At 68.3% G+C, this 57671-nt stretch carries 33 protein-coding genes (2 of these 33 cut by a window edge); 17 read left to right on the plus strand and 16 right to left on the minus strand.

Features of this window, described 5'->3' with window-relative positions; genetic code table 11:
• On the plus strand, positions 1-2221 hold the 3' portion of the coding sequence (locus G6O54_RS07315) for a tetratricopeptide repeat protein (RefSeq protein WP_165222438.1). It extends 560 nt beyond the left edge of the window; 2221 of the gene's 2781 nt are visible here — the last part of the coding sequence; the start codon falls outside the window, past its left edge; the stop codon is at positions 2219-2221.
• Positions 2222-2276: 55 nt separating this feature from the next.
• On the plus strand, positions 2277-3347 hold the full coding sequence (locus tag G6O54_RS07320) for a tetratricopeptide repeat protein (RefSeq protein ID WP_250846754.1): 1071 nt from the start codon (positions 2277-2279) through the stop codon (positions 3345-3347).
• A 12-nt stretch (positions 3348-3359) separates the two neighbouring features.
• Here the strand turns inward: G6O54_RS07320 and G6O54_RS07325 are convergent, their stop codons facing one another.
• Positions 3360-3629 (minus strand): hypothetical protein, encoded by a 270-nt coding sequence (locus G6O54_RS07325; RefSeq protein WP_165222441.1) that lies wholly within the window; start codon positions 3627-3629, stop codon positions 3360-3362.
• 76 nt (positions 3630-3705) lie between these two features.
• A complete protein-coding gene (locus G6O54_RS07330) occupies positions 3706-5061 on the minus strand; it encodes a Gfo/Idh/MocA family protein (protein ID WP_165222444.1) in 1356 nt (451 codons plus the stop codon).
• Positions 5062-5257: 196 nt separating this feature from the next.
• Here G6O54_RS07330 and G6O54_RS07335 point away from each other — a divergent pair, with 196 nt between their 5' ends.
• The 9 genes from G6O54_RS07335 (at position 5258) to G6O54_RS07375 (ending at position 17349) form a co-directional block, all read left to right on the plus strand.
• Complete coding sequence (locus G6O54_RS07335; RefSeq protein WP_165222447.1) at positions 5258-6430, plus strand: efflux RND transporter periplasmic adaptor subunit; 1173 nt, start codon at positions 5258-5260, stop codon at positions 6428-6430.
• 120 nt (positions 6431-6550) lie between these two features.
• Positions 6551-7432: an SPFH domain-containing protein gene (locus G6O54_RS07340; protein WP_205678691.1), complete on the plus strand. Its 882-nt coding sequence runs from the start codon at positions 6551-6553 to the stop codon at positions 7430-7432.
• A 143-nt stretch (positions 7433-7575) separates the two neighbouring features.
• Complete coding sequence (locus G6O54_RS07345) at positions 7576-7977, plus strand: GntR family transcriptional regulator (RefSeq protein ID WP_165222450.1); 402 nt, start codon at positions 7576-7578, stop codon at positions 7975-7977.
• Positions 7974-8885 carry an ABC transporter ATP-binding protein gene (locus G6O54_RS07350; RefSeq protein ID WP_165222453.1) on the plus strand — a complete coding sequence of 304 codons (912 nt, stop codon included), beginning with the start codon at positions 7974-7976 and terminating at the stop codon, positions 8883-8885. The genes G6O54_RS07345 and G6O54_RS07350 overlap by 4 nt, the downstream gene beginning before the upstream one ends.
• Before the next feature lie 6 nt (positions 8886-8891).
• Complete coding sequence (locus G6O54_RS07355) at positions 8892-10520, plus strand: hypothetical protein (protein WP_165222456.1); 1629 nt, start codon at positions 8892-8894, stop codon at positions 10518-10520.
• Positions 10521-10608: 88 nt separating this feature from the next.
• A complete protein-coding gene (locus G6O54_RS07360) occupies positions 10609-11904 on the plus strand; it encodes a Gfo/Idh/MocA family protein (protein ID WP_165222459.1) in 1296 nt (431 codons plus the stop codon).
• Positions 11905-11922: 18 nt separating this feature from the next.
• Positions 11923-13743: a HEAT repeat domain-containing protein gene (locus G6O54_RS07365; RefSeq protein ID WP_165222462.1), complete on the plus strand. Its 1821-nt coding sequence runs from the start codon at positions 11923-11925 to the stop codon at positions 13741-13743.
• Between the two features lie 181 nt (positions 13744-13924).
• On the plus strand, positions 13925-14314 hold the full coding sequence (locus tag G6O54_RS07370) for a BlaI/MecI/CopY family transcriptional regulator (protein WP_165222465.1): 390 nt from the start codon (positions 13925-13927) through the stop codon (positions 14312-14314).
• A 2-nt stretch (positions 14315-14316) separates the two neighbouring features.
• On the plus strand, positions 14317-17349 hold the full coding sequence (locus G6O54_RS07375) for a M56 family metallopeptidase (protein ID WP_165222468.1): 3033 nt from the start codon (positions 14317-14319) through the stop codon (positions 17347-17349).
• A gap of 101 nt (positions 17350-17450) precedes the next feature.
• On the opposite strand, the gene G6O54_RS07380 is transcribed toward G6O54_RS07375, so the two are convergent.
• The 6 genes from G6O54_RS07380 to thrS all read right to left on the minus strand — a co-directional run bounded on the left by G6O54_RS07380 (position 17451) and on the right by thrS (position 24927).
• Complete coding sequence (locus tag G6O54_RS07380) at positions 17451-18416, minus strand: hypothetical protein (RefSeq protein ID WP_165222471.1); 966 nt, start codon at positions 18414-18416, stop codon at positions 17451-17453.
• Between the two features lie 70 nt (positions 18417-18486).
• Positions 18487-19638: a hypothetical protein gene (locus G6O54_RS07385; protein ID WP_165222474.1), complete on the minus strand. Its 1152-nt coding sequence runs from the start codon at positions 19636-19638 to the stop codon at positions 18487-18489.
• A 158-nt stretch (positions 19639-19796) separates the two neighbouring features.
• Entirely contained in the window at positions 19797-20294 is a 498-nt protein-coding gene (locus G6O54_RS07390) for a YajQ family cyclic di-GMP-binding protein (protein WP_165222477.1), read from the minus strand.
• Between the two features lie 69 nt (positions 20295-20363).
• Positions 20364-21665, minus strand: coding sequence for a C4-dicarboxylate transporter DcuC (dcuC, locus tag G6O54_RS07395; RefSeq protein WP_165222480.1), 1302 nt, complete (start codon positions 21663-21665; stop codon positions 20364-20366).
• 27 nt (positions 21666-21692) lie between these two features.
• The gene (locus G6O54_RS07400; RefSeq protein ID WP_165222483.1) at positions 21693-22682 is read right to left on the minus strand and encodes a pyridoxal-phosphate dependent enzyme; all 990 of its coding nucleotides are present in this window, start codon (positions 22680-22682) and stop codon (positions 21693-21695) included.
• Between the two features lie 28 nt (positions 22683-22710).
• Positions 22711-24927, minus strand: a complete 2217-nt coding sequence (gene thrS, locus G6O54_RS07405) for a threonine--tRNA ligase (protein WP_165222486.1) — start codon at positions 24925-24927, stop codon at positions 22711-22713.
• 370 nt (positions 24928-25297) lie between these two features.
• Between thrS and G6O54_RS07410 the strand changes: the two genes are divergently transcribed.
• A complete protein-coding gene (locus tag G6O54_RS07410; protein WP_165222489.1) occupies positions 25298-26521 on the plus strand; it encodes an NAD(P)H-dependent flavin oxidoreductase in 1224 nt (407 codons plus the stop codon).
• A 102-nt stretch (positions 26522-26623) separates the two neighbouring features.
• Here the strand turns inward: G6O54_RS07410 and pdxH are convergent, their stop codons facing one another.
• The 3 genes from pdxH to G6O54_RS07425 all read right to left on the minus strand — a co-directional run bounded on the left by pdxH (position 26624) and on the right by G6O54_RS07425 (position 30166).
• Entirely contained in the window at positions 26624-27259 is a 636-nt protein-coding gene (gene pdxH, locus G6O54_RS07415) for a pyridoxamine 5'-phosphate oxidase (RefSeq protein WP_205678692.1), read from the minus strand.
• 15 nt (positions 27260-27274) lie between these two features.
• Positions 27275-28645, minus strand: a complete 1371-nt coding sequence (locus G6O54_RS07420; RefSeq protein ID WP_165222492.1) for an AGE family epimerase/isomerase — start codon at positions 28643-28645, stop codon at positions 27275-27277.
• A gap of 96 nt (positions 28646-28741) precedes the next feature.
• Positions 28742-30166: a serine/threonine-protein kinase gene (locus G6O54_RS07425; protein ID WP_165222495.1), complete on the minus strand. Its 1425-nt coding sequence runs from the start codon at positions 30164-30166 to the stop codon at positions 28742-28744.
• A 296-nt stretch (positions 30167-30462) separates the two neighbouring features.
• On the opposite strand from G6O54_RS07425, the gene G6O54_RS07430 reads away from it, so the two are divergent.
• On the plus strand, positions 30463-31071 hold the full coding sequence (locus G6O54_RS07430; RefSeq protein ID WP_165222498.1) for an RNA polymerase sigma factor: 609 nt from the start codon (positions 30463-30465) through the stop codon (positions 31069-31071).
• On the plus strand, positions 31068-35012 hold the full coding sequence (locus tag G6O54_RS07435) for a serine/threonine-protein kinase (protein WP_165222501.1): 3945 nt from the start codon (positions 31068-31070) through the stop codon (positions 35010-35012). The genes G6O54_RS07430 and G6O54_RS07435 overlap by 4 nt, the downstream gene beginning before the upstream one ends.
• A gap of 34 nt (positions 35013-35046) precedes the next feature.
• On the opposite strand, the gene G6O54_RS07440 is transcribed toward G6O54_RS07435, so the two are convergent.
• The gene (locus G6O54_RS07440; RefSeq protein WP_165222504.1) at positions 35047-36780 is read right to left on the minus strand and encodes a hypothetical protein; all 1734 of its coding nucleotides are present in this window, start codon (positions 36778-36780) and stop codon (positions 35047-35049) included.
• A 446-nt stretch (positions 36781-37226) separates the two neighbouring features.
• On the opposite strand from G6O54_RS07440, the gene G6O54_RS07445 reads away from it, so the two are divergent.
• Positions 37227-45494: an MG2 domain-containing protein gene (locus tag G6O54_RS07445; protein ID WP_165222507.1), complete on the plus strand. Its 8268-nt coding sequence runs from the start codon at positions 37227-37229 to the stop codon at positions 45492-45494.
• Between the two features lie 77 nt (positions 45495-45571).
• Here G6O54_RS07445 and G6O54_RS07450 read toward each other — a convergent pair whose 3' ends face one another.
• Positions 45572-47191, minus strand: a complete 1620-nt coding sequence (locus G6O54_RS07450; RefSeq protein ID WP_165222510.1) for an HD domain-containing phosphohydrolase — start codon at positions 47189-47191, stop codon at positions 45572-45574.
• Positions 47192-47685: 494 nt separating this feature from the next.
• On the opposite strand from G6O54_RS07450, the gene G6O54_RS07455 reads away from it, so the two are divergent.
• A complete protein-coding gene (locus G6O54_RS07455) occupies positions 47686-50838 on the plus strand; it encodes a serine/threonine-protein kinase (protein ID WP_165222513.1) in 3153 nt (1050 codons plus the stop codon).
• Positions 50839-50858: 20 nt separating this feature from the next.
• Here G6O54_RS07455 and G6O54_RS07460 read toward each other — a convergent pair whose 3' ends face one another.
• The 3 genes from G6O54_RS07460 to G6O54_RS07470 form a co-directional block, all read right to left on the minus strand.
• The gene (locus G6O54_RS07460; protein ID WP_165222516.1) at positions 50859-52262 is read right to left on the minus strand and encodes a copper amine oxidase; all 1404 of its coding nucleotides are present in this window, start codon (positions 52260-52262) and stop codon (positions 50859-50861) included.
• A gap of 20 nt (positions 52263-52282) precedes the next feature.
• Complete coding sequence (locus G6O54_RS07465; RefSeq protein WP_165222519.1) at positions 52283-53035, minus strand: hypothetical protein; 753 nt, start codon at positions 53033-53035, stop codon at positions 52283-52285.
• 97 nt (positions 53036-53132) lie between these two features.
• Positions 53133-56078, minus strand: a complete 2946-nt coding sequence (locus G6O54_RS07470; protein ID WP_165222522.1) for a zinc-dependent metalloprotease — start codon at positions 56076-56078, stop codon at positions 53133-53135.
• A gap of 362 nt (positions 56079-56440) precedes the next feature.
• On the opposite strand from G6O54_RS07470, the gene G6O54_RS07475 reads away from it, so the two are divergent.
• Positions 56441-57671: the 5' portion of a glycoside hydrolase family 99 protein gene (locus G6O54_RS07475; RefSeq protein ID WP_165222525.1), read on the plus strand. 101 nt of this gene lie beyond the right edge of the window; the window shows 1231 of its 1332 coding nt (coding positions 1-1231); the start codon lies at positions 56441-56443; the stop codon falls past the right edge of the window.

Genomic DNA, 57671 nt, shown 5'->3' on the forward strand with positions numbered 1-57671 from the left:
CGCCAACGACCCGAGGTTGCCGGAACGCGATCGGCTCTACGCCAACCACCTCTCGGCGATCCTCCAGAAGGCCATCGCCGAGTACGAGCTCGCCCAGACCTTCCCGGCCCAGTCCGCCGACAGGAACTCCCACCTGGCCACGGCCCTCGACGAGTTCCACAACCTCTGGAAGGACCACCGCACCCAGTTCGCCGGGCTGAACGCCCAGATGTGGGAGGCGAAGTGCTTCGAGGAGCAGGGGAAGATCGGCGAGGCGATCGGCATCTACAAGGAGCTGCTGGCCCACCCCGCGCCGGAGCTCCGCCCGCTCCAGAGGAGCGTCGGTTACTTCCACATTGTGGCCCTGGGCAAGCGTAAGGACTACCCCGTCGCCGCGGATGAGGCCGTTCGCTGGCTCGAGAAGTACAACCGCCGCGAGGAGCAACGGTCGTCCGAGGGCCTGGGCGTCCTGCTCGAGCTCGCCAAGAACCTGGACGCCCAGATCGGGACCAGCAACGACGACAGCGAGAAGTCGGCCGCCTCCAAACGGATCATCGACGCGGTTTCCCAAGTGGTCCGCTACACCACCCCGTACAAGAACGAGGCCCTGGCGCTCCTCAAGAAATACAAGCCGTCGTCCTCGCTGAAGCCGGAAGACCTGGCGCGGTTGAGCCTGGACGACAGCCTCACCCAGGCCGACGAGGCGATGGCGTCCCGCGACTGGGATCGGGCGGCGGCCTGCCTCAGGAACGCCATCCGCAAGGGCGACCCCCGGAGAGACCTGGAACGGATCAACCAGGCTCGGTTCAACCTCTCGTTCTGCTGCTACATGAACAAGCAGTACTATGAATCGAACGTCCTGGCGGAGCATCTGGCGCGTCGGTATCCGCGGTCGTTGCTCGCCCCCAAGGCCAGCGAGATCGCCATGCAGGCGCTCGCCGACGCCTACAACACGTACCGGGACATCGACCGGGCCAGCGACATGGACCGGTTGATCGACCTCGCGAAGTACACCGCCGAGACCTTCTCCGATCGCGAGCAGGGGGACGATGCGCGGATCAACCTGGGGATGATCGACCAGGGCCGGGGCAAGTTCGACCAGGCGATCGCCGAGTTCGCATCGGTACGCGAGAAATCGCCCAAGAAGCTCGAGGCCCAGACCCGCCTGGGCGGGGCCCGCTGGGCGAAGAGCCGCGTCCTCGAGCGTTCGGGCGACGCCCAGAAGGCGGCGACGGAGGCCGCCGCCGCGATCGACGTCCTGACCAAGACCCTCCAGGCGAGGCAGGCGGCGGGCGCCTCCCCGGCCGACGCCGGCCTCGTGAACAACGCCGCGGACCTGGCCGTCGCCCTCACCGACACGGGCAAGCCGGCCGAGGCGCTCGCCCTGCTGGCGCCGATCATCCAGGCCCAGACGACGAGGACCGGCGTCACCTACTCCCGCCTCCTGGAATCCAACCTGATGGCCCAGATCGCGGCCAACCAGGTCGAGCCGGCGATGAAGACGATGAAGTCGATCGAGCAGGCGGGATCCTCGACCAGCCTCGTACAGCTCTACCTCCGCCTCGGTCGTCTCTTCGAGCGGTCGATGGACCAGTTCCGCGAGAAGAAGGACGCGGCCGGCCTCGAGCGGATGCGGCAGGCCTACCGCTCGCTCCTGAACACGATGGCGGAGAGCCGTTCCGGCCAGAGCTTCGAGTCACTGGAGTGGGCGGGCCGGGGGCTGCTCTCGCTGAATGCCGGCCCCGAGGCGGAGAAGCTCTACCGTCGAATCCTCGAGGAGGCGGTGAGCAACCCGAGCTTCCTCAGCCAGTCCGGCTCCTCCGATCGCATCCTCCTGGTCAAGCTGAAACTGGCCGCCGCGCTCCGCCTCCAGGCAGAGAAGAACCCCAAGCGCCTGGACGAGGCGGCGTCGATCGTCGAGGAGGTCCTCGCGAAGAACACCAAGTATCTCGAGCCCCAGGTCGAGAAGGGGATGCTCCTGGAAGCCCAGGCCGCGGCCGGGCAGTCGGATTGGAGCCTCGCCTTTCGCCACTGGCAGGATCTGGCCCAGAAGCTGAGCCGGGCCCGGCCCAGGCCGCTCAGCTACTTCGACGCCTGGTATCACGCGGCCGACTGCCTGCGACATCAGAAGGACAACGTGAAGGCCCGCCAGACTCTCAACGGCGTGATGCGCCTCAATCCGGGCGTGGGCGGCCCGGAGATGAAGAAGAAATACGACGAACTGCTGGCCAAGCTCAAGTAACCAGGGCCTTTCGTCCCGAGAGACCAACGCACTTTTCAGTGAGGACTTCCCTCTCATGACATCCCCGCGGCCCGTTCCTGCGCGACGCCGTCTTCCCCTCACGATCCTGGGTGCGGCCCTGCTGATGGCCGGGACGGCGACCGTCGCGCCAGCCGACGAGGTCATCCTGGTGACGGGCTCGACCTTCAAGCCCTCGACCGGCGGCCGGGTCCGCGGTCAGGTCCAGTCCGAGAACTCCGGCGAGGTCGTCGTCCAGCTCGGCAACTCGACGACCAACGTCCCGACCGATCAGATCGCCTCGATCCGGTACGACGGGCAGCCGGCGACGATCCAGCTCGCCGAGTCGCGCGAGAACGCCGGCCAGCTCGCCGAGGCGGCCGAGCTCTACAAGAAGGCCGCCGGCGAGGCCGTCGACAAGCCCTTCGTCGTCCAGTCCGCCCTCTATCACGAGGCGGCTGCGCTCGCGGACCTCGCCCTGATCGATCCGGAACGGGCCAAGGACGCGAAGGATCGCCTCGTCCGCTTCGTCCAGAAATATCCGACCGGCCGCCACATCATTTCCGCCCGCGAGGACCTGACCAGAATCCAGCTCGCCGCCGGGGACTTCAGCGCCGCCGGGGCGAATGTCGCCGAGCTGGCGAAGCTCCCCAAGGCCGCGGAGAAGGCCGCCGTCCTGAAGGCGAGGATTCTCACCAGGCAGGGCAAGAACGACGAGGCCCTCTCGGAGCTCGACCGCATCCTGGCGTCGGCGCCGGATCATTCGACGGCCCAGCGCGAGGCCCGGCTCGCCAAGGCGGAATCCCTCGCCGCCGCGAAGAAGTACCAGGAGGCGGAGGCCCTGGTCCGGCAGGTCATCCTCGCCAACCCGGCGGAGGACGTGGCCGCCCAGTCCTCCGCCTACAACACCCTGGGCGACTGCCTCCGCGAGGCCAATCGGCCCAAGGACGCCCTGCTCGCCTATCTGCACACCGACCTGCTCTACGGCAAGGATCGGATCGAGCATCCCCGGGCCCTGTTCCAGATCGCCAAGCTCTTCCGCGTCCTCAAGCAGGACGGGCGGGCCGACGAATACGCCCAGCGGCTCCGCACGGAGTATCCCCGCAGCCCCTGGGTCGCCGCCAAGTAGCCGCCGACAGCGTCAGAGGCGAAGGCCCAGGCCGTCGTCCTGGCGGGGCTTGCCTTCATCGGACGGGGTGGCCCGAGGCCTCGGCCAGTAAAGCACGGCGTTCCCCAGAGCCCAGATCCCGAACCCGCCCGCGATCACCCCCCAGGCCGTCCGCTGGGAGATCGACCCGGGCAGCGGGACGCCGTCCGGGCCCACCTTCGACAGGAAGAAGAGGAGAAAGATCCCGAGCATCTCGAAGAGGATGCCCACGAATCGGAGGATCTGGCCGTGGATTCGCGTCATCGCGTCGCCCGAATCGAGGAGGAAAGGCGGGCGACGATCGCGCCCGCCCGGGAGCCATGCCGCCGAATCGTCCGGGTCAGATCGCGGGCAACTCGTAACCCTTCCTCGCCTCGCGAGACAGGAGGGCCGTCGCCTCGGGGTCGTTCTTGATGGTCTCGGTCTCGCTGTCCCACTCGAGCTTCCGGCCGACCTTGTAGGCGATGTTGCCGAGGTGGCAGGTGTTGGTGGAGCGGTGGGCGATCTCGATGTCGCAGGTCGGCCTCTGGCGCGACTTCATGCAGTCCAGGAAGTTGCGGACGTGCGGGTTCTGGCCGTCGACGCCGTCGGCCTTCTCCGGCTTGAGGTCGATCTTGCGGTTCTCTCGCTTGCCGTGGACGAGGCGGATGCCGTAAGGCAGGGTGGTGTGATCGGGGATGACCTCGAACCCGCTCCGGTCCAGGATCAGGCTGCCGTCGGTCCCGCAGAACATGATGCCGTAGTCCTTGCCGTTGAGCCTCAGGCCATTCCCCTTGTGCATCGAATACGTGAGCATGCAATTGGGGAACTCATAGACGACCTGGAGCGTGTCGGGCGTGTCGCGATCGTCCTCGGTCGTCATGATGCCGCCGGAGGCGTGAACCGACTTCGGCCCCTTGGCGTCGAGCGCCCAGAGGACGATGTCGTTGAGGTGGACGCCCCAGTCGCTCATCATCCCGCCGGCGTAGTCGGAGAACCAGCGGAAGAGGAGATGGAAGCGGTTGAGGTTGAAGGGCCGCCTGGGCGCGGGGCCCAGCCAGCGATCGTAGTCGACGTGCGACGGCGCGTCGGTGTCCGGCGACTTTCCCATGCCGGTCGGGCTGATGTTCTCGTAGTTCCAGGTCTGGACCCAGAACACCTTGCCGAGCTTGCCGGACTTCACGATCTCGACGGCCTTCTGGAAGTGGCTCGATGACCGCTGCTGCGTGCCCACGGCCATGACCTTGTTGTACTTCCGCGCCGCCGCGATCATCGCGCGGCCCTCGGCGACGTTGTGCGCGACGGGCTTCTCAACGTAGACGTCCTTGCCGGCCATCACGGCGTGGATCGAGGGGAGCGCGTGCCAGTGGTCCGGCGTGGCGATGATGACGGCGTCCACGTCCTTGTCGTCGAGCATGAACCGATAGTCGCGGGCGGCCTTCGGGCTGTTCTGCTTCTCCTTCTTCACCCGCTCCGCGGTCTCGCCCGCGTGGTGGTCGTCCACGTCGGCGACGGCGACGAGCTCCACGTCCGGCTGGGGCAAGAACGAATCCAGGAGCTGATTGCCGCGGCTTCCCGCCCCGATGATCCCCAGGCGGATCTTCTCGTTCGCCGAGCCGGCCTTGCCGATGGCCGGCGCCGCGAACAGCGAGGCCGCCCCCGCCGTCGCGCCGACAGAGCCCACGAAACCGCGACGCGTCATCCCGTCCGTCGACATGATCGTTCCCCCGGATGCCTGAGTGAGATCAACAAACGCCCGTTGCTCGCACGACCGCGCGGGCGCGCAGGATTCGATCGTACCGGGCGGGGAGATGGTCCGCCAGGGGCCGATGCGTTGACGCCCGCGCCCGGGGCCTTTAGCCTGAGGGAGGACTCGTCCCCTCCGTCGAACGTCGATTGAAGCGAGGTGCCTGATGACCGTCCGGGATTTGCTGGGATCGGCGTGCCTTTGCCTGCTGGCCTCCGGCCCCGCCTGGGGCCAGGCGCTGCCGACCTCGGCCACCATCGAGTCGATCCCGCTCGAGCTGACGATGCCCGAGAGTTACCGGGTCACGGCCGTCCTCGAGCCGATCCGCCGCGTCTCGATCATCGCCCCGTCCGACGGATTCGTCCGCGGCCTCCCCGCTCCGCTCGGCTCGAGCGTCCGGGCGACGCAGGAGCTCGCCCAGCTCGACCGCGCCGCCGCGGCCGTCCGCCAGAAGCTGGCCCTGGCGGAGGTCAAGGAGGTGGAAGCCCGCCTGGCCACCGGCATGCCGGTCTCCGCGGCGGGCGCGGCCCAACTCGAAGCGGCCCAGGCAAAGGCCGAGCTCGCCCAGCTCGAGCTGGACGCCCTGACGCTCCGGGCGCCGTTCGCCGGTCGGGTCACGGACCTGCCGGTGGTCGTTGGCCAGTACGTCCTGAAGGGGACCGTGATCGCGGAGCTGTCCGATGTCACCAGCCTCCGATCGTTCGTCCCCGTCGATCGTCGCGCGGCGACCGAAGGTGGCGACCTCAAGGTCTTCGTGGAGGAGCAGGAGCAGCCGGCGAAGGTGCAATCGATCCTGCCGCTGCCCGAGTCTTACCAGAGCCTCCGCGAGCTTGCCGCCCCGTTCGCGGCGGCCTGGATCACCGTGCCCAATCCCAGGGGCGACCTCGCCGCCGGGCTCCGGGTCCGGAGCGCCACGCTGCCGATCACGCCGCTCGCCACCATCCCCAAGGATGCCGTCAAGCCGGCCGAGGCGGGGGCGTCGGCCGGCTCCATGGTGCAGGTCATCCGCAACGAATACGTGACCAACATCCCGGTCCAGGTGCTCGGCAAGGTCAGCTCCGAGCGCGTCCAGATCACCGGCGCCCTCCGGACGACCGACGCCCTGATCGTCTCGTCCTCGGTCGCGCTCCTGCCCGGAACGCTGATCCGATTCTCGGGCGGCCCGACCCCGGGCGTCGAGGGGACCACGCCGGATCCCTCGAAGCGGGGGCAGGCGGCCGGCATCGCCGCGCCCTCGGCCGGCTCGCCCGCCGCCACCCCCGCCAGGTCGCCCGCGCCGGCGGCGAACACGCGCACGCGGCGTCCCCAGACACCCGCAGGGGGCGGCTCTCCCTTCTGATGCCGGGGCGATCGATGCCGACCCGGCAATATCCGCGTCACACACGCGAATGCACCGGAAAGACCCGCCGGCGGTGAGGCGAGGCCGCCTCGCCCCGCGTGCGTCGTGAGGAACCGAGCCGTGATCAACTACATCTCCAACCTGATCTTCTTCGCACTGCTGCTGGTCGGTGCCGCGATCGCGTTCGCGATCAGCTCCGCCAGCGTCCCCTTCGCCATCCTCTTCGCGGCGGGCTGGCTCGTCTTCGACTTCATCCTGGCGTCCTCGGTCCGGCTGGCGGCCCAGTGGGAGAAGGCGGTCGTCTTCCGACTGGGGAAATACCACGCGATCAAGGGACCCGGCCTGTTCCTGGTGGCGCCGATCATCGACGAGATCCGGATCGTCGACACCCGCGTCCTGGCGGTGAACATCCCCAAGCAGCAGGTGATCACGCGAGACAACGTCCCGGTGACCATCGACGGGGTCCTGTTCTTCCGGGTCACGAACGCGGCCGAGGCGCTGATCATGGTCCAGGACTACAAGTACGTGATCTCCCAGTACGCCCAGACCTCCCTTCGCGACGTCATCGGCCAGATGACGCTGGACCAGCTCCTCACCGAGCGCGAGGAGATCGCCCGATCCATCGAGCAGCACGTCGAGCACGACACAAAGGGCTGGGGCCTCGAGGTGACCGGCCTCCGGATCCAGGACGTCGACATGCCCGAGGAGCTGAAGAAGATGATGTCCCGCCAGGCCTCCGCCGAGCGCGAGAAGCGCGCGACCATCACCAAGGCCGAGGGCGACAAGGAGGCCGCCGCCAACCTCGCCCTCGCCGCCCGGACCATGGCCGAGAGCCCGGGCGCCATGCAACTCCGCACCCTCCAGACCATCGACGGCCTGGGCCCCACCGCCTCCAACACCGTCGTCCTGGCCCTCCCCGTTGATGTCATCGAGGGGATCGGCTCCCTCAAGGGCCTCCTGCGGGCCCCGTCCGCCGAGGCCGCCGGCGCCCCTCACGCCTGAACGACCGCGAAGCTCGAGGCCGGCCCCGGGGGGCAGGCGCCATGCCGGCCCCCCGCCTTCATTTCGAAGGGGTTCCTTGACAACTGTCATGGACATTGTATTATTGTACTAGTACAAATTACTGCGGCCTCGAGGGTTGGCGGGTGGAGATCCACATCGGCACGGGTGACGGGGTCCCGATCTACCAGCAGATCGTCAACCAGGTGAAGTACCTGGTGGCGTCGGGCCGGCTGGTGGCCGGCGAGGAGTTGCCGCCGATCCGGGTGCTGGCGGAGCGACTGATGATCAACTCGAACACGGCGGCACGGGCCTATCGGGAGCTCGAGGCCGAGGGCGTGGTCGAGAAGCGTCGGACGGCCGGCACGTTCGTGGCGGGCGGGGCGACGCGGCTGACCAGGCGAGAGCGGTTGAAGATCCTCGACGGCCGCATCGACGCACTGCTGGCCGAGGCGCACCATCTCGGCTTTCCGCTCGAGGAGGTCGTGGGGCGGATCCGCGACCGGGACGGCAACCTGCGCCGAGGTGACGGGGAGGACCAAACATGAGCGGCGATGCGAGCGTCGTGCACATCGAGGGGCTGTCGCGGCGGTTCGGCGGCAAGACCGCGCTCGACGGCGTGGACCTCGAGATCCCGGTCGGGACCGTCTTCGGCCTGGTCGGGGAGAACGGGGCGGGGAAGACGACCCTGATCAAGCACATCCTCGGCCTTTTACGGGCCCAGGCCGGCTCGGTCCGCGTCTTCGGCCGCGATCCGGTGCAGGAGCCGGTCGAGGTCCTCAGTCGGATCGGCTACCTGAGCGAGGACCGCGACCTCCCGGACTGGATGACCGTGGGCGAGGTCCTCCGTTATCTTCGGGCGTTTTATCCGACCTGGGACGACTCGCTGGCGGACGACCTTCGTCGCCAGTTCGAGCTCGACCCGAAGGCCCGGGTGAAGACCCTCTCGCAGGGCCAGAGGGCGCGGACGGCGCTCCTCGCGGCCATGGCCTACCGGCCCGACCTGCTGGTCCTGGATGAGCCATCCACGGGGCTCGATCCGATCGTCCGTCGCGACATCCTCACGGCCATCATCCGGACGGTGGCGGACGAGGGCCGGACGGTCCTCTTCTCCTCCCATCTCCTCGACGAGGTCGAGCGGATGGCCGACTCGATCGCGATGATCGACCGCGGACGGATCGTGCTCTGCGGGCCGCTCTCCGACGTCAAGGGGGCGCACCGGCGCGTGACGCTCCGCTTCAACCAGCCGCCGGCTCGCCCTCCGGTCCTCGCGGGCTCGATCCTCAGCGAGGGCTTCGGCCGCGAGTGGACCGCGGTCTGCCGGGGGGGCACGGAACAACTCGCCCGGGATGCGGCCACGATCGGCGCCGAGGTCGTGGAGGACGACGTCCCGTCACTCGACGAGATCTTCGTGGCAAGGATCCGCGCCCGTGAGACCGTCTCCGCGGAAGGATGAACCGTCATGCGATCGCACGCGTCGGCCTTCGTCTGGATGATCTGGAGCCGGCATCGGCTCGGACTGGTCGCGTCGGCCATCGGCCTGGCGCTCATGGCGGCGACCTACCCGTTCCTGCTCCCGAGGCTCGATCACCGGGTCGGGCTTATCGTCGGCTCGATCGTGCCCGTCATCATCTTCGCCTATGTCGGGAATCTCCTCATCTTCGCCGACGAGGTGGGCTCGCTGACGACCGGATATCCCCGCCACATGTATACCCTGCCGGTCCGCTCGCGGATGCTCGCCTTCTGGCCGATGGCCATCTCGATCGCGTCCGCCTCGATCCTCTGGCTGATCACGGCCCTGCTGATCTTCCGGCCGGCGGGCTTCGACGTCCCGGCGGTGCTGCCGGCGATCTGGATCGCCACGATGGTCGCGTGGTTCCAGGTCCTCTGCTGGCTCCCCCTCCCGGGAGTTCTCGTCACCTACCTCGCCGCCTTCGGCATCTGGTTGTTCGTCGGCGCACCCTTCCTCTTGCTCGCCCGGGAAATGGTCGCCTACGAGACGCTCGTGGTCGTGGGCGCGGCGGCGATGCCGCCCCTCTACGTGCTCGCCTGCCTCGCCGTCGCCCACGGTCGCCGGGGAGATCGATGGTCGCTGGGGATCGATCGAATCGTGGCGGGGCTGCTCGGGTTCCGGGATCGGCTCGCGGGTCGCTCGCGGGCTTTTCGATCGCCGGCCGAGGCCCAGCTTTACTACGAGCGGACCTGCCAGTCGGGGATCATCCTGGGGTTGATGGCGGCCCAGGACATCCTGGTCTTCTTGTTCGCACTCCTGGCGAGACGAGACAACCTGCTGGCCTGCTACATGGCGCTCGGCGTAATCCTGTCGACCCCGCTGCTCATCTCCGGGAGCCAGGGCGGATCGCTCGGCCGATGGTGCCCGATCTGGGTGAAGCGGAGGGACGGGCTCTCCTTCCTGGCCGTACGCCCGATGACGACCGAGGCCCTGATCTCCGCCAAGTACCGCATGGCCTGGGACATCGTCTGGAAATCCTGGGTCATCTCGGTCGCCTTCGCGGTGGCACTCGTCGCCATCCGGAGGGACGTCCATGTCGAGATTCCGCTCATGGAGTCGTTCCTGAGGCTGCTCCCGGGATGGAGGGGGATCCTCGCCATCGCGGGCGGGGTCCCATTGCTCCTCCTCCTCCAGTGGAGGATGGCGACCGACAACCTGGTCCCTGCCTTCACGGGCAGGCGCTGGATCGGAGACGGCATGGTTCTCCTCAGCACGGCGCTTTTCCTCGGCCAGGTCGCCTTGGCGGTCTGGTATTCCAAGCAGCCCTGGATCCTGCCATATGTCGTCGCAACCGCCGCTTGGATCGCCGTTTGCTTTGTTGTGGTCAAGCTCGTCGTCGGCTCCTTTGCCATGCGGGCGGCCCTGAGACGGAAACTGCTCTCCGGACGAAACGCGGCCTGGTTTGGAGCCCTCTGGCTCGTCGCCGCCGCGCTGACGATCGGCATGGGGGCGGTCTTTCTCCCCGACGGCTGGCCTCATGCGCCGCGGCCGGTGCTGATCACGGGCCTTCTTTCCCTGCTCCCGGCCGCCCGATTCGGCCTGGCGCCGGTCGTCCTCGACGCGAATCGTCACCGATAATCCGCCCCGGCCGGCCGGGACCGCGACCTTGATTCGTCGCTCGATCACCTCTAGCCTGCATGTGGCGGCAACCCGCCGGGAGGTGAGAATGACGAGTCAGAGAATCCCTCGCCGCGACATCCTGCGGCAGGCCGGCACCGGTGCCCTGTTGGCGGCCGGCGGGATGATGGGCTTCCCCAGCATCGTCAAGGCGGCCAGGCTCGGCCCCAGCGAGCGGGTCCGGATCGCGGTGATCGGCTGCGGCGGAATGGGGACGCGGCACATCGAGGCCCTCGCGGTCAATCCGAACTGCGACCTGGCCGCGGTCTGCGATTGCTACACGCCGCGCTATGAGAACGCGGTCTCCGTCGTCAAGAAGCTTTCCGGGAAGACACCGGACGGCTATCAGGATTTCCGCCGCGTCCTCGACCGGGCGGACATCGACGCCATCTTCGCGCCGATGCCGGATCACTGGCATCCCCTGATGACGATCCTCGGCTGCGAGGCCGGCAAGGACGTCTACGTCGAGAAGCCGGCGTCCCCCACCGTGGCGGAAGGTCGGGCGATGGTGGACGCGGCCCGACGCTACGGGCGGGTCGTCCAGCTCGGCACGCAACAACGGTCGATGCCCATCTTCCAGGAGGCCGTCCGGCTGATCCACGAGGGACGCATCGGCAAGGTGACCTCGGCGACCTGCTGGGTCGGGATCAACGGCACGCGGGTCGGCTTCACCCCCGGCCAGGTCCCGGCGGGCCTGGACTGGGATCTCTGGCTCGGCCCCGCGCCCTGGGCTCCCTATTCGGCCGATCGCCAGTTCGGCTTCATGGGCTGCCAGGACTACGCCCGCGGCGGCGAGCTCACGAACTGGGGGGTCCACCTCATGGACATCGTCCACTGGGGCATCCGCCAGGATCGGCCGCTCAGCGTCCAGGCAACCGGCGGTCTCTATCGCGGCTCCGCCGGCTCGGAGAACTACGAGACCGTGGACGCCATCTGGGAGTATCCCGGCTGCACGGTCACCTGGGAACAGCGGCACAAGAACGAGTACAACGGCCGAAGTTACGGCATCAAGTTCCAGGGGACCGAGGGCACGCTCCTCGTCGATCGCGGCTCCTACGAGGTCCATCCCGAGAGCCTCGGAATCAAGCGCGTGGAGGGCGAGCCGGAGAAGAGCTGGGCCAACCCGCCGCACCACAACAACTTCTTCGACAGCATCAAGACTCGCCAGCCTCCCGTCGCCGAGATCGAGCAGGGCCACCGCTCCACCACCCCGCTGCTCATCGCCGGGATCGCGCTCAAGACCCGCCGCAAGCTCTACTGGGACGCGGAGACCGAGACCTTCCTCCGCGACGAGGCCGCCAATCGCTACCTGTCACGCGCCTACCGGGCCCCCTGGCACCTCTGATCGGAAGGAGATCCGCCGATGAATTCGATTCACAAGAGCTGCCGGGTTGCCCTTGGTTTGGTCGCGCTCACGTGCCTGATTCCCCTCGCTCGTGCCGACGACGGAGCGAGGAAGGACCTGCTGGCCGATCTGGTGGGCAGCGACGAGCAGGCCCGCGCACTCGCCCGCCAGTTGCTCTCGCGCCAGGGCGTGGAGGTCCTGCCCCGGCTCATTCCGCTCCTCAATGAGGAAACAACCGCCGTCAAGGAGGCCGCGTACCAGGTCATCCTCGACGTCGTGAACGAGGCCGCCGGCCCCGGCCGCGAGGCCGACCGCGCCAAGGCCGCCGCCGAGGTGATGACGCTCCTGAAGGCCGACCAGCCGAAGGACCTGAAGCTCCGCGGCCTACGCCTCGCGACGATCGTCGTCCCGGACAACGGGGACGTCGAGTCCGTCGCCGCGCTGCTCGACGACGCCGAGCTCCGCGAGTACGCGCGGGTGGCCCTCGAGGAGGCCGGCACGCCGCCGTGCCGCCTGGCGCTCCGCAGTCGCCTCGGCAAGGCCGATCCCGCGTTCACCTGCGCGATCCTGAATTCCCTGGGACGGATGAAGGACCGCGAGGGCCTGGGGCGGATCGCCGCGATGACGGCGAACGAAAACCCGAAGGTCCGGGCCGCCGCGGTTCGGGCCCTGGCCTGGACGGGCGACCCGGCCTACCTGGCGAAGGCCCGCGAGGTTATCGCGAAGGCCGACGACCCGGCGAAACCCGAGGCCCTCGACGCCGAGCTTCGGTTGCTCAACGCGATTGCCCGCCGCGAGGAGACCCGGCCGGCGGCCCGCGAGGGCTACAGGGAGCTGATCGCCTCCGCGAAGGGCCAAGTCAAGGACGGTGCACTCGCCGGCCTCGGCCGGATCGGCACCGTGGCCGACATCCCTGCCCTCGTCTCGGCGATCCGCGACGAGCAGCCACCGACGCTGGTCGTCGGCATGGCCGCGCTCGGGAACATCCCGGGGCGAGACGCCTCTCAGGGGCTGGCGCGGATCTATGCAGGGCTCCCCGAGCCGGCCAAGCTGGCACTTCTCCCCGTGATGGGCTCTCGCCCCGACGCCTGCGCCCTGCCGCTCCTCCAGGAAGTCGCCCGCGGCGGCGACGCGAGCCTCCGGATCCCGGCGCTCCGAGCCCTCGGCGCGTCCAACGAAGCCGCGGCCCTCGGGATCCTCAGGGCCGAGGCGGAGAAGGGGGACGAATCCATCCGGGCCCGGGCGAAGGAGATCCTCACGGCCACCGAGGCTCGACTCAACCGCGAGCGGCTGGCGAGGCTCGGCAGCGGGCCGGGACACGAGACCGACCTGATGGGCCTGATGGGGATCATCGGCCGCTGGCAGGTCGTCGGACCGTTCGACCTGGGGGAGAAGAACGAGGGCTGGAACACTCCCTACATCTCCGAGCCCGAGGTCAACACCGTGGCACGTTACATGGCCGGCAAGGTCCGCCGCCAGTGGAAGCCGCTCACGGCCCAGGGCGCCAACGGCAAGGTCGACCTCCGAGCCAACCTCGCCAACCGCGACCAGTGCGTCGGCTACGCCTACGCCGAGGTCGAGGCCGAGAAGCCCACCGACGCCGTCCTGCTCCTGGGCGTGGACGACGGCGAAAAAGTCTGGGTCAACGGCAAGCAGGTCTTCGAGCTCTTCCAGGCCCGCGGCCTCACCGTCGACCAGGACAAGATCCCGATCCGGCTCAACGCCGGCGTCAACAAGATCCTGCTCAAGATCTACCAGAACAGCCTCGGCTGGGAGTTCTGCGCGAGGATCACCGACACCGACGGCAAGCCGATCCCCATCAAGCAGAAGGCCGACTGACCACGCCGAGAACCATCCCGAGGGCGAGCGTCGCTGTCACGGCGGCGCTCGCCCTCGTCATTGTGCCAGCGCGTGCTAAATTTCCAGCACATTTACCTTGCGATACTCGGACGCCCTGCTAATCTTCTAGCAGTGTGCTGTTTTTCTAGCATCAGAGGCCCGGGACAGGAGGCCGATGGCGATGGCGGGTTCCTCGGGAGAATCGCTGAGCCGCCGCGAGCGGCAAATCATGGACGTGATCTATCGGCTGGGCCGGGCGACGGCCGCCGAGGTGCAGGAGGCGTTGCCGGATCCGCCCGGCTATTCGGCGGTCCGGGCCCTGCTCCGAATCCTGGAGGAGAAGGGGCACCTGAAGCACGAACAGGACGGCCCCCGTTACGTCTTCCTGCCGAGGGTTCCACGAGAGAAGGCCAGGCGTTCGGCGCTCCGGCAGCTCGTCCAGACGTTCTTCGAAGGCTCGACCGCCCAGGCCGTCGCCGCCCTGCTGGGCGAGCCCGGCGCCAGGCTCTCGGACGCGGAGATCGAACGGATTTCGAAGCTCATCGAACAGGCCCGAAAGGAGGAGCGTTGATCATGGACGTTTCCCTTGATCGCACTGCCTTCCTCACCCTAGGACCGATGGTCGACGCGACCCTGCGCATGACGCTCGTGATGACGTTCGCGGGAATCACGGTCGCGATCTTGCGAAGGACGTCCGCGTCGTGGCGTCATCTCGTCTGGACTCTCGCGATCGTCGCCTCGTTGCTGATGCCGGCATTGATCCTGGCCCTGCCTCCGTTGCGGATCGAGATCCCCGTCAGGCCACGTCCCTCGATCAACCGTCCCGTCTCGGAAACCTTGCCCGAGCCGGTTCCCGTCGCGGTTCGTCGACCTGCCCTGGTGGTACTTCCCGATGGGGAGCCGGCCGTCCTGAAGGAGCCGGCGGAAGGCTCCGCGAGAGTCGCTCCGCCACCCTCACTCGAGGCCTGGATCTTCGCCGCGTGGGGGCTCGGCGTGGCCGTCGTTCTGGTCCCGGAAATCGCGGGCCAGCTCAGGCTTCGAAGGTTCGTGGGGAAGGCGCCCAAGCCTGAGATCGTCGAGGCCACGAGGAGGATTGCCGACTCGCTGGGCGTTCACCGTCGATTCCGGATGGTCCTCGGCCGGGACGACATTTCACCGATGACATGGGGCATCCTGCGGCCGGTGATCCTGGTCCCATCGGGCATCGAGAGCTGGCCCGAGGATCGCCTGAGGGCCGCGATGCGGCACGAGCTGGCGCACATTTCGCGTCTCGACTGCCTGACCCAGCTTCTGGGCCGCCTGGCATGCGCCCTCTACTGGTTCCACCCGCTCGTCTGGTTCGCGGCCCATCGCCTGCGGTGCGAGAGCGAGCGGGCCTGTGATGACGTCGTGCTCCAGGACGGATCGCGCCCGTCGGACTATGCGGATTGCTTGCTGGCTGTCGCACGATCGATGCGTCGGCCGGATCGATCCCTCGCCGCGGCGATCCCGATGGCGCGTGCCTCGCAGCTCGAGGGCCGCGTGCGGGCCATCCTTGACGGCTCGCGGTACCGCGGGGTCGCCTCGCGCCGGGATGTCGTCTCGATGGCCATCGTAGCGGGCGTCCTGGTCATGCCGATGGCGTCGGCCCATCTGGCGACGACCACGGCGTGGGCTGCAGCGGGACCGAATGCCGGCGACCGTGCCATCATCATGGGCCGCGTCCTCGACCCGGACGGCAAGCCCGTGCCAGGCGCGAAGGTCGCGATCATCGGCCGGCGCCAGCTCGCGACACTCAACGCCCGCTCGGAGATGCAGGAAGCCTTGATCGGTCGGACCGCCGCCGACGCAACGGGCCGGTATCGATTCGACATCCAGCGGCCGACGTCCATCTCGCATTACGACGTCGCCATCATGGCCGTTTCGCAGGGTTACGGACTGGGCTGGAACGACGTCGCTCGAAACGATCCCGCCCAGACGGTGGACATCCAGCTCCGGCCTCTCGTGCCCGCCGAGGGAAGGCTCGTGGACGCCGCGGGGAAGCCGATCACCGGAATCGAGCTTCATGTGACGGCGATCGGAATGATCCGGCCACACGGCATGGGGAGAGACGGAGTCGGGTTCTCGGGGACGGCACCGAAGGAGCTGGACGACCTCTGGCCCGGTCGAGTCGCCACGGACGAGGCCGGCAGGTTTCGCGTTCCGGGGATCGGCCGAGATTCGAACGTCTGGCTCTCATTCCGCGACTCGCGGTTCGCCGAGCATAACGTCTGCCTCGAGGCCCTCGGCAAGGATGGCCAAGTCCCACGGACATTGACGCTACACCCCGGCATGCGAGTCTCCGGGCGGGTGACGTCGGCCGACACGGGAGAGCCGATGAGGGACGTGCTCGTCCAGGTTCGAGCCGGCTCGAGCCACTTCAACGCCTCGCGTGAGGAAGTACGGACGGACGCCGAAGGCCGCTACGAGGCGAGTCCATCATCCGGGAGCCACGTCGCGGCCACCGCCTATCCACCGGTTGGATCACCCTATCTGATCTTCGAAAAGAACGTCGAGAAACACGATCCGAAGACCTCCTGCACGATCGACCTGGCCGTCCCGCGTGGTGTCCTGATCACCGGCACCATCACGGAGCGTGGCAGCGGTCGAGCTCTGCCCGGGGCGGGGGTCTACTACGAGAACGGCCGCGGCAACGTGGTCCAGGTGCAGGGGACGATCCCCGGCTGGATGGCCGCTGTGTCAGCGGATGAGGCCGGGCGCTTTGCCATCGCGGTCACCCCGGGGAAGGGCCATTTGCTCTTCTACGGCCCGACGGCGGAGTTTGTCTACGATGTCGTGAGCGATCAGGAGCTGCACGGAGGGAAGACGAAGGGCCGTCGGAATTACGCCCACGCCTTCCGCGGCTATGACCTTAAGCCCGGTCAGAGTCCGCCCCCGATGGACGTCGCGCTCACGCCCGGATTGACCATCCACGGCAAGGTCGTCGGTCCCGACGGGCAACCCGTCGAGAAGGCGGAGGTCATCTCCACGCTCTACATCTCACCCTTCCACACGACATGGCGGGGGGATTTCACGATCCCCGTTCGGAACGGTCAGTTCGAAGTCCATGGCATGCCGCCCGACCGCAATGTCAAGTGTGCGTTCCTCGACGCGGTCCATGGCTGGGGCGCGACCATCGAGCTGACTCCCGCCATGGCGACGGCGCCGCCGACCGTGACCCTGAAGCCGTCTGGAAGCGCCACGGCGCGGATAATCGACAAGAAGGGCATGCCGGTCGAGAAGGATGTGGCTCGCATCAGCATGGTCGCAACGCCGGGGCACGGGATGGACTACTACGGCAGGGCGCTCACGACGAAGGAGGAGGAGGATTATGCGGCGGATGAAGAGATCTACGTGAACATCGACCGCGAGAACTACTGGGACGGCCCGCGATCCGACAAGCAGGGGCGGATCACCATGCCGAAGCTCATTCCCGGTGCTACCTACCGGATCTACGAGCTGTCCCGATCCCTGGAGGTGCCGCCTCTCTACCGCTGGAAGGACTTCACCGTTGAGTCGGGCAAGACCATCGACCTCGGCGACATCCGGATCGGCCGCGATCCCAAGGATGTGATCAAGGAAGACTGATCGTAGAAATTCGAGGAAGTTCTCATGTAGGATCTGCCAACCAATGCGCAGACGCATCGGATCGGCGAGTCCATGAACAGGCCTCGTCGATCTCGGTGCCGCTACCCCTTCTTGCTCTTCGTCGGGGCGGCGGGGAGATGGGCGCGAAAGTCCTTCAGACTCTCACACACCGCGGCCACCTTCACGAGCTCCTCCAGACGCTTCGGGTCGTCGATCGCCACGAGCCGGGAGCGAAGGGAAGCAGAGATCGCTCCAAATCGAACCGTCAAGACGCCCAGGATGTTGCGGATCTGGACATCGTGGGTCACCTTGCTGGTTACCTCGCGAGTCACTTCGCGAGTCACTTCGCGAGTCACCTCGCGGGTTACTTCTCGAGCCACCTCGCGGGTTATCTCGCGGGCACGTTCTTCGACCAGCGAATCCAAAAACGGTAACTCGAGCATAGCATCTCGTCCTCCCAGCAACTGAAGGAGCCCCTCTTCAGTGTAGCGTAACCGTGCCAGGGTCTGCGAGACGGCCAGCAAGCTGTCACGCTCATTCGGCCGGGATTCGCGTTCGATTCGCTCCCGACAGCGACGGAAGAAGTCCTCGGGTGGGCCATCCATTCGGCCCAGCAAGGACCACGGGACGGAACCAACGTCACCGGACTCGAAGATCGACTCCGCCGGGATCGTCCAAAGCTCCACCACGCGCCATCGGAAGTGCCAGGCCGTCAGGCCCTCGAGACTCTCGATTGAGGACTCGCCCGGCACCCGGAAGCCCTTCCTCGGGCTCAGGACCAGGACGACCACCTCCGGCAGTACCTTCCTGTCCAGATACACGAGCGTCGCATCTCGGATGGCCTGTTCCACCACCCGAGGCTCGCCGTAGGTTGCGACCTCAAGGATGAAGTAACGCAGGCCCTCCGCGAGTTGCGCCTCGATCAGTCCATCGGGAAGCGATCGAGGCTGTACGACCTCGGCCTGATGCGCCTCCCACCGGACGATCCCGCTCACCCCCGCCAGGCGCAGCAGGGCGTCGGCGAAGTGCTGGATGAGCCACTTGCTGCTCCGGTCGTAGTCATGCATCGGGGAGACCTCAGTCCTCCGGTCGCCGGTCAGGGCCGGCGCCCGGAGGGAGGTTGCCGAGTCGCTGCGTTCACGCCGCCGACAGCCACTTCTTGATCCGGCTGACTTCCTTGGACCAGCTCGAGCCGTTGCGGCGGCGGAGGTAGGCGTCGTAGAGGAGGTCGATCGTCTCGGCCAGGTGGCGGAGGCTGTCGACGCGGGCACTCTTGACGTCCTCGGCGGAGAGGCCCTGCTCCTCGGGCTTGGGGAACGAGGCGCCGGAGACGGCCATGCTCTCGGCCTGGAGCGTCAGCTCGTACTGGGCGCCGTGGCGGACGACGATCAGGCCGGCCTTGCGCGGGAGCTTGCCGGACTGAAGCGCGCGGAAGGCCTCGGGAAGACGAGTGGGCGAGTCATCGGTGAGGCTATCGCGGCCGGTCTCGCCGAGCGGGCAGTCCAGGGTCAGCGTCTTGGCCATCATCACCGCGACGTCCGAGTTGTCCGAGAGGGGGATCGTGTCGCTGACATTCTGGATCGTGTGCCAGAGCCAGACCAGGAATTCGTTGCCGAGCTGATCCATCACGTTGGGGGCGTTCTCGGACCAGGCCACGGCCGCGAGCTCGGACTGCTCGCCGCCGAAGAGGCTGAGCGTCGCGGCGCCGAGGCCGTCGGCCTCGCTCTCCGATCCGGCCAGCGTCCCGGCCGAGATCGGCTCGAGGGTCCGGTCGAACGTCTCGCGAAAGAGCGAGACCAGCCGTTCGCGGGCCGTGCTGCTGGCGGTGCCGGCGTAGAGGATGCCCTGCTGGCCGTCCCAGAGGACCGGGAAATGGCTCATCCGGCGGAAGCGTCCGTCGGCGGCATCGGCCTCGGCGCGGGCGAGGGCCGCCTCCTTGGCCTCCTGGCGCTGGGCCTTGGTCGGCCGGCCGCTCGGGTTGTTCGCGGAAATCGCGGCGAGCTCGATCTGCGTGTACGCCTTCAGGAGCGTGCCGGGGACCTTGTCGGTGTCGGTCCGCATCGCCAGGTGCAGGGCGTCATTGACCACGTTCTTGCCGAGGTCGAACGACACGTCCAGGACGTGGTCGCCGCCGGACCAGCCCACGCTGATGCCGTCCGCCGCGGCGAGGCCCCCCTTGCCGATCGCCTGCTTGCTCACGATCTCGAGCAGCTCGTCGCTGAACGGGAGGGGCGAATCGCCGCCGACTCGATACCGGGTGAAGGTGACGCGTCCGTTCAGGAAGCCCATGTCCGTTCCTCCTCGAGCCCGCCCGGGCCATCGGCGCAGGCGCGGCGGATATCCGTAATGCCGTCCGGTCTCCCTTTCATCGGCGGCCGGCAAGGCGGAATCCAGCCCTCGAGTCGATCACCGGGCCTCGACCCTGCATGTCAACCCATTGGTTTCGATCAGGTCAAGTTGACAAACTGGAGAGGGTATTCCGGCCCGTGTTCCTTAAGGTGTGCGATCACGGCCTGGAGCTCGTCGAGCTTCTTGCCGGTCACGCGAACCTTGTCGTCCATGATCTGGGCCTGGACCTTGAGCTTCATCTGCTTGATTTCCTTGACGATCTTGCGAGCATCCTCGGAGTCCACGCCCGTGTGGAGCTTGAGCACCTCGCGGACCGAGTCATGCGAGGCGTCCTCGATCTTGCCCCGGATCAGGGCCCTCACCGGCACCCCGCGCTTGGCCATCTTCTCCTTGAGGACCTGGATGACCGTGTCGAGCTGGCCCTTGTGATTGGCCAGGATCGTGACGGCGTTTTCCTTCTTGTCGAACTCGAGTGCGGCCTTCGTCCCCTTGAAGTCGTAGCGGACCGCGATCTCCTTCTGAGCCTGGTCGACCGCGTTGTGCATCTCGACGTGGTTGATCTCGCTGACGACATCGAACGAGTGATTGTCGGCCATGGGTGCGTCTCCCGATCGGATTCTTGGTCGCCCTCGAAGCGGGCGGCTCGGACTTCCAGGATACCGGCTTCAGAGCCCATTCATCAGCGCGGCAATGACCATGACCGTCCCCCCCAGGGCAAGCGGGCCGGCGACGAGCCGGATCATCCTCGAGGCCGGGGCCCCCGACAGCTTCCCGCACATCGCCACCACCGCCGCCGCCGGGCTCATCGTCCGGCCGAAGTGAGCACCCACCGACGCCAGCGTGCCGAGTCGAACCGGGTCAATCCCCATGGAATCACAGACCGGGACGAAGAACTCCATGATCGAGACCGCCGGTGCGATCCCCGTTCCAGACGCCACGGCCAGGGCCCAGGGGGCCACCGTGGCGACGACCAGGGTCAGGCGGGGAGATCCGACGAGTCCCCGGATCATCAGCCCGATCAGCCCGCTCAGTCGTATCCCCTCCGCGAACGTCGAGGCGGCCACGATGAGCGAAATCACGTGCGTGTACGCATAGCCGGCCCCATCGAAGAAGGCCGAGCCGAGCTTGCGAATCGCTCCCGGGCAGGTCAGCCCCGCGCAGCCGATCCCCAGGAACATCGCCGCCAGGATCCGCGCCGGGTCGCGGAAGGCATGGATCGGAGAGAACCGGCCGAGCAGCGGATCGGCGAAGAGGATCAGGAGCGGGACCAGGGGGACGACGGCCTTGCGGAGGTCGGCCCGAGCGGACGAGGGTTCGGGCGCGGGCTCGACCGTCCCATCAATCGGAACCGTCGCGATGGTTCGCCGTGCGTTCAAGAGCCAGAAGGAGACGAGGGCCGTCCCGCAGGCCGCCAGATTCAGTCGAGCCGACCGGAGGACCGCCTCGTGACCCGAGAGGCCGGTCAACTGGGCGAGCTTGCGCATCTCGACGGCGCCCGGATTGAACAGCTCACCGCCCATCGACGAACCGATCAGGAGCACCGCGCCGGCCACCTCCGGGGCCATCTCATTGGCCAGCAGGAGCGGGATCAAGATCGGCCCCAGGACCGCGGCGGTCCCCGTCTGGCTGACGATGGTGGAGTTGATCACGTAACCGGCGGCGATCCCGCCGGGAACCAGGAGCCATCGCACCCGACGGAGCGGACACAGGAGCAGTCGGACGAGATGCTGGTCGCAGCCGGTCAACTTGAGGACGTGCGCGAAGCCGAGCGCGGAGCAGATCGGCACGACGGTCGCGGAATTGGCCATCTCGGCCACGACCTTGTCGAGCATCGGGACGACGCCGGCCGTGAAGAGGAAGAGCGGCAGCGACGCCGCCAGCAGGACCAGTCGAACCTCCGCCCCGCGGAGGATCAGCGCCACGACGAGGACCAGGTCGAGGATGGCGAAGGTGATCGTCCAGTCCATGCGGCGGCCCCGGCCGGCCGTGAGCTCTCAGTGGCGCCCCGACAGCGAGTCGAAGAACGGCCCCACATCCACGTTGCCGCCGCTGAGGATGATACCGACTCTCTCACCCGGAACCGAGAGGTTACCCCGGAGCAGGGGGGCCACGACGACGGCGCTCGAGGGTTCGATGACGATCTTGAGCCGCTCCCACACGAACCGCGTGGCCTCGATCAGCTCGTCGTCGGTTGCCGTCACGATCTCGTCGACGTGGCGGGAGATCACCGCGAAGGTCCGCGTCCCCAGCGAGGTCCGCAGGCCGTCGGCGATGGTCTTCGGGTCGCCGGAAGGCTGGATCGTGCCGGCCTCGAGCGAGCGACGTGCGTCGTCCGCGACCGACGGCTCGGCGCCAAGGACATGGATGGCCGGCGCCCGCCCCTTGGCCACCAGGGCCGTCCCGGAGGCGAGCCCGCCGCCGCCGACGGGCGCGATCACCGCGTCGAGCCGGCCGACCTGGTCCAGGAGCTCGAGCGCCGCCGTCCCCTGGCCCGCGATCACGTTCCAGTCGTTGTAGGGGTGGACCAGCGTGAGTTGGTGGGCCTCGATCTCCGCGGCCACGGCGGCCTCGCGCGCGGCCAGCGTCGGCTCGCAGAGGACGATCCGTGCCCCGTATCCCGCCGTGGCGGCCTTCTTGACGGCCGGCGCGGTGCGGGGCATGACGATCGTCACGGGAACGCCGAGGAGCTTTCCCGCCAGGGCCAGGGCCTGGGCGTGGTTGCCGGAGGAATGCGTCACCACGCCATGGAACTTGCGGTCCTCGTCGAGCTGGAGCAGTGCGTTCATCGCCCCGCGGAACTTGAACGCCCCGACTCGCTGGAAATTCTCGCACTTGAGGAAGACCGAGAGGCCGGAGCGCTCATCGAGCGTCCGCGAGGTCAGCACGGGCGTGCGGTGGATCCAGGGCTCCAACCGCCGCGCCGCGTCCTCGATGTCGGCCAGGCCGATCTCGACGGGGACCGTGTCGTGATTCCTCAGAGACATGGGATGTCACCTCGATCCGGCGGGTCGATCAGTACTCGTGGCCGCTCGCCGTCTCCTCGGTGTCGGTGGCCGACGTGAGCGGTGCAATCTGATGCATGAAACGCTCCTCGACCTCGCGCTGGATCCTCGCGATGGCCTGGGACAGGGGCATCGCGCCCTGGTCACCGGCGGTCCGATCGCGGTAGGCCACGGCCTCTTGCTCCGCCTCCTTGGCCCCGACGACGAGCATCACCGGGATCTTCTCGAGCTGGGCATCGCGGATCTTGGCGTTGATCTTCTCGGGCCGGTGATCGAGCGTCGCCCGGAAGCCGGCGGCGAGCAACTTCTTGAGGACCGACTGGGCATAGTCCGCAACCTTGTCCGAGATCGGCAGGACCCGGACCTGCTCCGGGGCGAGCCAGAGCGGGAAGGCGCCGGCGAAGTGCTCGATGAGGATACCGAAGAACCGTTCGAGGCTGCCGAACGGGGCCCGGTGGATCATCACGGGGCGATGCAGGTGGTTGTCCTGGCCGATGTACTCGAGCTGGAACCGCTCCGGCAGCACGTAATCGAGCTGGACCGTGCCGAGCTGCCACTCGCGGCCCAGGCAATCGCGGACGATGAAGTCCACCTTGGGGCCGTAGAAGGCGGCCTCGCCGGTGCCGACGAAATAGGGGAGCTTCATCTCCTCGAGCACCGCGGCGATCTCGTCCTCGGCGCGCTTCCAGACCTGCCCATCGACGCCCTGGAATTTCGGGTCGCTGGGGTCATGCTTCGAGAGTCGGATCTTGTAGTCGCCCAGCCCCAGCGAGCTCAGGACGAACTGGGTCAGCTCCATCGTCGACTTGAACTCGTCCCGGACCTGGTCGTGGGTGCAGAACAGGTGGGCGTCATCCTGGGTGAAGCCGCGGACCCGGGTCAGGCCGGAAAGCTCGCCGGACTGCTCGTAGCGGTAGACGGTCCCGAACTCCGCCAGCCGCAGGGGCAGGTCGCGGTAGCTTCGGGGCTCGGCGGCATAGATCTGGATGTGGTGCGGACAGTTCATCGGCTTGAGCAGATACCCTTCGTAGTCGCAGGTGGACTCGATGTAGGCGATTCGCTCCGGCACCGTCATCTCGAAGAACGATTTCGAGGCGTCGGGCGCGGCCCCGTCCTCGGCCGGTTTCCGGGGGAGTCGCTCGGGTATCCCGGCCCGCGCCAGCAAGGTGCGCTGTTCGGCCTCGTCGATCGATTCCGCCACCAGGCCGTCGAGCAGCTCCTTGGCGGCGTCATCGGTGAGCATCCGGAGCGGGGGAAACTGTGCGTCGCGGTATTTCGGATAGTGGCCGCTGCACTGATAGAGGTCGATCTTGCCGATGTGGGGCGTGTAGACCGGCGAGTAGCCGCGCTTGACGAGCTCGGTCTTCATGAAGTTCTCGAGGATCCCGCGGACGGTCGCCCCCTTGGGCATCCAGAGGATCAGCCCCTTGCCGACGAGCGGCGAGATCGTGAACAGGCCGAGCTCCTTGCCGATCCTGCGATGGTCGCGCTTCCGCGCCTCCTCAACCTGCGCCAGGTAGGCATCGAGCTCCTTCCTGTCGAAGAAGGCGGTGCCGTAGACGCGCTGGAGCATCTTCCGGTCGGTCTGCCCTTTCCAGTAGGCGCCGGCGATCGAGAGGAGCTTGAATGCGCCGACCTTGCCCGCGTTGGGGATGTGGGGGCCGCGACAGAGGTCGACGAATTCACCCTGCCGATAGAAGGAGAGCACCCCGTACTTGTGGAGCTCGCCGTCGATATGCTCGACCTTGAGGGTCTGGCCGAGATCGGCGACGAACTGGCGGGCCTCGTCGACGGGGAGGCTGAAGCGTTCGAAGGGCTCGGCGTCCTTGATGATCCTCGCCATCTCGGCCTCGACGGCGGCGAAATCGGACTCGGAGAGGCTCTTGCCGTCGATCTCGACGTCGTAGTAGAAGCCATTGGCCGTCGTCGGCCCGAAGGCGAGTCGGACGCCGGGGAAGAGGCGCATGATGGCCCGCGCCATGATGTGCGCGGTGGAGTGGCGGAGGACATCCAGGGCCTCGCGGTCCCGGGACGTCAGGATCCGCATCTCAACGGCCTGGGACGTCCCGTCTTCGAGCGGACGATCCAGATCGACGATGGCTCCGTTCGCGACGGCCGCGACGGCCGCATCGGCCAGCCGCTTGCCGATCCCGGCGGCAACCTCTCGCGGGCTCACCCCGTCGGGATATTCCTTCAGCGAACCGTCCGGCAACTTGATCTGAACCATCGTTGCGCAACTCTCCGATCTCTCTGGGCCGCAAGTAGATCGGAAGCGGCCCGGCGAAGCCTCCCCTCGCCGCGACGTTCCCTGGGCCCGTTCCTGACGGAAGCCCAGATTAACGGATCAGCCCGCCGGCTGCCAATGGAGCCGTACCGGGAGGGCGTGGCTCGAGCCACCTTGCGGGTCCTGACGGATCGAGGCCCCACCGACGCCCGGTGGATCCGCTGTCGCCCAAGGTAAGCGAGACTTCTGGATCCAGTTGTCCTATAATCCGAGGAAGCAACCGGCGCGTCGTCCTTGCCGATCGAAGCCGGCGAGGAGCCCGGACGCGATGACCGCGTCCGGTGCCGGTAGAGTTGGCAACAGGAGTTCCCTCATGCTGGAATCGAGGTTCGCTCCGCTGCGGATCCGGGGCAAGGCCTTGCTCCCGATCGTTCAGGGTGGCATGGGCGTGGGCATCTCTGCGCACCGGCTGGCGGGGAATGTGGCGCGGCTGGGTGGCATGGGTACGATCGCGGCCGTGGACCTGCGCCAGCATCATCCCGACCTGCTGGAGCGGTCGGCCCGCTGCCGCGACCGCGGGGTGATCAGCGAGGTGAATCGGGTCGCGCTCGATCGCGAGATCCGGGCCGCGAAGGAGATTGCGGGCGGTCGGGGGCTGGTCGCGGTGAACGTCATGAGGGCGGTCAGCGACTACGCCATGTTCGTCCGCCAGTCTTGCGAGAGCGGGGCGGACGCGATCGTGATGGGGGCCGGCCTGCCGCTCGACCTCCCGGACATGACGGCGGAGTTCCCGGAAGTCGCCCTGATCCCGATCCTGTCGGACGCCCGCGGCATCAACGTCGTCCTCAAGAAATGGGTCAGGAAGGATCGGCTCCCCGACGCCATCGTCATCGAGCATCCGTTCTTCGCCGGCGGCCACCTGGGCGCGACCAAGCTCGAGGACCTGGACGAACCCCGTTTCGACTTCGAGCAGGTGATCCCGGCGACGATGGACCTCTTCGCATCGATGGGGATCGAGCCGGGCCGGATCCCGCTGATCGCGGCGGGCGGGATCAACAGCCACGAACGACTCTGCCGGGCCCTCTCCATGGGGGCGTCCGCGGTCCAGATCGGGACGCCGTTCGCGGTCACCGAGGAGGGGGACGCCCACGAGAACTTCAAGCGTGTCCTGGCCGGGGCCGGCCCGGAGGACATCGTCACCTTCATGAGCGACGCCGGCCTGCCGGCGCGAGCCGTGCGCACCCCCTGGCTGGGCCGCTATCTCGATCGGGTGGACGAGCTCCAGGCGAAGGCCCACCCGAGGAATTGCCGGCTCGGTTCCGAGTGCCTGCTGGCTTGCGGACTTCGCGACGGCAATCCCAAGGCGGGCCAGTTCTGCATCGCCGTGCACCTTGCCGCCGCGGTGCACGGTGACGTGGAGCACGGCCTTTTCTTCCGCGGCGGTGAGCCGCTCCCGTTCGGCGACGTCATCGCGCCCGTCGCTCAGCTCATGGAGTATTTCCTGACCGGGGTGAAACCGGCCTTCCTGCAGGCTCCGGCCGCGGCCACGGTCCTTCACGAACCGTCCCTGCCGGGAGCGGCGCTCCAGAATGCCTGACTCTCCCTCCTGGAGGGGCACTGTCCCACGACCGGGCGCGCCGAGGCTCGCCCGGTCGCCGGACGGAGCCGGCTCCTGCGGGATGTTCGCAGTCTGGCCGCTTCAGGGCGAAAGACGGTCGATCTGCCAGCTTGAACCATCGCGGGTGTACCGCAGTCGATCGTGAAGGCGGCTGGGACGGCCCTGCCAGAATTCGATCGAGGAGGGGACGAGGCAGTAGCCGCCCCAGTGCGCCGGGCGGGGCACCTGTCGATCGGCGAATTCCGCCTCCAGCTCCCGGACCCGCGCCTCCAGTGACTCACGGTCCGGGATCACGGTGCTCTGGCGGGAGGCCCAGGCACCGACCTTCGAGCCTTCGGGGCGACTGTCGAAGTAGGCGTCGGATTCCTCCGCCGGCACCTTCTCCAGGGACCCTTCCACCCGCACCTGACGCTCGAGAGCGTGCCAGAAGAAGACCATCGCGGCCCGCGGATTGGCGGCGATCTCCGACCCTTTGCGGCTCTCGTAATTCGTGAAGAAGGTGAACCCGCGCGGTTCGCAGCCGCGCAGGAGCATCACCCGCGCCGAGGGCTGCCCGTCGGGCGATGACGTGGCCAGGATGAACGCGTGGGGCTCCGGCACCTGGGATTTCACCGCGTCCTCGAACCAGACCTGGAACTGGCGGATCGGATCGGTCGCGACGCCGGACTCGGACAGGCTGTCCCGGTCGAACTCACGCCTCATGTCATTCAGTGGCAAGGGATCATCTCCGCGTCAGTGTCCCGCCGCTTCGTTGCGGATCATGCGGACGACGTTCATCATCGCGCGGGACGTGTGATAGTTGGCCTTCCACGGGCTCGCCTTGGCCCCGTCGCCGCGGAGGTCTCCCTCCCGCTCCGTCTCGGCGAACCAGCCGTCGAACTTCGGATCGAGCATGTGGGCCCGGATGAAGCTCCATTGCATCAGGAAGGCGCGACGATAGCGGTCGGTCTCGCGGCCGTACTTCGCATCCATGAGGAGGAGCGCGTTGAGGCCCTCGGCCTGGGTCCACCAGACCTTGGTCAGGTCGAATGCCCGGTTGGTCGCGACGTCCCCCTTGTCGTAGAAGCCGCCGTGCTCCTCGTCCCAGCCCCCCTCCAGGGCATGATCGACGAGGGACCTGGCGACCTTCCACGTTCGAGGATCGTTCGGCTCCCCCAGGACTTCGGCCGCCTCGACCAGCAGGAACGCGGTCTCCACGTCGTGGCCGTAGGAATCGTGCGAGGGGATGACCTTCCAGTCCCGGGTGAGGTACAGGTTGAGCAGCCCCGGCGCGGCCGCGATCCGGTCGCGGACCAGGGCGAAGACCTCGGCGAGCCGATCGCGGACCACGCGGCGGTCATCCACCTTCGCCAGCTCGGCAAGCGCCTCGAGCATGTGGATATGTGAATTCATGGTCTTCTGGCCGTAGGGGATGCCAAGCCGGTCCACCTTGCCGGTCGACGGCGCGGCGTCCGGCCCGTGAATCGGCGTCCCGTCCCGCCTCAGGGCCTCGAAGTAGCCCCCGTCCCGGTTGTCGTGCGCGTGGGCCTCGAGCCAGTCGAAGGCGTCGCGCGCGACCTTGAGGGCCCGCTCGTCGCCGCCCACGGCCCGGAGCTTGCTGGCGGCATAGATCACGAACGACGTGCCGTAGACGTGCTTCTCGTCGCCGAGCCGCGGGTCCAGGCGACCCCGGGCGTCCAGGATCCAGTGAAAGCCGCCGTGTTCGGCGTCGCGCATCACGTCGTCGAGGAACGCCAGGCCGTGCCGGGCATGGCCCAGGTATTCCTCGCGGCGGTCCTTCGAGTATTCCGCGAAGGCGGCGGCGGTCCAGGTCATCCTGGCCTGGTAGACCTGAAACTTGCTGACGTCGGGCCGGATCGACCAGTCCCGGGCGAGCTCCTGGTGGAATCCGCCGTGCTCGCGGTCGATCGCGTGCGGATACCAGTGCCCCGAGAGCTCGCCGCGAAGCTGTGCGTCGATCGGCGCGGCCAGGTCGGCGACGGCCGCCACCTGCTGGGCGATCGCCATCGGAAGCTGCGGGATCGCCGCGAGGAGGCCGATCGCGAGGAGGATTCGAGCGGCCCGAATCTGGCCGGGGAGGGGTCTCGGGCGGGTGCGGGTCATGCGGTCCTCGACGCGGGTGCGATTGCTGGGACTCCGGTCGATTATCGCGCAGGGCGGGCCTCGCCACAACCTCCCGGCGACGACGGCGTGGACGGATCAGAACGAGACCGTCTCGATCCAATCCAGGTCGTCGAGGACCGCCGCGATCGCGGAGTGGAGGCGGCGAGCGTTCAGGTGCGAGGCCACCTCCTGGAAATAGTCGCGATGGTCGCGGAGCATCTCCGCGACGAGAAGGGCAAGGTCCGTGGACCGGATCGCGTAGATCAGGGTCTTGAACCGGTCCATGGTCGCATAGCGGTTGAAGACCACGGCCGCGACGAGGATCGCCCGGAGGGCGGCCGCCTTGATCTCCGGGGATCGGCTCGCATCGTAGACGGACCGCATCCGCGACAACACCAGGTCGGCGTAGTCGAAGCCGCGTCGTCCGGCCGCATGTTCGAGCGCCCCGGCATACGTCCCGAGGGCCTGCGCGAAGGGAGCGGCGTCCCCCTCGCAGAGCGCGACGAGGGTCCCGCGCGGAAGGCGATCGAAGAGGTCGAGGATCGTGCCGGCCGGCTTCCCCTCGAGGGTCGCCAGCGCATGCAGGATTTCGGGTCGGGGCGGCTCGGATCCCGTCTCATCCGCACAGCGCTCGATCAGTCGCTCCAGGCCCATGCCGGTGAGTCCGGCCATGCCGGCCGGGTCCCGGCGAACGGCCTCGAGAGAATCCAGGAACGAGGCGACATCCGGATAGCGGTCTTCCGGTCGAGACGCGGTGGCGCGAAGGATGATGTGGGCGAGCGACGGGGGCAACCTCGCCGGCTCGATGGCGGCCGGGAGCTTCCCCGTGATGAGCTGATAGAGCATCTTCCCGAGCTGGAAGACGTCCGTCCTGGCGTCCGCCATCCGGCTCCCCCCCGGCATCATCTGCTCGGGTGCCAGGTAGCAGAGCGTCCCCAGGATGGCGCAGGTCCGCGTCAGGACCGTGGAGTCCCGGGGTTCGCGCTTGGCCGTCCCGAGGTCGGCGACGACGTAGCGACCGTCGCGGAGCCGGAGGACGTTGGCCGGCTTCAGGTCCCGATGCGTCACCCCGGCCCTGTGGAGGGCCTGGACGCCCAGGCAGACCTGCCGGAGCACGGCCAGCGACCAGCCGACTCCGCCGGGCCGACGACCGCGCACGTCATCATCCAGGGTCCCCGCGGCCAGCGGCATGACGAAATACGGCGGGTCCTCGTCGAGGCGCGAATCGAGGGCAGGCAAGAGGTGGGGATGTCGCATCGCCCCCAGGATCTTCGCCTCGCGGACCAGTCGCTTCCGCCTCAGCGGATTGCCGTCGCAGTACTTGAGCGCCAGCCGCCGCCCGTCCGCAAGTCGCCGGACCTCGACGACCCACCCCATCCCACCGCGGCCGATTGTCCGCGCGACCTCGTATCGCCCGTCCACGATCGCGCCGATGTTGAAGAACCGCTCCGGAGTCGGCCATCCCTTCGGATCCCGGGAGCGAGAATCCAGCTCGCGCGTCTCTGCGGATCCATGCGACATGAGTACGCTCCGCGAAGGGGGGAAGATGCCCACGCCGACCGTCCTGGCGAACCGGGCGTCCTGGACGGAATCCTACCTTATGTGTGTAAGTTTGTCCAGTACGAAGATTGTCGATTTGGAAGGTTGCCGTCCGGCCGTGAGGCGACCGGGATGGTGGTATGCGTGGCTTGGCAATATCACGTCCGGTGGGTTACTCTAAGGAGATGCGTCGGACGGAAGTCGCGGAGCCGCCTTCGCATCAAGGACGAGGGAGGCCGGGGTATCTCGATACCTGGCCGGTGCCGAGGAGGCGAATCATGTCGGTCGGCGATCATCCGCAGCGACAAGACGACGACCTGTCGACCTTTCTCAAGCGGATCCAGGCTGGAGACGGGAACGCGGCCCGCGAGCTCCTCCAGCGCTACGAGCCGGAGGTTCGCCTGGTGGTCCGGCGGCAGTTGCCGCGGCTCCTCCGCTCTCGGTTCGATTCGCTCGATTTCCTCCAGAGCGTCTGGGGGAGCTTCTTCCGGCGGATGAGGGAGGCGCCCACCGCCTTTGAGGATTCCCGCCACCTTGTCGCGTTCCTGGCCCGGGCTGCGAAGAATAAGGTGATCGACGAGTACCGGCGAGCGGCCAGCCAGAAGCAGGACATGCACCGCGAGGAGCCCCTCTGGGCGGACGGGGACCGGCCCCGGGACGTGGCCGACCACGTGGATTCTCCGAGCGAGGTGGCGCAGGCCCGCGAGGTCTTCGGCATGCTCCGAGACCTGTTGCCGGAGGAGCGGCGGGAGATCCTGGAGATGAAGGCCGAGGGCCTGACCAGCCGGGACATCGGCGAGCGACTGGGGATCAGCGAGCGGACGGTCCAGCGGGTCCTGGAAGACCTGCGCCGTCGGGTGGAGTCGGAGTGGGAGACTCGGGGATGAATTCGGTCCCGTCGGGACGGACGTGGGACGATGCGTCCTCGCCGGCCGCGGTCCGACAGGCTCGGCGGTATGAGGAGGCCTGGCAGCTCGCGTCCCGCGAGGGGCGGAGGCTCGACCCGCGTGAGTACCTGGCCTCCGCCGAGGGGGAGGCCGGCTCCCGGCTGGCGATCCTCCGCGCGGACCTGTCGCTGAGATGGGAGGCGGGCGATCGAGCGGGGGCGAAGTGGTACCTCGATCGGTTCGACGACCTCGGCGACGACAGCCGCGTCGCGCTCATCTACGAGGAGTTCTGCCTCCGCGAAGAGGACGGCGACCGGCCCGACGCCGCCGCCTATCTGGCCAGGTATCCCGCGCTCGCGGACCCGCTCCGCCGCGTGCTGGACATCCACGAGCTGATCGGCTCGGCCACCACGACCAACTCGATCTTCAACTCCTCCGCGTCGATGGGGGCCGCGGGGCGCGACGCCGAGAACGTGGCCCCGTATCCGGAGGCCGGCCAGACCATCGCCGGCTTCTACCTGGTCGAGGAGCTGGGGCGCGGGTCCTTCGCTCGCGTCTTCCTGGCGCGGGAGCGGGAGCTCGCGGACCGGCACGTCGCCCTCAAGGTGACCCGTCGGGTTTCCCGCGAGCCGCAGGCGCTCGCTCGGCTCCAGCATACCCACATCGTCCCCGTCCACTCGCTCCGCAGCGACCGGGTGACCGGGCTCCATCTCCTGTGCATGCCCTACTTCGGGCGGGTCACGCTCAGCCGCCTGCTTCACGAGGTCCGCACGTCGTCGCCGGCCCCGACCGGCTCGTCGCTGGTGGAGGCCCTGGATCGGCTCGCGAACGGCAAGGATGCCGCGATCGGCCCGCAGGCTCGCTCGGCGAGTCGGGCGGCGCTCGCCTCGCGGACGTATGCCCGCGCCATCGCATGGTGGGGGGCCCGGCTCGCGGAGGCGCTCGATCATGCCCACGATCGCGGGATCCTCCACCGCGACGTCAAGCCGAGCAACGTGCTGGTCAACGACGACGGCATGCCGATGCTGCTGGACTTCAACCTCGCGCGCGTGGAACGGCCCGCGGAAGGGAGCGGTAGCCCGGAGGCGACGCTCGGCGGGACGCTCGACTACATGGCGCCGGAGCACCTGGAAGCCCTCGCGGACGAGTCGCCGGAGGTCGTCGACGCGCGGTCCGACATCTACGGCCTGGGAATCCTCCTGTACGAGGCACTCGTCGGCGCGAAGCCATTCTCCCCGCCGCGACGGAACCTGCCGATCTACGACTCCCTGATCCGGGCCGCCACCGATCGCCGCCAGGAGTTGCCGGTTCGGTTCCCGGACGAGAACCCGGTCCCGGCCCCGTTCGTCGCGGTGATCCGCCGCTGCCTGGCGCCGGATCCCGTCGATCGCTATCAGACCGCCGGCGAGCTCGCGGAGGATCTCAGGGCGGTCGCGGACGACTTCTCCCTCTCGCACGCGCGGGAGCCGTTGATCAGCCGAGTCGGCCGTCGACTCCGGCGGAACCGCCGCAGGCTCTCGATCGCCGCGGCCCTCCTCCTCGCGCTCGGTTGCGTCCTCGGTGCCTACACGATCTACCAGGTCGACCGGCAGGATCGTTACGAGAACGCGAAGGCCCTGTATCTCGCGGGTTGCGCCGCGATCGACGAGGGCCGATTTGCCGACGCTCGCAAATGGCTGGACGCCGCCGCGCAGGGGGCCCAGTTCAAGTGGAGCGACACGATCCGTCGGAAGATCCACGGCGGGACGGTCTCGGAATTCGGCGGCCAGCTTCGGAAGAAGCTGGAGAACCTCTGGGCGGGCCCGTCGATGGACGTCCTGGAGCAGGACATCGGGTTCAAGGCCAGGATGGCCGGCCTGATCGTCAGCACTCGCGAGGATGCGGATCGGATCCACGCGGGGATGGAGGGGCTCCGATTCCGATTGATCGGACTGGGCGATGACGTCCCCGAGGCCGTCGACGAGCTGAAACGGCTCATCGAGCCCTTCCACGTCCTCGAATGCCGCGAGGCCGGCGTGACCTACGAACGCGACCTGGCCCTGATCGATCCACCCCGACGCGAGCTGCTTAGCCGGGACGTGAATGAGCTGCTCTTCCTCTGGATGGTCGGCGTCGAGGAGGCCTTCCGGGACGCCGTCCGCGGCGAGCCCGCGGATCCGGACAAGGTCGCGGGCGCCGTCGCGATTTGCGACCGCGCCCTCGCCTTCTCGGAGTTCAAGGAACCCTGGCAATCCCTCCGAGCCCTCCTGGAGCGGCACGCGGGGAGGGCCCCCGAATCCGTCATCGCCTCGGAGCCGCCGGGCCACCCGGCGAGGCTGCCCGGCGAGCCCCTCGACGTGATCGTGGTGACGTCGCCGAGCGCGTGCTTCCACTGGGGACTCCTGAACTCGAGCGCGGGGCGGACCAGCCGGGCGCTCGAGTGGCTCCAGCAGGCCGTCCGCCTCGACTGGTCGGACTACTGGTGCCACTTCTACCTCGGCTACCTCGCCAACAAGCAGGGGCTCAGCGAGGATGCCCTGAGCCATTTCAATTCCGCGGTCGCACGCCAGCCGAGGTCCCCCTGGGTCCTCTTCAATCGGGCGAGGATCCTGCGGGCCAGGGGGCAATGGGGCGGGGCGATCGAGGACTTCCGCAAGGCCCAGGACGAGTGGGGAGACGGACCGAACTCCTATCGAGTGGCGCTCGAGATGGGGGTGCTCCATTCCTCGCTGGGGAACTTCCGGGCCGCAGAGACCGAGTACCGGAGGATCATGACCCAGGTCCCCGATTCCGAGTTCGCGGAGGCCGCACGGCTCAACCTGGCGGCCCTCGACGCCGAATCGGGCCGCGAGGCGCGGGCCCTGATGGCCTACGATTCGCTGATCGAGGGCGATCCCAGGGACCAGGTCGCCCGACTCAACCGGGCCTACCTCCAGCTACGGCTGGGGAGGGGCAGCGGCGCGATCGCCGACCTCGACATCCTGATCGGATCGGGCCTGTCGGTGGTCGCGCCGAGCGAGCTCCACGCGGCCCGGGCCTCGGCCCATATCCTCCTCGATCACTCGACGCTGGCCTTGCAGGACGCCGCGGCCGTGAGGCTGCTTCGTGCCGGGCCCGCCGCGGACCGGCTCTACCAGCGGGCCCTGCTCGCGGCCGGCCGATACGGCGAGCTCGAGCTGGGGAGGCCCGAAGAAATCCGCCTCCTCCCCGTGGCCGGCCCGCGGCTCATCGCGGACCTCCGGAGGGCCGTCGTCGACCTTTCGAAGCGCGGTCGGCCCGACGATCCCCGGGCCTATCGAGCGACCTTGAACCTGGCCGTCATCCTGTCCACGCTCGGTGACCATGGTGCGGCGATCGACGCGGCACGCCAGGCCCTCTCCATGGCCGCGCGTTCCCCCGAGTCGCACCTCATCCTGGCGCGGATCCTGCTCGAGGCGGGGCAACCCGTCCCGGCGCTCGCGCGGGCGGATGCGGGCCTCGGCCTGAGGCCCCGGGATCCCGAGCTCCACGAGGCCCGAGGGGCGGCTCTCGCCCGCCTGGGGAGGCTGGAGGAGGCGATCGCCTCCCTGGATCAGGCGACGGCCATGGCCCCGAACCTGTATTCCCGCGCCCTCCGGGGAGAGGTCCTCAATGGCCTCGGGCGGTATGAGGCGGCGCTCTCGGAATGGTCGAGTGCCCTCCGGTCGGATCCGGAGCTCCCCTCGGCCTACCTCGGCCGCGCCCGGTCGTGGATCGCCCTGCGATACTGGGATCGCGCCCTGGCGGACCTCGAGCAGGCATCCACCTGGTCTCACGGCGACCTGGGGCTCGAATCGAGGATCCTGGCGTCCTATGCGCGATGCCTGCGCGAGCGGCCCGGTCACGCCGGCCGCTGGCTCTCGCTGCTCGACCGGACCGCCAGGGAATGGCTCCGCGGCGGGGTGCCGGCTTCGAAGCCGACCGTGGTGGCGACCAGCCGATAGCGTCGCGGACGCCGCCGGTGGCGTCTTCCGCGGATCAGCGTGCCCAGATGCTCCAGCGGGAACCGCCGGACTTCCTGCCTCCGCGGGTCCGGGGACGGTTCGGCCCGAACAGTCGGATCCGGACGAGCGCCAGCAGTTCGGGATAGAAGGGGCGGCTCGTCAGGGTGATCCCGATGACGATCCCGAAGATGAGGGCGAACAGGCCCAGCTTCCTGGGCTGAGTGTGATTCCCCGCCTCCTTGCCGGTGCGCCCCGCGGCACCGTCGTCCGGCTGTTCCACCCCCGCAGCCGTCGGCCGCGAGTCGGGGAGGGTCGCGATCAGCTCGGCCGATTCGCCGCGATGACGCGACCGCGAGGCCGACGTGGCCAGGATCGGCAAGCCGCCCGGGCCGCGGACCAGGAGGAGATCCTCGGAATACTCGCCGATCGCCCTCGAGGGAGGAGAGAGGGTCCCCGACGCACCGGCCGCCGCCACCTGCTCGGCGGCGCTGGTCAGGACCGGCACGGTCTCGCCGCCCGCCGAGCCCGACGCAAGGTCGAAGGCCCGTTCATTGCGGTCGAGGGGAACCGTCAAGTCGCCCGGAGCCGTCGCGAGGGTCGGGCCGACGGCCGTCGAACCGCGCGAGATCAGCGGCCCGACGGAAACCCCCGGCAGGCCCTCCGCCACCGGTGAAAGATCCGCGGCGATGCCCCCGGAAGTCATCTCGACCGAGTTGGTGGAGGATTCCTCGCCCAGCGAGGACGAGGTCGGGCCGACCGCGCGTGGCAGGGAAACTCCCGGGACGACGGTGGGGAGATAGAGGCCCGCCAGGACCTGGCTCACGATCACCAGGGGGGATTCCAGGACGAGCTGCGGGGCGGAGGGCAGGCTCCCCGCGGAGTTCGTCCGGCTCAGGTCGAGCGTGAAGTTGAGGCTGCCCGCGACGCCGTTCTCCGACCCGGCGGAGGGATCCACGCTCCGCGGCGCCTCGCCCACGTGGAAGACGAGCGTCGCTCCCCGAGGGACATGGTTGAGCGTGAGCGTCATCTCCATGGGAACATCCGGCCAGCTCTCGTACGTCCCGGTGATGACCGACAGGATATCGCCCCGAGGCCCCATCATGAGGATGTCCTCGATCATCGGGATCCCCGCCTCGGTGCTGCTGGAATCCCGACTCATCCGGATCTTGAGGCGATCCGTGCTGGAGTTCAGCGCGACCTTGAACGTGACCCGGGCCTGGTCGGGCCCCACGGTGCCCGTCAGGTGAACCTCCGGGAGGTTGACCACCGTCGGAATCGCCTCCAGGCCCGATGTATCCAGGGTCAGCGCGGGGGGGAGGACGACGGCGTCACCTTCGTCCGCGCCATCGATCTCGGTCTCCGCGGGTCGCCAGGGGGTGGAGACGAGGTCGTCCGACGGATAGGTGCCGTCGCTGGACGCTTCCTTGTGGAGGATCATCTCGGGTATCGGCGAAGGCTCGCTAGCCCGGGAGCGGCCGGCGTTCAGGCTGCTCGCCACCGCGACGACCGGCCTCACCTGGGTCAAGATCGGTGATTGAGAGACGTGCGACCCCGCGGCGGGCTGGATCGTACCGACGAGGAGCGGCGGCGGAAGGGTGGAAGGGACGAATTCCAGCGGGATGGCCGAGAGCGAACTCGCCAGGAGGAGACGGCCCTCGAGCCGCTCGATTCCCGGGAGGATCTGGCAATGTCGGCGCCGAGCATGCGGGGTCCTTCCACGCCCCGACGTGACGTGAAGCCTCGAACGCCCCTTTGCGAAAGGCGTCACCTTCGGTCTCCTGTCCCTGGTGACGGCTCATCCGGTAGCCGTATGAGTGCAACGCCTCGGTCGAATTCAGTGGGACCATTCGCGGTTCGACACACCCTCCGTAGCGGTCATCGAAATCCACGATCCCGACGCGACATCCTTTCCCAATAAACCGGTGCCTCGTCTCCTGATGCCGGCGAATCCTAGCACACTCGGTCCGGAAATACACTAAGAAAAGTCGCCGTCCGGCGTCTTAGAATACGAGTCGTTCCCGGTGATCATCCCATGCCCAGGGATCCGCAACGGGAACCCTCGTCCAGCGACTCGCATCAAAGTACCGGTCGTGCCCGAGAGACACTGCGAGAGGCGTCCCGATTCGGGGCGGTCCGGCGAACGGTCACGCCCGAGGCCGGTATGGCCGGATCGCCGAGGCGCCGGGGCATCATCCGATCCAGGGGGAGGAATTCATGACGCGGCGATCGAACCCGATGCGTGCGGCGAATCGCGAGCCGGCCCGACGCAGCCGCCGGCGTGTCGCCGGGGCCGTGATACTCTCATGGAGCCTCCTCGTCATGGGAAGCCGGGCGATCGCGGCCGATCCCCCGGCGGCGTCCGGCGAGCCGATCCGGGCGAAGGACGCCGCGATGCCCGCCGCGCCGATCGTCCCGGGCGACATCGTCTCCGCCATGCAGGAAGGAAAGTACGACGCGGCCGGGGCCGCCCTGACGGCGCTGGCGGAGAAGGCGAAGGTCGCGGACGATCGCGCCTACTTCACCTACCTGCGGGCCATCGCGGAGCGGCTCGCCGGCAAGCGGAAGGAGGCCGTCGCCACGCTCCACGGGGCCCTCGAGGCCAGCCCGAAGGGTCCATGGTCCCCCAAGATCCGGAACGAGCTATCGGGCCTGGAGCTTGCCGCCGGGAACCTCGCCGTCGCCGAGGAGCTGGCTCGGAACGAGGCCACGCGACTGCTCGCGGACGAGCGGAAGGATCGACTGGCGGAGATCTACCAGTCCCACGCGAGGAGGCTGCTCCAGCCCGAGGATCCGATCGTCCAGCCCGATCCCAACGGAGCCTGGGAGCTCTTCAATCAGGCCCGCGAGCTGGCCAAGAGCCCGGCCCTTCGCGCCGGGCTCCTCTTCTCCATGGGCCGCGCCAGCCACCAGGCCGGGAATCTCCCGCGAGCCATCGAGAATCTCGAGGCGTACCTTCGCGACTATCCGAAGGGCTCGGATCGACTCGCCGTCCGCCTGAGGCTGGGCGAGGTCCGGCGCCAGGCCGGCGAGCTGCTCCCCGCCCGACTGCTCTGGTCCGATCTCGCCCGGGAGATCGAGGGGATGCGGCCCGAGGACCGGACGAAGGACGCGGACGAGATCCGCGCCGCCGCCCTCGCCGAGATCCCCTCCACCTACCAGATTCCGAACCCGCCCGACGACGCCAACCTGAACCTGGGCGTGGCCGCACTCCGCCGGTTCCTGGCCGCCTACCCGGCGCACCCGAGGGCGGTCCGCGCGGCCTACGACGTCGGCGCGTCCTACCTCGCCCGCGGCAAGAGCGACGAGGCCCTCGCCGCCTTCGGGCGATTCCTCAAGGACGAGGGCTTCAAGGCGGAAACGGACGCGGCTCGCCGCGACCAGGCCGAGCTCGTGATGACGGCGACCTTCCAGTCCGCGCAGGTCCTCCAGGGCCAGCAGAAGTACGCCGAGGCCATCGCCGCCTATCGCGGCTACCTCACCCGGTTCCCCAACGGGCCGCAGAGTGCCGACGCCCAGCGCGCGATCCTCGACGCGGAGCTGCTGATCGCCGCCGACCACGTCGCGCACGAGCGGTACGCCGAGGCCCGGGCCGCCTGGGGCGACTTCGTGACCCGAAATCCACTCGACCCGCGGGTGCCCGAGCTCCTCTTCCAGGCGGGCGAGACCTTCTTGAAGGAGAAGAAGCCGGACGAGGCGATCGCCTACTGGGCGCCGCTCACCACCAGGTTCCCGACCAGCGAGCCGGCCGCCCATGCCCTCTTCCTGACGGCCGCCATCTTCGAAAACGAGAAGGGGGACCTCGCCGGCGCCATCGATCGCTTCCGGAAGATCGCCGTCGATCCGTGGAAGGCCCAGGCCCTCCAGCGCGTGGCGGTGATGGAGAGCAAGGCGCTCACGGTCGTCACTCCCCGCATCTACCGCACCGGCGAGATGCCCAAGCTGCGGATCGCCAGCCGCAACCTGGAGAAGCTCACGTTCACCGCGTATCGGCTCAACGCCGAGGCGTACTTCCGCAAGAAGCACGCCCTCGCCAACGTCGAATCACTCGACATCGGGCTCGTTGCACCCGACGCCGAATGGACGGTCGACGTCCCGGGCCAGGCGAAGTACAAGCCCGTGGAAGCCGACTATGAGCTCGCGAAGCTCGAGAAGCCGGCCGTCTACGTCGTCAAGGTCACGGACCAGAAGCACCTCCAGGCGACGACCCTGGTCGTCGCCAGCGACATCGACGCGATCGTCAAGTCCTCGAGGGAGCAGGTCCTCGTCTTCGCCCAGGACATGAAGACGGGCAAGGGGCGGCCGAAGGCGAAGGTCCTCGTTTCGGACGCCGGCCAGGTCATCCTGGAGGCGGAGACCGGCGCCGACGGCGTCCTCGTCCATGACTGGTCCCCGGCCCGAGACGCCAGCTCGCCGCTCAGCTACCTGGTCCTCGACGGCGGCAACGTGGCCGGCTCCGGCCTGGCCGTGCCGAACAAGGTCTCGCAGGGGCTCTCGCCGCGGGCCTACATCTACACCGATCGCCCCGCCTATCGGCCCGGCCAGGCCGCCTCGATCCGCGGCGTCATCCGGGAGATCCAGAACGGCCAGTACGCCAACTCCCCCGCGGCCGTGTATCGATTCGAGATCTCCGATAGCCGCGGGCGTCAGCTCGTCACCCGGAACGTGACGCTTTCCGAGTTCGGCACGTTCCACGAGAGTCTCCAGCTCGAGCGTGGCACGCCCGTCGGCACCTACAAGATCCGCGTCTTCCAGCCCGGCAAGAGCGACTTCACCGGGGCGTTCGAGGTCCAGTCCTACCAGCTCGAGCCGATCGACCTCACGTTCGCGCTCAAGAAGACGGTCTTCTATCGCGGCGAGACCATCGAGGCGGACGTGGTGGCGAAATACCAGTATGGAGCCCCGCTGGCGGCCCGCCCCCTGGAGATCAACCTCCCCGACGGCCGAATCCTCCATGGCGAGACCGATTCTGCCGGCAAGTTCCACTTCACCGTCGCCACCGAAGGGTTCGCCGAGGACACGAGGCTCCGCCTGGTCGCCAAGCTCACCAAGGACAACGTCCAGGCCGCCGCGGCGGTCCAGCTCGCCACCCGCGGCTTCGACATCGCGGTGAGCGTCAGACGCGACGTCCTGCTCGACGGCGAGTCATTCCCCGTCAAGCTGACCACGACCGACGCCAAGGGAGACCCGATCGGCCAATCCCTGAGCCTCGCCGTCATCAAGCGACTGGTCCAGGCGGGTCGCGTCACCGAGCGCGAAGCCCAGCGCAAGGCCGTCGAGACGGACCCAAAGACGGGCGAAGGGAATCTCGGCCTCCGAATCGACGACCCCGACGGCGGGAGTTACATCCTCCGGGCCTCGGGCACCGACCGTTTCGGGAACCCGATCGTCGCCGATCTAGCGGTCCAGGTCTCGGGCAAGAAGGACGAGACTCGGCTGAGGATCCTCGCCGACCGCCAGCGCTACAAGGTTGGCGAGCGGGCCGAGGTCAACCTCCACAGCCGCGGCCGAGCGGGGACGGCCCTGCTCACCTGGGAGGCCGACCGGATCCTGTCGTACCGGATCGTCACGCTCAAGGACGGCGACAATCCGCTGGCCTGGCCGGTCGACGGGCCGGAGTTCCCCAACTTCACCCTGACCGCCTCCAGGATGTGGGAGAACGTCTTCGACCACGCCAAGCTGGACGTCCAGGTCGAACGCGAGCTGGCGGTCACGCTGAAGCCGACCAGGCCGAGCGTCGGCCCCGGCGAGGACGTCGAGCTCGAGGTCACCGCGGTGGACCAGCTCGGCAAGCCCGTCGCCGCGGAGCTGTCGATCGCCATGATCGACCGGTCCCTGTTGCGGCTCCACGGCGACCGGATGCCGCCGATCGCCTCCTTCTTCTACGACCAGACCCGGACCGGCGCCTTCGCGACCGAATCCTCGAACACGTTCCGGTACGTCCCGGCCACGACCGGGGTGGCCCGGGCCGTCGTGGATGAGGCGGAGCGGCTCGCGGCGATGGCGGCCAACGCAGCCCACCTGGGGACGGTCCAACTGGAACTGAAGGACCAGATGAACAAGGACATGCCCGCCGACAGCAACCGGCCGGGGGGAGGCCCGGCGGATTCGAAAGCTGGCGAGCTGAGGGGAATGGCCATGGGAGGCATGGGCGGCGCACCTGGCATGTCCGGACCTGCCGAGTCCTCCGCCGGCAGGAAGCTGGCGAAGCGCTCGAGGGCGGCGCAGGACGCATCCAAGGCCAAGCAGGACAACGGAAGCGTGGTCGCGTTCCAGGAAAGTGACCTCGCCTCCGTGGCCGATCCCGAGGTCAAGGAGGGAGTCAAGTTCCCTGTCTCCTTCGGTTATCTGGCCGCCGAGCGAAATCAGATGAACCGCGAACACCGCGAGCGGTTCGCCGAGACGGCCTACTGGAACCCGAGCGTGGTCACGGGCAAGGACGGCAAGGCCCGGTTGACCTTCAAGGCGCCGGGTGCGCTTTCGGACTACCAGATTGTCGCCCGTGGCGTCACGGGCAACGACACGCTCGTGGGCCAGGCGACCTCTTCGATGACGATCCGCAAGGACTTCTTCGTCGACCTGAAGATTCCGGCCGGCCTGACGCAGGGCGACAAGCCGCGGCTCGTGGCCCGGGTGCATCACGTCGGCGTCCAGGGGACGGTTGCCCTGCGGCTGACCGTCTACGCGGGGGGACGCGAGGAGGTCTTCCCGAAGGCACTCGAGCTGAAGGGGGACGGCGTGGACGAGGTCCTGCTCGACCCGTTCGAGGTCCCCGACACCGACTCGGTGCGGCTCACCCTCGTCGGCAAGGTCGGGGCGATTCAGGACGAGGTGACCACGGAGGTCCCGGTTCGTTCGTGGGGAGTCCAGGCGTACGCCTCGGAGTCGGGGACCAGCAGCGACGGCACGGCGGTCTTCGTCGGGCTGCCCAAGGGGAGGACTTACGAGAGCCCGGAGATGGTCGTCCTGATCGCGCCCACGCTCCAGCGGATGATCATCGAGCTGGCGCTCGGCCGGGACTACCGGATCTATGCGAAGGACCTGAACTGCCGGATCATGCCGCCTCCGGGCGGGACCATGGGCGACCGCGCCGGAGACCTGCTGGCGGCGACGTCCGCCCTCGGTTACGTCCGCGCGACTCGCGCCGGCGGCGCCCCGGATGCGGAGCGGATCGCGTCCCGCATCCAGGGCCTGGTGGCCGAGCTGACCGCGGCCCAGAACGAGGACGGCGGCTGGCCGTGGGTCGCCGCGGGCACGCTGCCCAGGCAGGGCGAGAAGGTCGCGGCGGCGGTCGCGAGCGAACGGCTCACGTCCGCTTCCGTCTTCTGGGCGCTCGCGACGGCGGAGCAGGCCGGACTGCTCCCCGATCCCAAGATCCTGGACAAGGCCGCGGCATGGCTTACCCAGGCGGTCACCGCCGGGACCAATTCCCGCGACCTGGATGCGCGTGCGACCCTGCTGCACGCCCTCAGCACGCGGCATGCGGCCACGTTCGAGATGGCGAACACGCTCAACCGCGAGCGTCAGGGGCTCTCGAACACGGCGCTCGCCTACCTGGCATTGACCTTCGCGAACCTGAACCGGGCGGAGCTCGGGGCCGAGGTCGCGTCCATCCTGGTCAGCCGGGCCAAGGTCGAGGCGACGGCGCCGGGACGACCCTCTCGGCTCTACTGGGACGGCTCCGGCCAGTCCGCGAACGCTCGCGGGGCCGTCGAGACGACGGCCCTGGCGGCCCTTGCCCTGGCGAGGGTCCGTCCCCAGGGGAACGAGCTCGACCGGGCCGCCGAGTGGCTCCACGCCCATCGCTTCGGCTACGGCTGGAACCCGCATCGTGCCAAGGGCCCGGCCCTGGCCGCGCTCGCGCTCTACCACGCTCGGTCGAAGGGCGCCGAGGATCGATACCGACTGACGGTCAGCGTCAATGAGACCAAGGTCGCGGAATTGAACGTGGCCGGCAGCGGCGAGAGCCAGGCCATCCGCGTCCCGCTCAGGGCCCTCAAGGCCGGCGACGCCAATCGCGTGGGCCTGGCGATGGAAGGCCGCGGCACCTTCAGCTATTCCGTCACGATGACGGGGTTCACCCGCGATTTCGGCCCCGAGCAGGACCGCAATAACCGGCCCGCGTGGGTGGATCGCCGGGTCTACTGGCCGGCTCCGCACGAGCTCGACGGCAAGGTCCTGCCGTCCAGCTTCGGCGTCGCCGTGAACGCGGACTCCTGGGAAAACACCATCAGCCAGGTCGCCCTCGGCGGCAAGGGCCGGGTCGGGCTCGTCGTCTGGCGCAACGTTCCGGACTCGACCCCGGAATGGGAGCGCGACTTCCTGGTGGTGGAGGAGCAGCTCCCCGCGGGCACCACGCTCATCGAGGGCTCCGTGATCACCTCGGCGAGCTCCTACACGCTGGCCGACGGCGTGCTGACCTTCTACTTCGCCCCCGATCAGAATCCCGGCGGCATCCAGTACGACGTCTACGGCTACCTGCCCGGCCAGTATCGGGCGCTCCCGACCTCGGTCCGGAGCGCGTACGACCCCGGTCGTCAGCAACTGGGCCAGCCCGGCGAGCTGAAGGTCCTGGCGCCCGGAGAGAAGAACACCGATCCCTACCGGATCACGCCCGACGAGCTCTACACGGCGGGCAAGATCCACTTCGACGCCGGCCGGTATGCCGAGGCCGCCGCCGCCCTCGAGCCGCTCTTCGCGGGCTACTCCCTCCGCGACGACGTCGCCAAGGATGCGGCCCGGATGCTCCTGCTGATCCACATCACGAACTACGACGCCCGCAAGGTCGTCCAGTACTTCGAGGTCATCAAGGAGAAGGCCCCGGACCTGATCCTGGACTTCGACAAGCTCCTCGTGATCGGGAAAGCCTATCGAGATATCAACGAATACGAGCGGGCGATCATCGTCTGGCGCGGGCTCGTCGAGGCCAGCTACCTCGAGGACGCCCGGATCGGCGAGCTCCTCCGCCAGCGGGGGAAGACCCTGGAAGCGACCGCGTACCTGATCGACCTCTGGCGGAGCTATCCCAACACGCCCTCGATCGAGAGCGACTTCTTCGGCCTCTCCCAGATCCTGGCGAAGGCCGCGGCGGAAGCCTTCACCGAGCCGAACCTGAGGCGCGAGCTCGCGGCGGCGGGGATCACCCGGTCCGAGCTCCTGCTCCAGACGGTCCGGCTGATCCAGGTCTTCCTGTCCCAGTCGCCGACCAACCCGATGGCCGACGAGGCGAGCCTGGCCCTCGTGAACGCGTTCATCGACCTGGAAGACTACCCGGGCGTCGTCAAGCTCGCCGCCCGCTTCGCCGCCACCTATCCGAAGAGCACGTACCAGGATGCCTTCCAGTACAGCGAGGCCCTGGCGAACTTCCATCTCAACAAGTACGACCGGGCGGTCGAGGTCGCTGAGCGGATCTCGAAGGCGGTCTACAAGGATCCCAGCGGGGTGGACCAGCCGAGCCCGAACAAGTGGCAGGCCATCTACATCCTGGGGCAGATCTTCGATGCCCGCCGCGCCCCCGGCAAGGCGATCGAATACTACAAGCAGGTGGCCGATCGGTTCACCGACGCCGCCAGCGCGATCCAGTTCTACACCCGGAAGGAGCTGAAGGTGCCCGAGGTCTCGATCGTGAGGCTGCCGAACAGGCCCGCGGTCGCCGGCGCCGGGGTCGAGGGGGGCGAGGCACGGCCGCCGTTCGGTCTCCGGGCGGTGGGCACGGAGCCCGCGGGGGGCGGGGTCGAGGGGCTCTCGAAACCCGGCATCAAGCTCGAGTATCGCAACATCGGCCGGGTTGAGATCACGGCCTATCCCGTCGACCTGATGCAGCTCTACCTCACGCGGCGGAACCTGAACGCGATCGCCGGGATCGACCTGGCGGGCATCACGCCCCTGGTGGAGAAGAGCGTCGAGCTCGGCTCGGGATCGGATTACGAGGATGCGTCGAGGATGATCGAGCTCCCCCTGACGAAGGAGGGGGCGTACCTGGTGATGATCCGCGGCGAGAACCTCTATGCGTCGGGGATCGTCCTCGTCACGCCCATCGACGTGGAGATCCTGGAAGAATCGTGCGGGCGGGTCCGGGTGACGGTCCGCGACGCCCGGACGAAGGCCCTGCTGCCGAAGGTGCAGGTGAAGGTGATCGGTACCAACAACCCGGACTTCCTCTCGGGAGAGACCGACCTTCGCGGCGTGTTCGTGGCCGATGGCGTGCAGGGCCAGGTCACCGCGGTGGCGCGGAAGGATACGATCCAGTACGCCTTCTACCGCGGCACGAGCTACGTCGGCACTCCGCCGACGCCGCCGGCCCCGGCCGCCAACGCCCAGCAGGGGCAGCAGGCCACCATGCCGGCGCTCAACCAGTCCCTGGACGCCAACCTGAGGTCGCAGAACTCCGCCAACTACATGCGCCAGATTCAGCGACTCGAGAATCGCTACAACGCGCCGGAGACCGGCAAGCCTCGGGGAGCCGCGGCGGGGGGCTTCCGCTGAGCGAAGCCGACGCTCGGATCGTCGGGGCTCGACATGGGCCCCGGCGATCTGAGGCTCATGTCCCCTCGGTCGCCCCCTCAGTTCCGCCCGAGCGTCCGATCGACGGCCCCGACCAGGCTTTCACCCAGGCCCTTCTGGCGGATGGCCTCCAGGTCCAGCCGGCAGGCGAAGAGGGCGTCCACGACCCTGGCGTCCCACTGCGTGCCGCGGCCCTTCATGAGGATCTCGTCAATCTGCCTGGGCGTGAGCCGCTTGCGATAGGGCCGGTTGCTGGACATGGCGTCAAAGGAGTCCGCGACGGCCAGGATCCGCGCCTCCAGCGGGATGTCCTCCCCGCTGAGGCGATCCGGGTAACCCGTGCCGTCGAGACTCTCGTGATGATGGCGGACGCCGGGCAGGATGTGATGGAGCGTCTTCAGGTCGCGGAGGATCGTCACCCCGATTTCGACGTGGGCCTGGATCTTCCGATACTCCTCGTCGGTCAACGGTCCGTCCTTCTTGAGGACGTCGTCATCCACGCCAATCTTGCCGATGTCGTGGAGGAGCCCCGCCAGGTATAGGTCGCTCCGCTTGTTCGCGGGGACGCCGATCTCCTGGGCCAGCCGCATGGCGATCCGCGCGACCCGTTCGGAGTGCCCGGAGGTGTAGGGATCCTTCGCGTCGATCGCCGCCGTCAGCGCGTGGATGATCCCGAACACCAGCTCCTTCAGCTCGGCGTGGACCCTGGCGTTGCTCGACTGCGTCGTGATCAGGGACGCCACGAATTGCATTCGATCCACGTCGCTGACGTCGAACATGCGGTCCTCGGTGGGATTGGCGGCGATGAGCCAGCCGGCGGTGCCCGCCGGGAGGCAGGCATAACGCCCCAGCGATGTGGCCTGGCCTCCCCCCGGCGCGTCGTTGAACAGGATGACGGCCTCGGCCCCGGACTGGACGGCGATCCGCAGGAAGGCCGCCTCCGGCATACCTTCGATCCCGCCGCTAACCACGACGGCCGCCCCTTTCTCCCTGGGGACCCACGCGACCGCGGCCACCTTCAATGATGACCTCAGGACGTTCGTCGCCAGCATCTGGTAGCGGTCGGGGGGATCGGAGATTCGCATCCGGCGGACCAGCCGCCCGATCACGGCCCGTTCGGATTGCTCGTCATCGCTGCAGAGGTCGTTACCGGCCTTCCCCGGCGAGATCGGGACATTCGTCCGCAGTCGACCCAGGAACTGCTGGCCCCAGGCACGCAATGCCGGCTCCGGGCAGCTCGGTCCCCACGCAAGCGCGTCCCGGCGCAAGGACGTGTGATTGGGGTCGGAGGGATCCGCGATCGAGGCGTCCGCGACGGGGTTGTGGAAGCCCGCGAAGAGCACGATCTCCGACCCATCCGATCCCTGAGCGGGGAGGAGGAGCCACACCCGGCCGGGGTCGTCATCGGGGAACCAGGTCGTCACCCGGCCCTGGCGGATCGCCAGCGAGTCGACCGCTTCGACCAGGTCGGCGTGGACCTCCGGCAGGTCATATTCCCTGGCGGCGATGGCGAGAGCCCAGCACCGGCGGCGACGGTCGAAGACCCCGATCGGCGCCGAGAACTCGCGCGCGGCCAGCTCGGCGAGCGCGGAAGGCCATTGTGGCCGGCAGCCTTCCTCGTGGCGACGCGAGCCTACGTCCGGTCGGGCCACCATCTGCGGATACCCTTCGAGCGACATCTTCGAACCTCGTGAGGAGTCGCGAAGCAGGCGGCGCGACACGCGAATGACCCGGCTTCTCCGATCGGCCGTTTTCGGAGAGTTCCCTTTCCCCGGTTCGTGATGCGTCAGCGATCGGGCCGCGATCACTCCGCGAGCGCATGTCGTCCGGCGAATCTCCGAGTCAATCCTAGGACATGGTTTCTCGTGTTGTCGTTTCGCAACTTGGTGCCGTGTCTCCTGCATGCTTGGACAAAGACCCCGGCCAGACCTACTTTCCCCTTGTAGGGCGTTCCCTCTCGAGCCGTTGGCCGCCGTTCGACGTGGACGGAGCCTGCCGCCGATCGAGTCTCGACTCCCAGAGATCAGCCCGGGGATGAATCATGTCCAAGCCGCGACGCGCCGGAGGGGGATCTCACGGAGATCCACCCGATAGCGAGCCCGCTTTCGACTGGCCAGGGGAGAGGTTCGACCCGAGCACCAGAGTCCCGGGGCTCCCATGCGCCTCGACGCCCATGGAAGGCTCCTCCCCGTGGCAGGCCTGGAATTTGCCCGCGGGTGACATCAGCCTTGGCAACGAGTCCGCGGCCTCCACGGTCCTGAGAGGGGGGGGCTTCGCGCTGCCGTTCCCCACCTCGGATTCGGCTCAGCCATTCGGCGCGGGTGCGTCGCCCTGGGATGCCCTGGCGCCTCCCGCTCGGGCCCAATCCGAGCGCTCGGGTCGCTGGGACGATCCGCGGCGGCAGTCCGACCGTTTGCCGTCGATCGGGGATGAGATCGGCGGCTTCCGTCTCGTGCTCGAGATCGGCCACGGCGCATTCGCCAGGGTCTTCCTCGCGGAGCAGATCAACCTGGCGGGTCGTCTCGTGGCCGTGAAGATCTCGCGGGCGGAGGGAGATGAGCCCCGGATGCTCGCTCGACTCCACCACGCAAACATCATGCCCCTGCATTCGGTCCATGACGATCAGGCGACGGGGCTTCGCATCCTCTGCATGCCCTATTTCGGGGGAGCGAATCTCGCCCAGGTCCTCCATTTCTCCTGGGGACTGGCCAGGCCGCAGGCGAGTGGACGGAGCCTCGTCGAGGCGCTCGACGCCCTCGGCCGCCGGATCCCCGAGGGACTGAGGGCGGAGCCATCCGTCTCGCCCCGCAGCCGGTCGCGAAGGTCTCCGAGGATCCGCCATGACGGCCCCTCCGGCCGTCCCCCCAGGAAGGCGTTGTCCCGGGATCCGGGCGTGGCCGGAAGCAACCTCTCCGAGTCCCTCAACGGGCTTCGTTCGCTCATGAGCCGGCTGGTCCAGATCCGCGAACCGCGGGGGGCGGCCGGCGAGGATGGCGAGGCCTTCGTCCCCTCGCGGAGCTTCCTGCGGGACGCGGACGCGGTGCATGCGGCCGTCTGGATCGTCGCGCGCCTGGCCGAGGGGCTGGACCATGCCCATTCTCGGGGCCTGCTCCACCGCGACCTGAAGCCGGCCAACATCCTCATCGCCGCCGACGGCACCCCGATGCTGCTCGATTTCAACCTGGCGGCCGAGCGAGAGCCCGGCACGACGGACGCCGACCGCGCGAGCCGCGCGGCGATCGGCGGGACCCTCCCTTACATGAGCCCGGAGCATCTCGACGCCCTGGATCCCGCCGGATCGACCCCGCCTGAGAGCATCGACGAGCGGTCGGACATCTACTCGCTGGGCCTCATCCTCTACGAGATGATCGCCGGCGAGCATCCCTTCGAGGAGGTCTTGCCGGAGCCGGGCCAGGACCCCATGGACGTCGTCCGGACCATGATCGAGAACCGCAGCGCGCGTCCGGTCCCCTCGCTGAGGCGGGCCTGTCCCGGCGTGCCGAGCTCGCTGGACGCCCTGGTCGGCCAGTGCCTGGACCCCGACCCCGATCGGCGTTACCAGTCGGCCCACGACCTGGCCGAGGACCTGCGCCGATTCCTCGAAAACCGCCCCATGAGATACTGCCCCGAGCCCAGCCTCAAGGAACGGATGGCGAAATGGGCCCGGCGCCATCCGGTCCTCTCGAGCTCCACCTCGATCGCGGCGGCCAGCCTGGCCGTCATGGTCCTCCTCGGTTTCCTGGGGTGGGGCGCCTACGATTCGATGCTCGGGCTCTCGGCACGCATGAAGCTGCGGGCGTACGAACGGGCCGCCATCAACTGCCAGTTCCTGCTCAGCCTCGGTGCCGAGGAGGCCCTCACGAGGCGCGGCCTGGATCAGACGAGGGAGATCCTGGCCGAGGTGGGCCTCCCCGATCCTGGAGCGGAGCCGCCCCCTACCGGGACGGCCTCGACGAGGGCGACCTCCGCCGCCGATCCTCAGGTCCATCTGGCAAGCTGGATCGATCGACTGACGCCGACCGAGGCGGCCCGGGTCCGGCTCCGGTCGGCGGAGCTCCTGATCCTCGAGGCGCGGGCCGGCGTCGCGCTGGCGAGCCGCGAGACGACCGGCGACGGACGTCGCAGGGCCCTCCGGCGAGGCGTCGCGCTGCTCGAGCAGGCCCGTCGGCTCGGGCCCAATTTCGCCTCGATCCTCCACCGCGACCTCGCCCGGTATCGCATGGCCCTCGGCCAAGGCGACGAGGGGGCGAAGGAGCTGAAGGCCGCGGCCGTACAGGATCCGGACAGCCCGGAGGACTGGACCATGCTCGCGACCTCGCTCCTGGCGGAAGGAGATCTCCACGCGGCGGAGACCTCCTTGCGGCAGGCCCTCAACCAGGACGTGACGTCGCTCTGGGCCTGGTTCGCCCTCGGGCACTGCTACTTCGAACAGGGCCGTTATCTCGAAGCGTCCGGCTCCTTCAGCGCATGCGTCGCCCTCGGGCCCGATCACGCCATCGCCCACTTCAACCGCGGCCTCGCCCTGGCCAAGGCGGGCCGGATGCTCGAGGCCCTGGGCGCCTATGATCAGGCCGTCCGTCTCGACGCATCGCTCGTCGAGGCGCGGGCCAATCGCGCCTTCGTCGAGCTGGAGCTGGATCGTCCCGAGGCCGCGCTCGCGGATCTACGCGCCGCGGTGCAGTCCGGCTGCCGCAGGCCGGTCGTCCTGGCCGCGACCGGAGAGGCCCTCTCCCGCCTGGGCAAGCAAGCCGAGGCGCAGGCCTGGTTCTCCGAGATGCTCGAGAAGGATCCCGGAGACGCCGTGGCGAGGACGGCCCGCGGGATGAGCCGGCTGATCGAGGACGCCGACGGGGCCATGGAGGATTTCTCGGAAGTGCTGGCTCGCGATCCCAGGAACCCGCTGGCCCACTACGGCACGGCCCGCCTGGTCCGGGGCCGCGATCACCGCCGGGCGATCACGCATCTGAACGCGGCGATCGAGGCGGATCCGCACCTCATCGATGCGATCGAGCTGCGGGCTCTGGAACGGGCCAGGCTCGGCATGCGGTCCGCACTCGACGACGTGGATCGCCTGGTCCGCGCGGCGACGCCCAGGCGGCTCTACAACGCGGCCTGCGCGCTGGCGGTCTACGGCGAGAAAGCTCGCGATTCGGCCAGCCACGACCAGGCGGTGGAGATCCTGAATGATGCCGTCGCCGCCGGTTTCCCCAGGAGCAGGGCCGCCGAGGATCCGGACCTCTCCGCGCTCATCGACAGGCCCGATTTCCGTCGGGTCGTCGGCCTCCCGGATCGCACGACCACCCGCCGGGAGGCGCCGCGGTCGTGACGGCGAGTCGGTTGCGTGGATCAAGGGCGCGGGCCGCCTCCGGGGGCAGGCTCCGCGTCGCCGGGCTCACGATGTCTCCGTTCCGCGGCAGCCGCTCCCGCCGTCATGGTTGAGCCTTCCGCTCCCGCTGCCCCTGCCGCCGCCGTCGGCGAGGAGGCGGAAGCCGACGTGTAGGGGTAGAAGGGCGTCCGGTCGAAGAGGTTCCGGGGACGCAGGTCGAAGCCGCTCCACATCACGATCGCAGACCCTTCCCACGCGTCGTCTCCCGGCCAGAACCTGGGACCGCTCCCCGGCTTGCCGTCCTCATCGCGCGGCTCGTGGTGGGCCGAGGAGGTGGCCCAGAGGACGATGTCGGCGAGCTCGACCGTCTCCTCGTCCTTCACCATGGCGGGCAAGTTCGAGAAGATGCCCTCGAGGGGCCGTTCGGGATGGGCCCGCGTCACCCAGAAATCATGCCTCGTGAACTCTTCGTTGTGCCGGGATGAGCCCATCCGGAGCGGGAGCACGTCATAGGCGATTTGGTTGCCACGGGCGTTCCTCCGGTCGCTGGCGATCCGGATCATCGTGAACTCGCGGGGATCCCAGTCGATGCCACCCTCGAAGCCACGGTTGAAGGGCTCCTCGAGGTCCTCCGCATGCATCCCGGCCGGATCCTCCGTGTGCCGCATGACCATCGCCGAGTTCTTGCGGCCGTCGACCAGGTCCATGTCGATCCGCCAGTGGGTGTTGTGCATGTGGGCCTCTCCCCGGTGCCCCGGAAGGTTCTGGCCCGTCGACCCGAGCCGGAGGCTGATCGTGCCGTCGTCGTGGAAGCCATAGGACATGATGTACATGTAGTTCCCGGCCTCGAGCGCCCCCCAGATGACGAGCTCACGGCCCCGGCGGACTCCGTGCGCGTAATCCTTCCAGACGACGCCTCGGTCCCTCAGCTCGCGGACGACCGTGGGATAAGGATCGCCGGCGAATGCGGGGAGCAGGGTCCCGTTCGGTCCCGCGTCCTCCTCGCGGACCTGGGCCATGGGGAAGGAGAAGCCCGTGAGGTCGAAGTAGCGGATGTAGTTGGCCCGGTGGTACGGGACGAAGAGCTCGGCCACCCGGACCTCGCCCAGGATCTTGATCCAGTCTTCCTGGAGATTTCGACGATACCAGGCACCGGTGATGTACAGGCCCTTGTGCAGCCCCCGCGCATAGTGAACCTTCCAGGCCGTCCCCTTCCGCGGCTCGAGGCCTCCCGATTCGCCGACGAGGAACTCCGCGGTCGTCTCCTGCGAGGGCGGGTCGATTCGGGGCTGGCGGAACGAGACGTACTGGGCCCCCGCGTCCGTCGACATCTGGATGGCGACCGCGATGGCGAGGACGGCCGCGGTTGATTTGAGTCCGAGGACGGGGCGCAGGGCCCCCGTGATCCGGGAGAGCCGTTCCATGCGGCGAGTCCTCTGCGGGGCTAACGAGGCTTCCTGGGCGCCGGAAACACCTCCGGCGCGGGGGTCGAAACCTCGCGAGTGGTCAGGTCGATTCGCGGGCGAGGATAGCTGAGGTCCTTGGGACCAACTCGGTAGGTCAGGTCGATGACGCGGTGAATTCGCGGATCGTCCCCCACGGTGAACTGGCTGAACTGGGGGTAGACCGAGAGCTTGTCGCCGAACTTCTCGACGAGGGCCTTCACCGGCTCGCTCCGCGCCTTCGCCAGCGTTCTGGCCTCCTCGTACTCCTCGTCGGACAGGGCCGTTCGCAGGTGGGCAGCCTCCTCGACCCGGACGGCCTTGCCGGTCGAGACATCCACCGTCGTGAACACCGTGACGTCGTCGCGATACCGGTAGGTGGTCACGAGAGCCAGGGGACCGGGAGAGCCGGCTCCTTTCGGCGTGGCGGCGGGCGGCTCTCCCTCACGAGGTGCGGCGACGGACTCGTCTTTCGACCTGGCGAGCTTCGGCGAGTCCTTCAGATCCACCAGATCGAGGGCGACGACATACTCCCTCGGATCGTCGTTCTCGCGGCGAGGTTCGTCCGGCCGCTTCCGCCGTTCCTCGGACGCCTCGCGCGCCACCCGGACGGCAGTCTGTGCTTGCTTGGGGCTCAGGCTGGCCCTGGGCGCCGGCGAGTCCTGCGCCGGGGCGATCGAGGGGAACGACGCAACCAGGGCGAGCACCGCGGTCGAGACGGCACGCATCGGGCCCGTTTCAGGCGGAGCGTTCATCGGAATCTCCGGGCGTCGAAAGGCGACCGCCGCGGATCCAATCGAGGTTCGATTGGATCCGCGGCGGGTCGACGAGTGAACGTAGAGACGGCGACGATCACGGCTCCTTGATGTCGAGATTGGCCTCCAGGACCTTGGCGATCCGGTGCCGGCATTCCTCGAGGTGGGCCCGGGTGGTGTCATCGAGCGAGGCCGGCCTGGAATCGAGGACGTTGCCGATCTTCAGGCCGATCTCCTTCAGGTGGAGCCGGGCCAGGGCCCGCGCATCCGCCGGGACATTCCTGCCCCCGCCGCTGAGGAAGACGATGAAGGAGAACGTGTCGGACGAGGATCCGGGCCGATCGCCGAGGACCATGTTGCTCAGGCGTCGCAGGTGCTCCCGCTGGAGGTTCCGGCGGATCGTCGAGAGCGAGACCTTCGGACTCTTGGGGTCCTTGGTGTCGGGGAGCTTGTCGACGTCCGACCAGATGCCGTCGGTGAGCGACCGGAAGACCTCGTCCATCCGGAGCGGATCGGCCCCCGCGTCGGCCTGGAGCTGCTGGTTCTGGAGGCGGGAGAGGACGCTCCCGCTCAGGCAGTGCGACAGGACGATCTTCTGGATCCCGAGGATCCGCTCGAAGACCGAGATGTCGATCGCCGGGCCGTACGAATCGTCATTACCCCAGTGCATCCACCGCTCGACGCCCAGCCGGCGCAGGAGGGCGGGGGAGAACTGGAACGCCTTGTCGCTGAGGACGTTCTCGCTGAGGAACTTCAGGCATTCCCGCTGCTTCGGGCCGGAAACCGGCACGATCGGGTCGCGGGCGTCCTTGTCCGCCTTGTGATCCCGCGAGACCGACTGGCCGCCGATGAACTGCGAGGCCAGGGTCGCCCCGTCGCCCCACTGGCTCAACAGCATCGAAAAAGCCTTGCGCGTCCGGGCCCAGGACTCGCCGTCCTTCACGACCCGTCCGTCCAGGTCCTTGAGCAGCTCGGAGGCGAGGGCGATCCGGTCTCGGCCGTAGGCACACGGGTCGCTCCCCATGTCCCACCGGTTCACGTACGGATCCTCGTTGAGCGCCGAGTCCTCGTCCGTGGCGTAGACGAGGTCGTGTTCCGGGGCCCTCGAGGCGATCTTCTTGAGCTCGGTCGCCTCGTCGCCGTCGACCGGCTTGTAGGCGTACTCGATGGCCCAGTAGTCGTACGGCCCCAGGGTGGTCGGGTAGTAGTCGCCCTGCTTCTTCCCCTTGGGAGCGATGTTGACGGGGCAGTAGTCCATGACGCTTCCCACCAGCCCGCGGGCGTGGGTGATGGCCGTGTCGTGGAGCTGGTCGCCGCCCAGCATCGTGCTGGCCTTGAAGTTGTGCCTCAGCCCGAGCGAATGGCCGACCTCGTGCATCGTGATGTACTTGATGGCCTGGCCGATGAACTCCTCGGTCAGCTCCGGCTTCGGATCGGGCTTCTTGGCGGCCTTATCCTTGTCCTTGTCCTTGTCCTTATCCTTATCCTTCTCGATCGGAGGCGGGGCGGGCTTGGGGGCGTCGGCGAGCGCGACGGCGGCGAATCCCAGGTCATTCTGGAACCCCGTCTGGAGCTGGCACATCCCCCGGCGCGAGAACGCGTTCCGGCTCGCGAGCTGCCACTGGAGGAAGTTCTGGTCCGCGGGCACCAGGTCGGGGACCATCTGCCCCGCGGGCCGGTCGAGCGCGGCAAGCCCGGGGAGGCGTCCGCCGCCCGGCTGGCCGTAGCCCATCTTCGAGGCGAGGATCGGGCTGATCACCTCGCCGAACGCCAGCGGGGCGATGCGGGCGTCTCCGCTCGCCATCGCGGTGCTGCCGATCAGCAGGGCATAGCTCTCCTTCCAGTAGCGGACGAAGCTGGCATCGAACACCACGTCGCCGTCGATCATCTCTCCGGTGATCGGATTGGAGCGGAGGCAGGACATCGCGTAGCTGGAGTCGCTGGTGATCCAGCGGAACGTGCAGTAGTTCGTATCCTCGGGGTCGAAGACGTCCCGGTCCGACTCCTGCCAGCGGACGGCGATGGCGTTCTTGAAGCCGATCTTCTCGAAGGCCTTGTTCCACTCGCTGATCCCCTCCTCGACGTAGGGGCGATACTCGAGGGGTACGGTGTCCTCCACATACCAGATGATCTGCTTCTTGGGCGGCGAGAGCTTCGCCCGCGGGTCCGACTTGTCGAGATGCCAGCGGTTGATGTAGCGGATGAAGTTCGAATCCGGACTCGTGATGCCGAAGTCCTTCGTGGCGTTGAGGAAGTGCCCGACGCGATCGTCCGCGATCCGGGGCCGGTAGCCCCCTTCGGGGGCCTTCATGATGGAGAAGTGCAGGACCAGCGTCGTGCCGTGCGGGTCGGCGATCTCCCCTCCGCCCATCCACGACCGCGAGCCGAAGTAGGTGGCTTCGAGCTCCAGCTCCATGTTGCCGGGGAAGCCCTTGGCCTTGGTCCAGTGGCTCCGGTTCCGGTCCGGCGACCCCATGCCGACGTTCGCGAAGTCGCCCATGAAGACGTCCGAGAGGTCGATGACCGCCGCGTTCCCTCGCATCGGATTCTGGGTGATGATCGGCAGCGCCATCAGCACCGAATCGGTGTAGTTCTGCTTCACGGCCTTGTCGAGCGGGGTCCCCGGCGGGGCCTTGAAGAAGATATTGCGGCGGACCACCTGCACGCGATCGCCGACGCGGCGGAGCACCAGCACGCGCTCGTCATCGCCCACCGGGATCCCGGCCTGGGCCATGCCCCGCGCGATCGTCGTCGGCGTCAGGAGCGGCTGGTTGAACTGGTCGGGGCGGATCTCCATGTAGAGATGGTCGCCCGTGAGGTACATGTTGAACAGGCCCTCGATCTTCTCCGCGCCCTGGGTGACCTCGTTGAAGTCGCGGAAGTTGTTGCGCGGTCCGCGATTGAGCGTGACCTGTCGGGGCGGCGAACCTTCCGCGTTGATGGACGGCTGCGGATCCTGAGCGTGGACCACGGCCTGCGGAATCCCGACGAGAAGGGCCGTGGCGATCGCCCTGGACCATCCCCATCGCCTGCTGAAAATCATGAAGTCCTCCCGAGAGGTGATCGTCCGGCGAGAGCGGGGCAGGGCAGAGATTGCCTTTCCCGCGAAAAACAGTCACGGCGGAGGGGCCCTGGGTGGGCCTACCCCGTCCGACGACCGAGGTGTCCGATTTCCATCGTGACCAAAGGGGTCCCGGTTTGCAAGCGACGGATTTGACGGCTGGCTAGCCGGCGGAAGATCCGTCGGCAATTCCGATTCTTCCGGCCCGACCCGTCCCGCCATCCCGACGTCGAACTCCCCTCCGGACGGCTACTCCCTTGCAACGGTCGCCCTTCGGCCCTCTGATGAAGGACAGATCCGGTCGGCCCCGTTGAGGGGGTTCGGACCGGCCGAGAGGAGGACCGATGGCTGCCCGTGATTGCGTCGCGAGGACCCTGGTGCGGAACTGCTTGCTGGGCGTCACCATCCTGGCCGGCCCGTCGGCCGGCTTGGCCGATGACGCACCGTGGCTCGTCCCCTACTCCGGGCCGAGCCGCGACGACATCGACGCGACCACGCTCGACGGCAAGGTGCTCTGCGGCTATCAGGGCTGGTTCAACACCCCCGGCGACGGCTGGGGGAATCAGTTCGTCCACTGGGGCCGGGGCCTCGAGCGCCCGGGGAAGGGCCAGTTCACCGTCGATCTATGGCCGGAGCTCTCGGAGTACGACCCGGCGGACCTCACCGAGGTCCCCGGCCTAAAGCTGGCCGACGGCTCCCCGGCGAGGCTCTACAGCGCCTTCCGGAAGGGCCCGGTGCTGCTCCACACAAGATGGATGCGCGAATACGGGATCGACGGGGTCTTCGTCAGCCGGTTCGTCGGCGAGGCGGCCGATCCGGGGAGGTCGCGGCACGTCAACCAGGTCCTGGCCAACCTCCGCGAGGGCTGCCACCGCGACGGCCGGGTCTGGGCCATGATGCTCGACCTCTCGGTGGGAGGCCGAATGCGGACCCAGGCCGTGAAGGACGACTGGAAATTCCTCTGCGACCGCGTGAAGATCCGGGAGGACAGCCGCTACCTTCACCACCAGGGGAAGCCCGTCGTGCTGCTCTGGGGACTCGGCTTCAAGGATCGGCCCTGGACGCCGGAGCAGGGGGAGGAGCTCGTCCGCTTCTTCAAGGACGACCCGAAATATGGCGGGACTTACCTGATCGGCGGGATCGACCCCCACTGGCGGACGCTCAAGGGGGCTTCGCGGCCCGAGCCGGCCTGGGCGGCCGTGTATCGGTCCTTCGACGCCATCAGCCCGTGGGACGCCGGCCGCTACCGCGACGACGCGTCCATGGACCACCTCCGAAAGGAGGTCTGGGAGCCCGACCTCGCCGAGCTGAAGGGCCTCGGCAAGGGCTACATGTCGACGGCCTTCCCGGGGTTCTCGTGGGACAACCTCATGCACAGGTCCCCCGGCGCGACGAGGATCGAGCGGCGGGGCGGCGAATTCTACTGGCGGCAGTTCGCGATCTTCCGCGAGCTCGGAGTCCGGACGGTCTTCGTCGGCATGTTCGACGAGGTCGACGAGGGTACCGCCATCTACAAGGTCACGAACAAGCCGCCGATCGGCCCTTATTTCCTGACGTATGAGGGGATGCCGGCCG

Origin of the sequence: Aquisphaera insulae, from assembly GCF_011064615.1 — a bacterium.
Taxonomy (GTDB): Bacteria; Planctomycetota; Planctomycetia; order Isosphaerales; family Isosphaeraceae; genus Aquisphaera; species Aquisphaera insulae.

Bases quoted from the DNA above. Each gene is read 5' to 3' on its own strand.
- G6O54_RS07465 (WP_165222519.1), bottom strand. From the start codon at position 53,035: ATGAACGCTCCGCCTGAAACGGGCCCGATGCGTGCCGTCTCGACCGCG.
- G6O54_RS07460 (WP_165222516.1), bottom strand. From the start codon at position 52,262: ATGGAACGGCTCTCCCGGATCACGGGGGCCCTGCGCCCCGTCCTCGGA.
- G6O54_RS07390 (WP_165222477.1), bottom strand. From the start codon at position 20,294: ATGGCCGACAATCACTCGTTCGATGTCGTCAGCGAGATCAACCACGTC.
- G6O54_RS07325 (WP_165222441.1), bottom strand. From the start codon at position 3,629: ATGACGCGAATCCACGGCCAGATCCTCCGATTCGTGGGCATCCTCTTC.
- G6O54_RS07425 (WP_165222495.1), bottom strand. From the start codon at position 30,166: ATGTCGCATGGATCCGCAGAGACGCGCGAGCTGGATTCTCGCTCCCGG.
- G6O54_RS07365 (WP_165222462.1), top strand. From the start codon at position 11,923: ATGAATTCGATTCACAAGAGCTGCCGGGTTGCCCTTGGTTTGGTCGCG.
- G6O54_RS07335 (WP_165222447.1), top strand. From the start codon at position 5,258: ATGACCGTCCGGGATTTGCTGGGATCGGCGTGCCTTTGCCTGCTGGCC.
- G6O54_RS07385 (WP_165222474.1), bottom strand. From the start codon at position 19,638: ATGGGCTTCCTGAACGGACGCGTCACCTTCACCCGGTATCGAGTCGGC.
- thrS (WP_165222486.1), bottom strand. From the start codon at position 24,927: ATGGTTCAGATCAAGTTGCCGGACGGTTCGCTGAAGGAATATCCCGAC.
- G6O54_RS07380 (WP_165222471.1), bottom strand. From the start codon at position 18,416: ATGCATGACTACGACCGGAGCAGCAAGTGGCTCATCCAGCACTTCGCC.
- G6O54_RS07330 (WP_165222444.1), bottom strand. From the start codon at position 5,061: ATGTCGACGGACGGGATGACGCGTCGCGGTTTCGTGGGCTCTGTCGGC.
- dcuC (WP_165222480.1), bottom strand. From the start codon at position 21,665: ATGGACTGGACGATCACCTTCGCCATCCTCGACCTGGTCCTCGTCGTG.
- G6O54_RS07370 (WP_165222465.1), top strand. From the start codon at position 13,925: ATGGCGGGTTCCTCGGGAGAATCGCTGAGCCGCCGCGAGCGGCAAATC.
- G6O54_RS07430 (WP_165222498.1), top strand. From the start codon at position 30,463: ATGTCGGTCGGCGATCATCCGCAGCGACAAGACGACGACCTGTCGACC.
- G6O54_RS07420 (WP_165222492.1), bottom strand. From the start codon at position 28,645: ATGACCCGCACCCGCCCGAGACCCCTCCCCGGCCAGATTCGGGCCGCT.
- G6O54_RS07445 (WP_165222507.1), top strand. From the start codon at position 37,227: ATGACGCGGCGATCGAACCCGATGCGTGCGGCGAATCGCGAGCCGGCC.
- G6O54_RS07375 (WP_165222468.1), top strand. From the start codon at position 14,317: ATGGACGTTTCCCTTGATCGCACTGCCTTCCTCACCCTAGGACCGATG.
- G6O54_RS07360 (WP_165222459.1), top strand. From the start codon at position 10,609: ATGACGAGTCAGAGAATCCCTCGCCGCGACATCCTGCGGCAGGCCGGC.
- G6O54_RS07435 (WP_165222501.1), top strand. From the start codon at position 31,068: ATGAATTCGGTCCCGTCGGGACGGACGTGGGACGATGCGTCCTCGCCG.
- G6O54_RS07350 (WP_165222453.1), top strand. From the start codon at position 7,974: ATGAGCGGCGATGCGAGCGTCGTGCACATCGAGGGGCTGTCGCGGCGG.
- G6O54_RS07400 (WP_165222483.1), bottom strand. From the start codon at position 22,682: ATGTCTCTGAGGAATCACGACACGGTCCCCGTCGAGATCGGCCTGGCC.
- G6O54_RS07455 (WP_165222513.1), top strand. From the start codon at position 47,686: ATGGAAGGCTCCTCCCCGTGGCAGGCCTGGAATTTGCCCGCGGGTGAC.
- G6O54_RS07470 (WP_165222522.1), bottom strand. From the start codon at position 56,078: ATGATTTTCAGCAGGCGATGGGGATGGTCCAGGGCGATCGCCACGGCC.
- G6O54_RS07355 (WP_165222456.1), top strand. From the start codon at position 8,892: ATGCGATCGCACGCGTCGGCCTTCGTCTGGATGATCTGGAGCCGGCAT.
- G6O54_RS07450 (WP_165222510.1), bottom strand. From the start codon at position 47,191: ATGTCGCTCGAAGGGTATCCGCAGATGGTGGCCCGACCGGACGTAGGC.
- G6O54_RS07410 (WP_165222489.1), top strand. From the start codon at position 25,298: ATGCTGGAATCGAGGTTCGCTCCGCTGCGGATCCGGGGCAAGGCCTTG.
- G6O54_RS07320 (WP_250846754.1), top strand. From the start codon at position 2,277: ATGACATCCCCGCGGCCCGTTCCTGCGCGACGCCGTCTTCCCCTCACG.